General features: G+C 67.4%; 54 protein-coding genes, 1 tRNA gene and 2 pseudogenes (1 of these 57 running past the window's edge). 39 read left to right on the top strand and 18 right to left on the bottom strand.

All coding sequences use genetic code 11. The annotated features are described in order from the left end of the window. Positions 1–1,382, bottom strand: partial view of an acetate--CoA ligase gene (gene acs, locus A5625_RS18820; protein ID WP_066997302.1) — the 5' portion only. Its footprint begins 571 nt before the window's first position; only the first 1,382 of its 1,953 coding nucleotides appear in the window; its start codon is at positions 1,380–1,382; its stop codon lies beyond the left edge, outside the window. A 151-nt stretch (positions 1,383–1,533) separates the two neighbouring features. Here acs and A5625_RS18815 point away from each other — a divergent pair, with 151 nt between their 5' ends. The 6 genes from A5625_RS18815 to A5625_RS18790 are packed head-to-tail and all read left to right on the top strand — an operon-like array spanning position 1,534 to position 7,962. Then, positions 1,534–2,079: a DUF4232 domain-containing protein gene (locus tag A5625_RS18815; protein ID WP_082984462.1), complete on the top strand. Its 546-nt coding sequence runs from the start codon at positions 1,534–1,536 to the stop codon at positions 2,077–2,079. A gap of 48 nt (positions 2,080–2,127) precedes the next feature. Continuing rightward, a complete protein-coding gene (locus A5625_RS18810; protein ID WP_197516151.1) occupies positions 2,128–3,756 on the top strand; it encodes an ABC transporter substrate-binding protein in 1,629 nt (542 codons plus the stop codon). A gap of 2 nt (positions 3,757–3,758) precedes the next feature. Continuing rightward, positions 3,759–4,685 carry an ABC transporter permease gene (locus A5625_RS18805; RefSeq protein ID WP_066997202.1) on the top strand — a complete coding sequence of 309 codons (927 nt, stop codon included), beginning with the start codon at positions 3,759–3,761 and terminating at the stop codon, positions 4,683–4,685. Next, complete coding sequence (locus tag A5625_RS18800) at positions 4,678–5,553, top strand: ABC transporter permease (RefSeq protein WP_066997200.1); 876 nt, start codon at positions 4,678–4,680, stop codon at positions 5,551–5,553. The genes A5625_RS18805 and A5625_RS18800 overlap by 8 nt, the downstream gene beginning before the upstream one ends. Beyond that, a complete protein-coding gene (locus A5625_RS18795; protein ID WP_066997296.1) occupies positions 5,550–7,199 on the top strand; it encodes an ABC transporter ATP-binding protein in 1,650 nt (549 codons plus the stop codon). Before A5625_RS18800 ends, A5625_RS18795 begins: the two co-directional genes overlap by 4 nt. A 4-nt stretch (positions 7,200–7,203) precedes the next feature. After that, positions 7,204–7,962: an oxidoreductase gene (locus tag A5625_RS18790; protein ID WP_066997197.1), complete on the top strand. Its 759-nt coding sequence runs from the start codon at positions 7,204–7,206 to the stop codon at positions 7,960–7,962. Between the two features lie 446 nt (positions 7,963–8,408). Here A5625_RS18790 and A5625_RS18785 read toward each other — a convergent pair whose 3' ends face one another. Next, complete coding sequence (locus A5625_RS18785; RefSeq protein ID WP_066997293.1) at positions 8,409–9,266, bottom strand: HAD-IB family hydrolase; 858 nt, start codon at positions 9,264–9,266, stop codon at positions 8,409–8,411. Positions 9,267–9,758: 492 nt separating this feature from the next. Between A5625_RS18785 and ssd the strand changes: the two genes are divergently transcribed. From ssd to A5625_RS18750, 7 genes are read left to right on the top strand one after another with little or no spacing between them, the layout of a single operon-like run. Beyond that, on the top strand, positions 9,759–10,823 hold the full coding sequence (gene ssd, locus A5625_RS18780; RefSeq protein WP_197516153.1) for a septum site-determining protein Ssd: 1,065 nt from the start codon (positions 9,759–9,761) through the stop codon (positions 10,821–10,823). Continuing rightward, positions 10,820–11,995, top strand: coding sequence for a TadA family conjugal transfer-associated ATPase (locus tag A5625_RS18775; RefSeq protein WP_066997194.1), 1,176 nt, complete (start codon positions 10,820–10,822; stop codon positions 11,993–11,995). Before ssd ends, A5625_RS18775 begins: the two co-directional genes overlap by 4 nt. Further along, a complete protein-coding gene (locus A5625_RS18770) occupies positions 11,992–12,789 on the top strand; it encodes a type II secretion system F family protein (RefSeq protein WP_066997191.1) in 798 nt (265 codons plus the stop codon). The genes A5625_RS18775 and A5625_RS18770 overlap by 4 nt, the downstream gene beginning before the upstream one ends. Further along, the gene (locus A5625_RS18765) at positions 12,786–13,379 is read left to right on the top strand and encodes a type II secretion system F family protein (RefSeq protein WP_066997188.1); all 594 of its coding nucleotides are present in this window, start codon (positions 12,786–12,788) and stop codon (positions 13,377–13,379) included. The genes A5625_RS18770 and A5625_RS18765 overlap by 4 nt, the downstream gene beginning before the upstream one ends. A gap of 15 nt (positions 13,380–13,394) precedes the next feature. Further along, positions 13,395–13,598: a DUF4244 domain-containing protein gene (locus A5625_RS18760; protein ID WP_066997185.1), complete on the top strand. Its 204-nt coding sequence runs from the start codon at positions 13,395–13,397 to the stop codon at positions 13,596–13,598. Between the two features lie 26 nt (positions 13,599–13,624). Further along, positions 13,625–13,915 (top strand): TadE family type IV pilus minor pilin, encoded by a 291-nt coding sequence (locus A5625_RS18755; protein ID WP_156748372.1) that lies wholly within the window; start codon positions 13,625–13,627, stop codon positions 13,913–13,915. A gap of 31 nt (positions 13,916–13,946) precedes the next feature. Then, on the top strand, positions 13,947–14,237 hold the full coding sequence (locus tag A5625_RS18750) for an Rv3654c family TadE-like protein (RefSeq protein WP_232003753.1): 291 nt from the start codon (positions 13,947–13,949) through the stop codon (positions 14,235–14,237). Between the two features lie 4 nt (positions 14,238–14,241). Here the strand turns inward: A5625_RS18750 and A5625_RS18745 are convergent, their stop codons facing one another. After that, the gene (locus A5625_RS18745; RefSeq protein WP_066997181.1) at positions 14,242–15,279 is read right to left on the bottom strand and encodes a PAS domain-containing protein; all 1,038 of its coding nucleotides are present in this window, start codon (positions 15,277–15,279) and stop codon (positions 14,242–14,244) included. An 84-nt stretch (positions 15,280–15,363) separates the two neighbouring features. Beyond that, on the bottom strand, positions 15,364–17,697 hold the full coding sequence (locus A5625_RS18740) for a DEAD/DEAH box helicase (RefSeq protein WP_066997280.1): 2,334 nt from the start codon (positions 17,695–17,697) through the stop codon (positions 15,364–15,366). Positions 17,698–17,980: 283 nt separating this feature from the next. Between A5625_RS18740 and cspA the strand changes: the two genes are divergently transcribed. The 3 genes from cspA (at position 17,981) to topA (ending at position 21,975) form a co-directional block, all read left to right on the top strand. Next, the gene (cspA, locus tag A5625_RS18735; protein ID WP_007772268.1) at positions 17,981–18,184 is read left to right on the top strand and encodes a cold shock protein CspA; all 204 of its coding nucleotides are present in this window, start codon (positions 17,981–17,983) and stop codon (positions 18,182–18,184) included. A 163-nt stretch (positions 18,185–18,347) separates the two neighbouring features. Then, positions 18,348–18,947 (top strand): hypothetical protein, encoded by a 600-nt coding sequence (locus A5625_RS18730; RefSeq protein ID WP_066997178.1) that lies wholly within the window; start codon positions 18,348–18,350, stop codon positions 18,945–18,947. Positions 18,948–19,161: 214 nt separating this feature from the next. Next, entirely contained in the window at positions 19,162–21,975 is a 2,814-nt protein-coding gene (topA, locus tag A5625_RS18725; RefSeq protein WP_066997175.1) for a type I DNA topoisomerase, read from the top strand. 15 nt (positions 21,976–21,990) lie between these two features. Here the strand turns inward: topA and A5625_RS18720 are convergent, their stop codons facing one another. Continuing rightward, positions 21,991–23,619: an adenylate/guanylate cyclase domain-containing protein gene (locus A5625_RS18720; protein ID WP_066997172.1), complete on the bottom strand. Its 1,629-nt coding sequence runs from the start codon at positions 23,617–23,619 to the stop codon at positions 21,991–21,993. Between the two features lie 154 nt (positions 23,620–23,773). Here A5625_RS18720 and A5625_RS18715 point away from each other — a divergent pair, with 154 nt between their 5' ends. Next, positions 23,774–24,982 (top strand): DNA polymerase III subunit delta', encoded by a 1,209-nt coding sequence (locus tag A5625_RS18715; RefSeq protein ID WP_066997169.1) that lies wholly within the window; start codon positions 23,774–23,776, stop codon positions 24,980–24,982. Between the two features lie 143 nt (positions 24,983–25,125). Beyond that, positions 25,126–25,201: transfer RNA gene (locus A5625_RS18710), tRNA-Thr, on the top strand. 4 nt (positions 25,202–25,205) lie between these two features. Here A5625_RS18710 and A5625_RS18705 read toward each other — a convergent pair. Beyond that, positions 25,206–27,023 carry a hypothetical protein gene (locus tag A5625_RS18705; RefSeq protein WP_156748361.1) on the bottom strand — a complete coding sequence of 606 codons (1,818 nt, stop codon included), beginning with the start codon at positions 27,021–27,023 and terminating at the stop codon, positions 25,206–25,208. Between A5625_RS18705 and A5625_RS18700 the strand changes: the two genes are divergently transcribed. Next, positions 26,989–27,933 (top strand): NAD-dependent epimerase/dehydratase family protein, encoded by a 945-nt coding sequence (locus tag A5625_RS18700; RefSeq protein ID WP_156748359.1) that lies wholly within the window; start codon positions 26,989–26,991, stop codon positions 27,931–27,933. The two genes, A5625_RS18705 and A5625_RS18700, sit on opposite strands and share 35 nt — an antisense overlap. Here the strand turns inward: A5625_RS18700 and A5625_RS18695 are convergent. From A5625_RS18695 to A5625_RS18685, 3 genes are read right to left on the bottom strand one after another with little or no spacing between them, the layout of a single operon-like run. After that, positions 27,930–28,271 (bottom strand): DUF2304 domain-containing protein, encoded by a 342-nt coding sequence (locus A5625_RS18695; protein ID WP_066997166.1) that lies wholly within the window; start codon positions 28,269–28,271, stop codon positions 27,930–27,932. The genes A5625_RS18700 and A5625_RS18695 overlap by 4 nt on opposite strands. 13 nt (positions 28,272–28,284) lie before the next feature. Next, positions 28,285–28,986, bottom strand: coding sequence for a glycosyltransferase family 2 protein (locus A5625_RS18690; protein ID WP_066997163.1), 702 nt, complete (start codon positions 28,984–28,986; stop codon positions 28,285–28,287). A 35-nt stretch (positions 28,987–29,021) separates the two neighbouring features. Then, positions 29,022–30,290 (bottom strand): hypothetical protein, encoded by a 1,269-nt coding sequence (locus A5625_RS18685; RefSeq protein ID WP_066997160.1) that lies wholly within the window; start codon positions 30,288–30,290, stop codon positions 29,022–29,024. A gap of 129 nt (positions 30,291–30,419) precedes the next feature. On the opposite strand from A5625_RS18685, the gene A5625_RS18680 reads away from it, so the two are divergent. After that, the gene (locus A5625_RS18680) at positions 30,420–31,529 is read left to right on the top strand and encodes a DUF475 domain-containing protein (RefSeq protein ID WP_066997157.1); all 1,110 of its coding nucleotides are present in this window, start codon (positions 30,420–30,422) and stop codon (positions 31,527–31,529) included. Here A5625_RS18680 and A5625_RS18675 read toward each other — a convergent pair. Next, entirely contained in the window at positions 31,510–31,998 is a 489-nt protein-coding gene (locus A5625_RS18675) for an inorganic diphosphatase (RefSeq protein ID WP_066997154.1), read from the bottom strand. The two genes, A5625_RS18680 and A5625_RS18675, sit on opposite strands and share 20 nt — an antisense overlap. A 122-nt stretch (positions 31,999–32,120) precedes the next feature. Between A5625_RS18675 and dacB the strand changes: the two genes are divergently transcribed. From dacB to hpt, 4 genes are read left to right on the top strand one after another with little or no spacing between them, the layout of a single operon-like run. Then, a complete protein-coding gene (gene dacB / locus A5625_RS18670; RefSeq protein WP_156748357.1) occupies positions 32,121–33,506 on the top strand; it encodes a D-alanyl-D-alanine carboxypeptidase/D-alanyl-D-alanine-endopeptidase in 1,386 nt (461 codons plus the stop codon). Further along, complete coding sequence (locus A5625_RS18665; RefSeq protein ID WP_066997272.1) at positions 33,503–34,555, top strand: zinc-dependent metalloprotease; 1,053 nt, start codon at positions 33,503–33,505, stop codon at positions 34,553–34,555. The genes dacB and A5625_RS18665 overlap by 4 nt, the downstream gene beginning before the upstream one ends. Next, complete coding sequence (gene tilS, locus A5625_RS18660) at positions 34,534–35,508, top strand: tRNA lysidine(34) synthetase TilS (RefSeq protein WP_066997148.1); 975 nt, start codon at positions 34,534–34,536, stop codon at positions 35,506–35,508. The genes A5625_RS18665 and tilS overlap by 22 nt, the downstream gene beginning before the upstream one ends. 50 nt (positions 35,509–35,558) lie before the next feature. Then, on the top strand, positions 35,559–36,170 hold the full coding sequence (gene hpt, locus A5625_RS18655; protein WP_066997145.1) for a hypoxanthine phosphoribosyltransferase: 612 nt from the start codon (positions 35,559–35,561) through the stop codon (positions 36,168–36,170). 132 nt (positions 36,171–36,302) lie between these two features. On the opposite strand, the gene A5625_RS18650 is transcribed toward hpt, so the two are convergent. From A5625_RS18650 to A5625_RS18640, 3 genes are all read right to left on the bottom strand, one after another. After that, positions 36,303–37,049 carry an SIMPL domain-containing protein gene (locus A5625_RS18650; RefSeq protein ID WP_066997142.1) on the bottom strand — a complete coding sequence of 249 codons (747 nt, stop codon included), beginning with the start codon at positions 37,047–37,049 and terminating at the stop codon, positions 36,303–36,305. Positions 37,050–37,197: 148 nt separating this feature from the next. Then, positions 37,198–38,178 (bottom strand): hypothetical protein, encoded by a 981-nt coding sequence (locus A5625_RS18645; RefSeq protein WP_156748353.1) that lies wholly within the window; start codon positions 38,176–38,178, stop codon positions 37,198–37,200. Positions 38,179–38,247: 69 nt separating this feature from the next. Next, the gene (locus tag A5625_RS18640; protein ID WP_066997137.1) at positions 38,248–38,541 is read right to left on the bottom strand and encodes a hypothetical protein; all 294 of its coding nucleotides are present in this window, start codon (positions 38,539–38,541) and stop codon (positions 38,248–38,250) included. A gap of 504 nt (positions 38,542–39,045) precedes the next feature. Between A5625_RS18640 and A5625_RS18635 the strand changes: the two genes are divergently transcribed. Then, a complete protein-coding gene (locus tag A5625_RS18635) occupies positions 39,046–39,345 on the top strand; it encodes a PE family protein (RefSeq protein ID WP_066997134.1) in 300 nt (99 codons plus the stop codon). Between the two features lie 11 nt (positions 39,346–39,356). Further along, positions 39,357–40,586, top strand: a complete 1,230-nt coding sequence (locus A5625_RS18630; RefSeq protein WP_066997131.1) for a PPE family protein — start codon at positions 39,357–39,359, stop codon at positions 40,584–40,586. Positions 40,587–40,619: 33 nt separating this feature from the next. Here A5625_RS18630 and A5625_RS18625 read toward each other — a convergent pair whose 3' ends face one another. The 4 genes from A5625_RS18625 to A5625_RS18610 are packed head-to-tail and all read right to left on the bottom strand — an operon-like array spanning position 40,620 to position 45,396. Next, the gene (locus A5625_RS18625; protein WP_066997128.1) at positions 40,620–42,203 is read right to left on the bottom strand and encodes an HNH endonuclease signature motif containing protein; all 1,584 of its coding nucleotides are present in this window, start codon (positions 42,201–42,203) and stop codon (positions 40,620–40,622) included. Positions 42,204–42,236: 33 nt separating this feature from the next. Continuing rightward, positions 42,237–43,250, bottom strand: coding sequence for a zinc-binding dehydrogenase (locus tag A5625_RS18620; RefSeq protein ID WP_066997125.1), 1,014 nt, complete (start codon positions 43,248–43,250; stop codon positions 42,237–42,239). Then, positions 43,250–44,437 (bottom strand): LLM class flavin-dependent oxidoreductase, encoded by a 1,188-nt coding sequence (locus A5625_RS18615; RefSeq protein ID WP_066997121.1) that lies wholly within the window; start codon positions 44,435–44,437, stop codon positions 43,250–43,252. The genes A5625_RS18620 and A5625_RS18615 overlap by 1 nt, the downstream gene beginning before the upstream one ends. Then, the gene (locus A5625_RS18610) at positions 44,434–45,396 is read right to left on the bottom strand and encodes an alpha/beta fold hydrolase (protein ID WP_156748351.1); all 963 of its coding nucleotides are present in this window, start codon (positions 45,394–45,396) and stop codon (positions 44,434–44,436) included. The genes A5625_RS18615 and A5625_RS18610 overlap by 4 nt, the downstream gene beginning before the upstream one ends. 110 nt (positions 45,397–45,506) lie before the next feature. On the opposite strand from A5625_RS18610, the gene A5625_RS18605 reads away from it, so the two are divergent. From A5625_RS18605 to A5625_RS28510, 13 genes and pseudogenes are all read left to right on the top strand, one after another. Next, positions 45,507–45,920 (top strand): VOC family protein, encoded by a 414-nt coding sequence (locus A5625_RS18605; protein ID WP_066997115.1) that lies wholly within the window; start codon positions 45,507–45,509, stop codon positions 45,918–45,920. Between the two features lie 208 nt (positions 45,921–46,128). Then, positions 46,129–48,570, top strand: a complete 2,442-nt coding sequence (gene ftsH / locus A5625_RS18600) for an ATP-dependent zinc metalloprotease FtsH (RefSeq protein ID WP_066997113.1) — start codon at positions 46,129–46,131, stop codon at positions 48,568–48,570. Between the two features lie 16 nt (positions 48,571–48,586). Next, positions 48,587–49,189, top strand: coding sequence for a GTP cyclohydrolase I FolE (gene folE / locus A5625_RS18595; RefSeq protein WP_066997110.1), 603 nt, complete (start codon positions 48,587–48,589; stop codon positions 49,187–49,189). Then, entirely contained in the window at positions 49,186–50,037 is an 852-nt protein-coding gene (gene folP, locus A5625_RS18590) for a dihydropteroate synthase (protein WP_156748349.1), read from the top strand. The genes folE and folP overlap by 4 nt, the downstream gene beginning before the upstream one ends. Further along, positions 50,030–50,431 carry a dihydroneopterin aldolase gene (gene folB, locus A5625_RS18585; protein ID WP_066997104.1) on the top strand — a complete coding sequence of 134 codons (402 nt, stop codon included), beginning with the start codon at positions 50,030–50,032 and terminating at the stop codon, positions 50,429–50,431. Before folP ends, folB begins: the two co-directional genes overlap by 8 nt. Next, on the top strand, positions 50,428–50,976 hold the full coding sequence (folK, locus tag A5625_RS18580) for a 2-amino-4-hydroxy-6-hydroxymethyldihydropteridine diphosphokinase (RefSeq protein WP_066997101.1): 549 nt from the start codon (positions 50,428–50,430) through the stop codon (positions 50,974–50,976). The genes folB and folK overlap by 4 nt, the downstream gene beginning before the upstream one ends. Further along, entirely contained in the window at positions 50,976–51,452 is a 477-nt protein-coding gene (locus tag A5625_RS18575) for a DUF3180 domain-containing protein (RefSeq protein WP_066997099.1), read from the top strand. The genes folK and A5625_RS18575 overlap by 1 nt, the downstream gene beginning before the upstream one ends. 123 nt (positions 51,453–51,575) lie before the next feature. Continuing rightward, positions 51,576–52,949: a DUF6779 domain-containing protein gene (locus tag A5625_RS18570; RefSeq protein WP_066997097.1), complete on the top strand. Its 1,374-nt coding sequence runs from the start codon at positions 51,576–51,578 to the stop codon at positions 52,947–52,949. Positions 52,950–53,064: 115 nt separating this feature from the next. Beyond that, positions 53,065–53,976: a Rossmann-like and DUF2520 domain-containing protein gene (locus A5625_RS18565; RefSeq protein ID WP_066997094.1), complete on the top strand. Its 912-nt coding sequence runs from the start codon at positions 53,065–53,067 to the stop codon at positions 53,974–53,976. Further along, positions 53,973–54,911, top strand: a complete 939-nt coding sequence (gene panC, locus A5625_RS18560; protein WP_066997092.1) for a pantoate--beta-alanine ligase — start codon at positions 53,973–53,975, stop codon at positions 54,909–54,911. Before A5625_RS18565 ends, panC begins: the two co-directional genes overlap by 4 nt. Next, positions 54,911–55,330: an aspartate 1-decarboxylase gene (gene panD, locus A5625_RS18555; RefSeq protein ID WP_066868400.1), complete on the top strand. Its 420-nt coding sequence runs from the start codon at positions 54,911–54,913 to the stop codon at positions 55,328–55,330. Before panC ends, panD begins: the two co-directional genes overlap by 1 nt. Positions 55,331–55,332: 2 nt before the next feature. Next, entirely contained in the window at positions 55,333–56,148 is an 816-nt protein-coding gene (locus A5625_RS18550) for a type III pantothenate kinase (RefSeq protein WP_066997089.1), read from the top strand. Between the two features lie 74 nt (positions 56,149–56,222). Beyond that, a pseudogene (locus A5625_RS28510) lies at positions 56,223–56,519 on the top strand (lysine--tRNA ligase); the annotation flags it as partial. Here the strand turns inward: A5625_RS28510 and A5625_RS28505 are convergent. Beyond that, a pseudogene (locus A5625_RS28505) lies at positions 56,511–56,690 on the bottom strand (OB-fold nucleic acid binding domain-containing protein); the annotation flags it as partial. The pseudogenes A5625_RS28510 and A5625_RS28505 overlap by 9 nt on opposite strands.

The raw sequence follows: 56,690 nt of genomic DNA, 5'->3' as shown, positions 1-56,690 counted from the left end.
TTGTCCTTGCCGCGTGGCAACAGGTCGCCGTGGTCGTCGACGATCTTGGCCGAGATGCCGGGCAGCGGGGCCATGGCCGAACCCGGTTTGGTCGCAGCCACGCCCGGCAACGGAGAGATCATCGTGGCGCCCGTTTCGGTCTGCCACCAGGTGTCCACGATGGGAAGCCGATCGGCGCCGATCACCTTGCGATACCAGCGCCACGCTTCGGGGTTGATCGGTTCACCTACCGTGCCCAGCAGCCTCAGGCTGGACAGGTCGTGTGCGTCGGGAATCTCGCGTCCCCACTTCATGAAGGTACGGATGAGCGTGGGCGCAGTGTAATAGATTGTGACGCCGTGCTTTTCGATGATCTCGAAATGGCGGTGCTGGCTGGGCGAATCGGGCGTGCCTTCGTACAGGACTTCGGTCACTCCATTGGAAAGCGGACCGTACACCCCGTAGGTGTGGCCGGTCACCCAGCCGATGTCGGCGGTGCACCAGAAGACGTCGGTGTCGGCCTTGATGTCGAAGACATAATAGTGCGTGTAGGAGGCGTGGGTCAGATAGCCGCCGCTGGTGTGCACGATGCCCTTGGGCTTGCCGGTGGTCCCGGAGGTGTAGAGCAGGAACAACGGCTGTTCGGCGTCGAACGGCTCGGGGGTGTGTTCGGGGGAGGCGGGGTCGACGACGTCGTGCCACCACAGGTCGCGGCCGTCGGTCCAGGACACGTCAATTCCGGTGCGCCGCACCACAAGAACGTGCTCGACGGGACTGTCGTCGTCCTTGACAGCCTCATCGGCGGCGTCCTTCAACGGGGCCGGCTTGCCGCGACGGAACTGTCCGTCGCTGGTGATCAGCAGCTTGGCCTCAGCGTCGGCGATCCGCGCCTGCAGCGCCTTGGCGGTGAAGCCGGCGAACACCACGCTATGCATCAGACCTAGGCGGGCGCAGGCCAGCATCGCGACCACCGCCTCGGGGATCAGTGGCAGGTAGATGGCGACCCGGTCACCGGCGACCAGACCGAGATCGGTCAGCGCGTTGGCCGCCTTGCACACCTCGGTCTGCAGCTGGGAGTAAGTCAGGCTGCGCTGATCGCCGACGGGTTCACCCTCCCAGTGGATGGCGACCCGGTCCCCGTGGCCGGCCTCCACGTGGCGGTCCACGCAGTTGTAGGCGACGTTGAGCTTGCCGTCGGCGAACCACTTGGCGAAAGGTGCTTCCGACCAGTCCAGCACCTCGGTGAACGGCTTCGCCCAGGACAGCCGATTGGCCTGGTTGGCCCAGAAGGCCAGCCGGTCCTGCTCGGCTTCGCGGTAGAGCTCCTCACCTGCGTTGGCTTGCTCGGCGAACTGCGCCGGCGGCGGATACGACGAGGGCCCTGCGGTATTGGTGGCGGTCACTGGCTTCTCTCCTGTGTCGAGACTGCGCCGTTCGGCGGCCATGCGCTTTGGCCGACTGCGAGCCTAGCCGGGTGAGGTGTAGCTATGCGAGGGATAGCCGTAGCCGCGAATCCGGGGTCAACGGGTGCCGTCATACCGGATAATCACCGGTGTGCCAGGTCATGGGCGGGGCAACCGTCGACTAGTTCTTAGGTTTGCCACGGCCGCAACGATTTACGCGGCGGCCACCGCACTGGGGCCGCAGGCATCCGCAGTGCCGCCGCTGGAGAGCGGTGACCAGGCCACACCGTGCCGGTCGGAGCAGGTCGCCGTGACCGCCTCCCCGACCGAAGCCGCGGTGGGGCATCGCGGGGTGACCTTGCTGTTCGCCCTGGCCGGCGGTGCCGAGCCGTGCACGCTCACCGGATACGCCTGGGTGGATTCGGGCGCCGGCGGGCCACTGATCCATGCCCGGCCCACCCCGCGGGGATATCTGGGCGGGCTGCCGGCTGACGTCGACGCCGTGCCCACCGTGCTGCTGTCGATATCAACCCAGGGGCAGGCGGTCGTGGAGGGGATGGCCGTGGACGGCGCCGGTGACCCATGCCCGACCTACACCGATCTGCGCGTCAATCCGCCCGACACCGAAATCGTGCGCACCGTGTCGGCCACCATCGACGCCTGCGAATTGCAGGTCCACCCCATCACCGCGGTCTAAGCATCGCCGTGACGGCGACAGGCCCTAGGGTCGGATGTCATGCGTGCGATGCGGACCCCGTTGGCCTTGTTGGCCGCGGTTGCCGCCGCGGTGCTCGCGGTCGCCGCGCTGGCCGGTTGTGGTGGCGGTGTGCTGAGCCCGGATCTGGTGGTGGTCAACGGCGGGGAACCGCCGAACCCTCTGATACCCACTGGTACCAACGACAGCCTGGGCGGCCGGATCCTCGATCGACTCTTCGCCGGGCTGATGTCCTACGACGCCGCCGGCAACCCGTCGCCCGAGGTCGCCCAGTCGGTCGACACCACCGACAACGTCAACTACCGAATCGTGCTCAAACCCGGTTGGACATTCACCGACGGTTCGCCGGTGACGGCCCATTCGTTCGTCGACGCGTGGAACTACGGGGCGCTGAGCACCAATGCGCAACTGCAGCAGAGCTTTTTCAGCCCGATCGACGGGTTCGACGCGGTCGCCGGCCTGACCGGTGACGGAAAACCGGCGGCGACCACCATGACCGGGCTGCGAGTGATCAACGACCTGGAGTTCACCGTGCGGCTGAAGGCACCCACCATCGACTTCAAGCTGCGGCTGGGCCACAGCGCGTTCTATCCGTTGCCGCAGGCCGCCTTTCGGGACATGAGCACTTTCGGTCAGCATCCGATCGGCAACGGCCCCTACAAACTCGCCGACGGTCCCGACGGGGTGGCCTGGGAGCACAACGTCCGAATTGATTTGCGGCCCAACCCCGATTACCACGGCAATCGCAAGCCGCGCAACAAGGGGTTGAGGTTCGAGTTCTACGCCAACCTGGACACCGCCTACGCCGACCTGCTGTCGGGCAATCTCGACGTGCTGGACACGATTCCGTCCAGCGCGCTGACGATCTACCAGCGCGACCTGGGCGGCAACTTCGTCAGCGGACCCGTCGCCGTCAGTCAATCCCTCAACACTCCGCTGCGGCTACCGCACTTCGGGGGTGAGGAAGGCCGACTGCGCAGGTTGGCGTTGTCGGCGGCCATCAACCGTCCGCAGATCTGTCGGCAGATCTTCAACAACACCCGCAGCCCGGCTCACGACTTCACCGCCAGCTCGTTGCCGGGATTCGATCCGAACATCCCGGGCAGTGCCGCCCTGGACTTCAATCCCGAACGGGCACGCCAACTCTGGGCCCAAGCCAATGCCATTTCGCCGTGGAGCGGGCGATACGCCATCGCCTACAACGCCGACAGCGGCCATCAGGAATGGGTGGACGCGGTGGCCAACAGCATCAAGAACGTGCTGGGCATCGATGCCGTCGGTGCACCCCAACCCACCTTCGCCGGGTTTCGCACGCAGATCACCAACCGCACCATCGACTCCGCGTTCCGGTCCGGCTGGATCGGCGACTACCCGTCCATGATCGAGTTCCTCGCCCCGTTGTACGCCACCGGTGCGGGATCCAACGACGTCGGCTACTCCAACGCGAAGTTCGACGCCGCGCTCGCCACGGCCGAAGCAGCACCCGACTTGCCGAGCGCCACCGTGCTGGCTAATGACGCGCAGCGAATCCTGCTCCACGACATGCCCGTTGTTCCGCTGTGGTACTACATCAGTGTGGTCGGGTGGTCAGCTCAGGCGAGCAATGTCAAGGTCGCCTGGAACGGGTTGCCCGACTACGAAAACATCGTCAAGGCCTGAGAATGGGTTGGTACATCGCGCGCCGGATCGCCGTCATGGTGCCCGTCTTCCTGGGCGCCACCTTGCTGATCTATGGGATGGTCTTTCTGCTGCCCGGCGACCCGGTGGCCGCGATGGCCGGCGACCGCCCGCTGACACCCGCCGTCGCCGCGGCGCTGCGGGCCCGCTACCACCTCGACGATCCGTTCATCGTGCAGTACCTGCGTTACCTCGGTGGTGTTCTGCACGGCGACCTCGGCCGCGCCTACTCCGGGCTTCCGGTCAGAGACGTTCTCGCCCATGCCTTTCCGGTCACCCTGCGGCTCTCGCTGATCGCCCTTGCCGTCGAGGCGGTGCTGGGAATCGGATTCGGCGTGGTCGCCGGTCTGCGTCAAGGCGGGCTTTTCGATTCCACTGTGCTGATCACCGGTCTGGTCATCATCGCGATCCCGATCTTCGTGCTCGGGTTCCTGGCGCAGTTCGTGTTCGGGGTGCGGTTGGGCGTCGCGCCGGTGACGGTGGGGGAGACAGCGACCTTCGCTCGCCTGCTGCTGCCCGGGATCGTGCTGGGCGCGGTGTCGTTCGCCTACGTGGTGCGCTTGACGCGCTCCGCGGTGGCCGCCAACGCACACGCCGACTACGTCCGGACCGCCACCGCCAAAGGATTGTCACGGCCCCGGGTGGTGACGGTGCACATCCTGCGTAACTCGCTGATCCCGGTGGTGACGTTCTTGGGCGCGGATCTGGGAGCGCTGATGGGCGGCGCCATCGTGACCGAAGGCATCTTCAACATCCACGGGGTCGGCGGTGTGCTCTACCAAGCCGTCACCAGGCAAGAAGCCCCCACGGTGGTCTCGATCGTGACCGTGCTGGTGCTGATCTATCTGGTCACCAACCTGCTGGTGGACCTGCTCTATGCCGCGCTGGACCCACGGATCCGTTATGGCTGAGGCGATCTCCGCACGGGGCGGCTTCTGGCGCGAGACGTGGCGTCGGCTGCGCCGGCGCCCGAAGTTCATCGGGGCGGCCCTGTTGATTCTGTTCATCGTTGCCGTCGCGATGTTTCCGTCGCTCTTCACCGCCGCCGACCCGGCCTACGCCGATCCCAGCCAGAGCCTGCTGCCCGCGTCGGGGGCGCACTGGTTCGGCACCGACCTGCAGGGCCACGACGTCTACGCCCGCACCGTCTACGGCGCCCGGGCGTCGGTCACCGTTGGACTGTTCTCCGCGCTGATCGTGTTCGTCGTCGGCGGTGCACTGGGTGCACTGGCCGGTTTTTACGGCGGCTGGATCGACGCGGTGGTCTCCCGCCTCACCGATGTGTTCTTCGGTCTGCCGCTGCTACTGGCCGCCATCGTCCTCATGCAGGTTTTGCACCATCGCACGGTGTGGACCGTCATCGCGATCCTCGCGTTGTTCGGTTGGCCGCAAGTGGCCAGGATCGCGCGCGGCGCGGTGCTCGCGGTGCGCGCTAGCGACTACGTGCTGGCCGCTAAGGCGTTGGGAATGAGTAGGTTTCAAATCCTGCTGCGGCATGCGCTGCCCGACGCCCTGGGTCCGGTGATCGCGGTGGCCACGATTGCCTTGGGCCTTTTCATCGTCACCGAGGCCACCTTGTCCTATCTCGGCGTCGGATTGCCGCCGTCGGTGATCTCCTGGGGTGGCGATATCAACCTTGCCCAGACGCGGCTGCGGGCCGGCTCACCCATCCTGTTCTATCCCGCCGGCGCATTGGCGATGACCGTGCTGGCCTTCATGATGATGGGCGACGCACTGCGCGACGCCCTGGACCCAGCATCGAGGGCGTGGCGGACATGAGCGGCGTGGTTTCGCCGCTGTTGGCGGTCGAGGGCCTAAAGGTCGCGTTCGGTGATCACAGCGCGGTGCGCGGCCTCGATCTGCGCGTGCTGCCCGGCCAGACCGTCGCCGTCGTAGGCGAATCCGGATCGGGTAAATCCACCACCGCCGCGGCCATCCTCGGTCTCCTTCCGCCAGGCGGGCGAATTACGGCCGGGCGCATCATGTTCGACGGCGTCGACATTTCGGCAGCCGATCGCCGGGCGCTCCGCTCGATCAGGGGCCAACAGATCGGCTATATCCCGCAGGATCCGATGACCAACCTAAACCCGGTGTGGAAAGTCGGCTTCCAGATCCGGGAAGCCCTGCGGGCCAATACAACCGACCGGAGGACGCGGCAGCGTGCGGTCGAACTGCTCGCCGCGGCCGGCATGCCGGACCCGGCGAAGCAGGCCGACCGGTACCCGCATCAGCTGTCCGGTGGCATGTGCCAACGTGCGCTGATCGCGATCGGGCTGGCGGGCCGGCCACGGCTGCTGATCGCCGACGAGCCGACGTCCGCGCTGGACGTCACGGTGCAGCGACAGGTCCTCGACCATCTGCAGCAGCTCACCACCGAACTCGGTACCGCGCTCCTGCTGATCACCCACGATCTGGCGCTGGCCGCCGAACGGGCCGAGTCCGTGGTCGTCGTTCATCGCGGAGTCGTGGTGGAAACCGGTGCGGCACGGTCGATCTTGCGCAGCCCGCAACACGACTACACCCGGCGGTTGGTGGCCGCGGCGCCGGCTCTGGCAGTACGAAGCGCTACCAAAACCCAAGCCCGCACCGGTGCGCCCGGTGAACAAGCCGAGGATGCTCCGGACATCCTCGTCGCCTCCGCGCTGACCAAGGTCTACCGGGAATCCCACGGGGCGCCATGGCGGCGCGCCGAATTCCGTGCGGTCGATACAGTGTCGTTTCGGCTGCGCCGCGCGAGCACCCTGGCGATCGCCGGAGAGTCGGGGTCGGGCAAGTCGACGCTGGCGCGGATGGTGCTCGGCCTCTTGGCGCCCACGTCGGGCACGGTGGACTTCGACGGCACCCGCGTCGACGACAGAATGCCGAGGGCCAAGCAACTGGCCTTCCGCCGACGGGTGCAGCCGGTATTTCAAAACCCTTACAGCAGTTTGGATCCCATGTACTCGGTGTTTCGCGCCATCGAGGAGCCGCTGCGCATCCACCGCGTCGGTGGTCGACGGCAGCGGGCGCAAACGGTGCACGACCTCGTCGAGCGGGTGGCGCTGCCGTCATCGGTCGTGGACCGGTTGCCCCGCGAACTGTCGGGCGGGCAGCGGCAACGGGTGGCGATCGCGCGGGCGCTCGCGCTACGGCCCGAGGTGCTGGTTTGCGACGAAGCGGTGTCGGCGCTCGACGTCTTGGTGCAGGCGCAGATTCTCGACCTGTTGGCAGAGCTGCAGGCCGAACTGGGTTTGGCCTACCTGTTCATCAGCCACGACTTGGCGGTAATCCGGCAGATCGCCGACGACGTATTGGTGATGCGGGTCGGCCGCGTGGTGGAGCAGGCGCCGACCGAGCAACTGTTCACCGACCCCAGAGACGAATACACCCGGCAGTTGCTGGATGCCATCCCCCGCGCGCGTGAATCCGACAGGGATAGGTTGTGAGGTTGTGACGGTTGATCCGCTGGCCCCCCTGATGGAGCTGCCCGGTGTCGCCGAGGCCAGTGACCGTGCCCGCGACGCGTTGGGTCGTGCCCACCGCCATCGCGCCAACCTGCGGGGCTGGCCGGTGACCGCCGCCGAGGCGGCGCTACGGGCCGCGCGCGCGTCGTCGGTTCTGGACGGGGGCCCGGTTCGGCTGGAGGATCTCGCCGATGCCGGGCAGATCAGTGATCCGGTGTTTGCCGGAGCGCTTCGGGTGGCCCAGGCGCTGGAGGGTGGCGAAGGTCCCGTTGTGGCCATCTGGCGACGGGCACCGCTGCAGGCGCTGGCCCGTCTGCACGTGCTGGCCGCGGCTGAACAGGTCGACGACGAGCGGTTGGGTCGCCCGCGTGCCGATGCCGGCGTGGGGCCGCGACTGGAGTTGTTGGCGGACCTGGTGAACGGCCGCACCCAGGTGCCGGCGCCGGTGCTTGCCGCGGTCGCCCACGGCGAACTGCTGACGCTGAAGCCGTTCGGCAGTTCCGATGGCGTGGTGGCTCGGGCGGTGTCCAGGCTGGTGACCATCGCCAGCGGGCTGGACCCCCACGGGCTAGGTGTGCCCGAGGTCAGCTGGATGCGTCAGCCCGCGGCGTATCGCGATGCGGCGCAAGGATTCGCGGGCGGAACGCCGGAGGGGGTGGGGAGCTGGCTGGTGCTGTGCTGCCGCGCGATGAAAGCCGGTGCGCAAGAGGCTTTGTCCATCGCCGACGCGATGTCGAATCGGTAGCCAAGGCCGGGAAAAAGGTCACCGGAAAACGGCCACAAAATATGAAGAGCGGGCGACGTTCCGAATGTTCGGTCCGCCGCCCGCTAGCACGGGGCTCGGTTACCAAGCGTGCATATCGGGGCTGCGTGGGTTGGCCTCGGCGATCTCACGACGCTTATGGTTGCAACCCCACCCAAAGGGCCGTCGACACCGTCTGCATTTTCGCAATTTCGCAGGCCCGCAACACTTCTGCCATTTTCGCGGCTATGACTCCGCGTGGGTGCCGAGCACCGTGCTGGGGCCCGGGTCGGGAGATCGAACCTTCTCTTCCGGATCGACCTTGGCCTCACCGGGCTTCCGTGGTTCCTTTGTACTACTAGACCCCTAGCACAGCAAGCCCAATTTCGCGAATAGCACCAAAATCGTTTCGGATTGCGCGTTTAACGAGTTTGCTGCTGGTCGCTGGGTCAGAACGCGTAGCGACGCAACAACGAGTACGTCACCGCGCCCGCGGCCAGCGCGCTGATGCCGACCGCGGCCGTGGTGGCGATCGCCGCACCGGACGGCGCCGGAATGCGGTCGCGCAAGGAAACCGGCCGGGAGAACGACATCACCGGCCAACCGCGTTCCACGGCTTCCCGGCGCAACCCCCGGTCTGGATTGACGACGTTGGGATGGCCGACAGCCTGGAGCATCGGCAGGTCGGTGATCGAGTCGGAGTAGGCGTAGCAATGTTCCAGCGGGTAGCCCTCGCGCGCGGCCAGCTCCCGGATCGCCTGCACCTTGCCCTCGCCGTAGCAGTAGAACGCGATCTCGCCGGTGTACTTGCCGTCCTCGACGACCATGCGGGTTGCCATCGCGTGGGTGGCGCCCAGCGCCCGGGCGATCGGGGCGACGATTTCCTCCCCGGAGGCCGACACCACCACGACGTCACGGCCGCACAGTTTGTGGGCTGCGATCAGGTCGGCGGCTTCGGCGAACACCAGTGGCGTCACGATGTCGTGCAGCGTCTCGCTGACAATCGACTTGACCTGTTCGACGTCCCAGCCGGTGCACATATTGGTCATGTGGGCCCGCATCCGATCCATCTGGTCATGATCAGCACCGGAGAGCAGATAGATGAACTGGGCGTAGCTGGATTTCAGCACGGTGCGGCGGTTGAGCAGGCCCTGGTTGAAAAACGGTTTGCTGAACGCCAGGGTGCTGGACTTGGCGATGATCGTCTTGTCCAGGTCGAAGAAGGCCGCCGTGCGGGCGAGGGGAGCGCTGCTTGCCGTTGATTGCTCCGAGGCCGACTGCTCCGCGGGGGGGTCGAAGACGGTCACCGACACAGCATAGGTCGAGGCGTTCGGCGGGGTCGCGATCCCGCACCGGAAATGGCCGCTCAGGGCGGTGCGGTGGCTGGGTGGAGTGGTGTTTACGCGGCTCAACGTGTTTTTTCAGAAAATGATCTCTTGCGTTAATCCGGCTTGGCATGTGTATAGTAAGCATTACTCGGCTTTTAGCCGAGGGTGTATCAGCCCGACCCCCCGGGGCTGATACACGACGACCCTCGCCTCCTCCCCCCCTGGCGGGGGTCGTCCCTTTTCTAGGGTCAGTTTTTCTCGCTCGACGGCGCCAGGGCCGGCTCTCGGTGCGTTGCGGGAAAGGGCGTCGGTCGTCGCTGGCGTCGTGTCCCACGAAGCGTTTGTGCACACTCGCGTCTCTATCCACAAATTTGCATTTGGGACTGTTGTGCCAAGGTCACGGCCGCCCACAGTGGTCGGGTGACTAGTGCTTCCGGTGCCGATGCGGTGGGTTCCGCGGGTGTGTTGGCCATCTTGTCGGCGTCCGAGTTGCGCGCCGAGCTCGATCGGGTGGCGGCTGCCGCCGGCGTCCGCGTGGTGCATGCCGGCGACGGATCTCCGGTCGGCCGCAAGACGTGGGCCGCGGCCGCGGCCGTCGTGCTGGATGCGGGGGCGGCGGTTCGCTGCGGTCGATGGGCGCTGCCCCGCCGCGACCATGTGACGGTGCTGACGGTGGCCGAACCCGAGACGACGACGTGGGCGGCCGCCGTCGGGGTCGGTGCCGGGCGGGTGTTGCGGCTGCCGGGACAGGCGGCGGAGTTGGTCGGCGAGCTCGCCGAGGCCGCCGAATCGTCCCGCGACGACGGGGCGCGTGGCCACGCCATTGCCGTCATCGGGGGCTGCGGCGGCGCCGGCGCCTCCTTGCTCGCGGTCGCCCTGGCGCAGGCCGCCACCGACGCGCTGTTGGTGGACCTCGACCCATGGGGTGGCGGTCTGGACCTGTTGCTGGGTGGCGAAACCACGCCCGGGCTGCGCTGGCCGGACCTTGCCTTGCAGAGCGGCCGGCTCAATTGGTCGGCGGTGCGCGACGCACTGCCGCGGCACCGTGGAGTCAGCGTGCTGTCCGGCACTCGGCGCGGCTACGAGTTGGATGCCGGCCCGGTGCACGCCGTCATCGATGCCGGACGCCGCGGCGCGGTCAGCGTTATCTGCGATCTTCCCCGCCGTTTCACCGACGCGACGCAGGCGGCGCTGAGCGCAGCCGACCTGGTCGTCGTCGTCAGCCGCTGTGACGTGCGCGCGTGTGCGGCGACCGGTGCATTGGCGCCGGCACTGTCGTCCATCAATCCCAATGTCGGCCTGGTGGTGCGGGGCCCCGCGCCGGGAGGATTGCGGGCGGTCGAGATCGCCGATGTCACCGGTCTTCCGTTGTTGGCGGCAATCAAAGCGCAGCCGCAACTCGCCGAGCAGGTCGACCGCGGCGGGCTACGGTTGGGGCGACGTTCAGCGCTCACGGTGGCTGCCCACCAGGTGTTTGCCGTGCTACCGCCCACCGGGGTGCGGCGGCGGGCCGGGCAGAACGGCGCGGCGGCGTGAGCGGTTCGTTGATCGAGCGTGTCCGCGAGCGGCTGGCCGTCGAAGCCGGCCCACTGGGGGTCCCGCTGGAAGCTTCGGTGGTGGCCGCCGCGATTCGAGCCGAGTCCGGCGGGATGCTCGGTGACACCGAGGTGCTGGCGAATCTGCGAGTACTGCAAACCGAGCTCACCGGCGCCGGCATTCTCGATCCGCTGCTGTGCGCGGACGGCACGACCGACGTCTTGGTCACCGCACCGGATGCGGTCTGGGTCGACGACGGCACCGGTCTGCGGCGCACCGGAATTCGTTTTCCGGACGAGACGGCGGTGCGGCGGTTAGCGCAGCGGTTGGCGCTGGCCGCCGGGCGGCGTCTGGACGATGCGCAGCCCTGGGTGGACGGCGAGCTGACCGGCATCGGTGCCGGCGGATTCGCGGTGCGGCTGCACGCGGTGTTGCCGCCGGTGGCCGCCGCAGGCACCTGCTTGTCGCTGCGTGTACTGCGGCCCGCCAGCCAGGATCTGGCGGCCCTGACCGCCGCCGGTGCGATCGAGCCGGCGGCCGCCGCATTGGTCACCGACATCATCGACGCCCGGTTGGCCTTCCTGGTCAGTGGTGGCACCGGCGCCGGCAAAACAACACTGCTTGCCGCGATGCTGGGCGCCATACCGCCGGCCGAACGCATCGTCTGCGTCGAGGATGCCGCGGAGTTGGCACCGCGGCACCCGCATCTGGTGAAGCTGGTCGCGCGGTGCGCCAATGTCGAAGGTGTGGGCGAAGTTGGAGTCCGCGAACTGGTTCGGCAAGCGTTGCGGATGCGACCCGACCGCATCGTGGTGCGCGAGGTTCGCGGTGCCGAAGTGGTGGATCTGCTGGCTGCATTGAACACCGGCCACGATGGCGGCGCGGGCACCGTGCACGCCAACAGTCCGGGAGAGGTTCCCGCGCGCCTAGAGGCATTGGGCGCGCTCGGCGGACTGGGCCGGGCCGCACTGCACAGCCAACTTGCCGCCGCCGTGCAGGTGCTGCTGCACGTGGAGCGCGACCGCACCGGCCGGCGGCGGCTCAGTGAAATCGCTGCGCTGCAACCCATTCAAGGCCAGGTGCGGTCAGTCACCGTGTGGCATGCGGATCGGGGGATGACGGACGCCGCCGCGCAGCTGCACCGGGTAATGGACGGCCGGATGCCGACGTGAACGGTCCACTGCTCGGCGCGCTGCCGTTGGCGCTCGCACTCGTCATCCATCGGCCCTCGCCGAAAAGCCGTTTGTCCGGGTCACGACACCTGCGACTCCCTGCCCTCGGAGTACGTGGACTGGGTTGCATGGCCGCGGGCGTCGGATGCGCCGCCGCTCTGGTGCTGCCGGTGACGACTGTCCTGTCCATCGCGGTCGTCGCGACGACCGCGGGGCTGCGTCATCGGCGCCACAGGCGTGTCCGGCGCGCCGCGGTTGAGGGACATGCGCTGCAAACCGCGCTCGAGGTACTTGTCGGTGAACTGAGAGCCGGCTCGCATCCGGTGCGCGCGTTCCGCGTCGCCGCCGACGACACCGGCGGCGCGGTAGCGGTGTCGTTGCGTTCGGTGGCGGCGCGGGCCCGACTCGGTGCCGACGTCGCGGCGGGCCTGGCCGCCGCCGCTCGCTCGTCCGCACTACCCGGGCAGTGGGAGCGGCTCGCGTTGTGCTGGCGACTGGCCACCGACAACGGGCTGGGAATCGCCACCCTGATGCGCGCAGCCCAACGCGATCTCGCTGAGCGGCAACGGTTCTCGGCCCGGGTGTCCTCGAGCATGGCCGGCGCCCGTGCCACCGCCGCGATACTTGCCGCCCTGCCGGTGCTCGGCGTGCTGCTGGGGCAACTGATCGGGGCCCGGCCACTCCGCTTTTTGCTGAGCGGGCACGCCGGCGGGTGGCTGCTGCTTATCGGGTCGGCGCTGGCCTGCGTCGGTCTGCTGTGGTCCGATCGCATCGCCGATCGGGTGACGTCGTGAACCTGGCGGCGGTGCTGCTGGCCGGCGCGGTGTTGATCGGTCCCGGTCCCTTACTGGTGCGCAGTCGTGCCGGGATGCCGGTGCGCGGCGGTCCGCTGCGGCGGGCCCCGGCGTCGGCTGATGGCCCGGATCCCCTGGCTGTCGCCTCCTGTCTGGACGTGTTGGCCGTGTGCCTGGCGGCGGGCATGGCCGTGTCGACCGCGGCGGGGGCGGCCGCCCCGTCGGCACCACCGCACCTGGCGAGGGTGTTGCGCCGCGCCGCCGACATGCTCGCACTTGGCGCCGATCCCGCTGTCGCATGGTCGGTTCCGCCGGATCTGAAGAGCTCTGTCGACCCGCAGATCGAGGCGTTGCTCCGGCTGGCCCGGCGTTCGGCGTCGTCGGGTGCGGCGCTGGCCGATGGCGTCGCTCAGTTGGCGGACGAGTCTCGCCACGACGCCGCGCATGCGGCCACCGCCGCCGCCGAACGGGCCGGCGTGCTGATCGCCGGCCCACTGGGGCTGTGCTTTCTGCCGGCGTTCGTCTGTCTGGGCATCGTCCCGGTGGTGGCCGGTTTGGCCGGTGATGTCCTGCAGTCGGGTGTGCTGTGAAACGAAAGGAAGCCCATGATAATCAACATGTTTCGCCGATTCTCCGCGCGCCTGGCCCTGCTGGTGGCCGACGATTCGGGCATGTCGACGGTCGAGTATGCCATCGGCACCATCGCGGCGGCCGCCTTCGGCGCGGTGCTGTACACCGTTGTCACCGGCGATTCCATCGTCTCGGCGCTGACCAACATCATCGGTCGTGCGCTCAACACCAAGGTGTAGCAGGTGCCAGCACCGTTGAGGCGGCCCTGGGCATCGCGGCGCTCGTTGTGGTGCTGGTGCTGTGCCTGGCCGGTATCACCGCGGTATCGATGCAGGTGCGCTGTGTCGACGCCGCCCGCGAGGCCGCTCTACTGGCGGCCCGGGGCGACGAAGGATCCGCCGTGGCCACCGCTCGCCGGCTCGCGCCCGCCGGTGCGCGCGTCGAGCTGCACCGCGACGGCGACTTCCTGGTGGCCACCGTGGTCGCGCATTCGAATGTATTGCCCACCATCGATATTGCGGCCAAAGCGGTGTCGGCGGCCGAGCCGTCGCGGTGAGCGGGGTTCGGCCACTCTGGTCGCGGCCTGGATGGTGGTGGTGCTGTTGACGGTGACTGGTGGGGGTGCCTACCTGGGCGCGGCGGTGCTGGCACGACACCGCGCGCAGGCGGTGGCCGACCTGGCCGCTTTGGCCGCCGCGGTCCGGCTGAACTCCGGGACGCAGACGGCGTGCGGGCGGGCTGCGGACGTGGCCCGCCAGATGCGGGTCGACGACATCCACTGCGCGGTAGACAATCTCGACGTCGTCATCACGGCGCGGGTGCCGGTCGGCTTCGGCGGTGTGGCCAGGGCCGCCGCACGGGCGGGGCCGACCCAGTGACCGACTAGGGCGCGGTGCCGGGCGTTCGCGACAATCCCGCGGCGGCCAGTTCCTCATCGGTAGGCAGGCGCAAGGAGACCAATCCGGCGTACGTTTCCGGCTCCAGTTCCACCCGGTTGACCGTGACGTGCACCGGCACCCAGCCCCCGTCGTGCCCGGGCATCCGCAACACCCGACTGGTGGCGCCGCCGTTGAATTCCTTTGTCATGGTGGACATCAGGCCCTTGTCATCGGGGTGAATCCTGGGCTGGCCCGTCTCGCTGCCACGCCAGTCGTAAAAAGTGCAGGGCTCGTCGAGCCATTTCAGCAGCGACCAGGTGTTCAGATCGATCAGCGCGCGGTGCACCCCGGCTTGAGCGAGGCCGCTGAGGATTCGTTGCGCGAGATCATCGGTCGAGACCGGGGGGCCCTTCAGTTCGGACTGCCAATTGATCGCCCGCGCCACCAAGTGCTCCCGGCCATCGGACCCCGGTTCCAGGATCGTGCGTGCGACGAAACCTATCCGAATCGGCTCTCCCCGCCAGTTGGTGAGATCCCAAGTGCTACAGAGTGTTTGGTCCGGCTTGGCCTTGACCGCCATCGCCAGCACCTTGGTTTCGTTCGGGTTTAGTTCACGGGATGGAAGGTCCTCGGCGAAGGCCCTGCCGAAAGTGACTTCGACCTCAGGATTCTTCCCGCTGTTGATCAGCGACTCACGCGTATCGGTGGCCACGCCCATGGTCAAGTCCCACTTGAGCGGCCCCGGGATCGGCCGCTCCGGCGGTTCGATGTCGGAGGGCCCGGTCCACACATGCACGCCGTGGATGAAACCGTCGGACATCACCACCGGCTCGGTGCGAATGATGCGGTCGCGCTTAGGTGTGATGCTGGTCAACGCCTGGCCGGTCTGCACCGACTCGGCGATCGCCGTGCGAACCGCGGAGAGATAGGGGCTGCGACGCAGGAATGTGGTGATCGGGACGAGATTTTTGAGCTGGCGGCCTTGCGACACAACGGTGGGATCTCCCCCGAGTGTCTCCACGAGCAACCAATCGTGGGCCATGTGGCCGAGTTTACGGACACAGGAGGCTTGTAGGGGAATCGGACGAATCGCTACGCGATTTTGTGGGCATCCCGACGGCCTCGCTCAGCGCGGCCCCCGCGCCAACTCCGCCAGGACCAGTTTCAGCACCAGCACCGCGCCCGTCTTGTCGAGCGGGTCGTTGCCGTTGCCGCACTTGGGGGATTGCACGCATGACGGACATCCCCCAGGGCACTCACACGCCTCGATGGCGGCGGCTGTGGCACCCAGCCAGGTGCGCGCCTGGCGAAAGCCCCGTTCGGCGAATCCCGCGCCGCCCGGGTAGCCGTCGTAGACGAAGACGCTCGGCAGGCCAAGGGGATCGGGTCCGACGGCGGTGGACAAACCGCCGATGTCCCCGCGGTCACAACTGGCTACCAACGGCAGCAGTCCGATCGCGGCATGCTCGGCGGCATGCAATGCTCCTGGAATCCGAGTCGCCTCAATACCGTTGCGTTGCAGCGCATCTTCGGTGATGGTATACATCACCGCGGTGGTGGCCAAGGTGTGTTCCGTCATGTCCAGTTCGATGAAGTCGATCACCTCCCCGGAGAGCCGGCGGCGCAGATACCCCACCACCTGGTGGGTGACGCGGACCGGCACCAACCCCAGCGTGACGGGCCCGAAGGCCAACCGTTCGCCCGCACCGGTGACGGCGATGTCGGTGATCTCCCGTGCGAACGTGGCGTAACCGGGGTCCTCGGCGTGAACGAACGCGATGCCTTCCTCGGTATCCAGCGAGTCCACCACGTAGCTGTCGCCCTGATGCAGATACACCGCGCCGGGGTGGACCGAAGCCGGCGCCTGGCTGGCACCGGCACTGCCCAGCAACCGTCCGGTATCGGCCTCCACGATGACGATCTGGCCGCCCGCCGAGCCCCGGATGTCCACCGCGGCATGCGGTTCCAGTCCGGGCACCGGAAAGTACTTCCCATTGCGCCGGCGCAGCAACCCGTCGTCGACCAGACCGTCGGCCACTGCGGTGGCGCCCAGAGTGTGCACCTCGGCATCGTCGAGCGGCAGTTCGGTTGCCGCACACAGCAGCTGCGGGCCCAGGATGTACGGGTTGGCCGGGTCGATCACCACCCGCTCGACCGGCTTGTCCAGTAGTGCGGCGGGATGGTGCACCAAATACGTATCCAGCGGATCGTCCCGGGCGATCAACACCACCAGCGCACCCTGGCCGCGCCGCCCGGACCGGCCGGCCTGCTGCCAGAACGAGGCGACCGTGCCGGGAAAACCGGCGAGCACCACCGCATCCAGCCCGGCGATGTCCACACCCAATTCCAGCGCATTAGTGGTGGCCAGGCCGCGCAACTGGCCCTGGGCCAGGGCGCGCTCCAACGCGGTGCGGTCCTCGGCGAGGTAACCGGCTCGATACGACGCCACCGTGTGGGATAACTCCGGCGCGATGTCGTCCAACCTCGCCTGCGCGCCCAGCGCGGTCAATTCCGCGGCGCGGCGCGACCGGACGAACGTCAGCGTTTGAGCGCCCTCGGCGATCAGGTCGGCCATCACCCGCGCCGCCTCGGCACCGGCGGAGCGACGAACCGGCGCGCCGTTCTCACCGGTCAGGTCGGCGCGCAACGCGGGTTCCCACAACGCCACGGTTCGGGCACCCTGGGGCGAACCGTCCTCGGTAACCTCCTCTACCGGAAGCCCGATCAGCTCGGCGGCCGTCGCGCCCGGCGAATCCGTTGTCGCGCTTGCGAAGATGACGGTCGGCATGGAACCGGGCTGAGTCGAGTAGCGCGCACACAACCGCAGCAAGCGGCGTAACACCATCGCCACATTGGAGCCGAACACCCCACGGTAGTAATGGCATTCGTCGACAACCACGAATCGCAGACCGCGCAACAGGACTGCCCAGCGGGCGTGGTTGCGAAGAATCGACAAGTGGATCATGTCGGGATTCGAGAACAACCATCGGGAACGTTCCCGCGCGAAGCGTCGGACCTCAGTGGGACTGTCGCCGTCGTAGGCGGTCGGTGCGACGTCGTGACATCGCGGAATCGCCGCGGTGAGCGCGTGTGCGGCGCGCAATTGGTCGTGGCCCAACGCCTTGGTGGGTGACAGGTAGAGCACCCGGGCCCGCGGATCGGTGGCCAGCGCGTTGAGGACAGGAAGCTGATAGGCCAGGGACTTGCCCGACGCGGTGCCGGTGCTGAGCACTACGTGACGGCCCGCGTAAGCCAGATCGGCGGCGGCGAATTGATGCGACCACGGAGATTCGATCCCGCACTCGGCGAACGCCTTGACCACATCGGACTCGGCCCAGGACGGCCAATCGTGCGGACGGCCGCTGCGCGGTGGCACTTCGGCGACATGACGCAGCGGGTGCTCGTCCAACGCGGTTCCGGCGAGTGCGGCAGCAAGCAGTTCACTGCCGAAACTCGCCATCTCGCTCCCTCCTGGATCCGTGGTGGAATCGGGCTTGGAATCGGCATTCGAATCGGCCGAAGACACAAGTCTGTCGCCGACGCGATGAACATGGTTGACTATTTGCGGTCGCAGCTTCTGTGTTCGTGTCAAACTTTCGCAGGATCGACGTTGCGGCCGCGGTTCCTGCGAGGTTAATCGGTCGGGTGAAGTTCCGGCGACTCAGCGAGGTATGGCGGTCGTACCAGGCCCGGGGCATCGAAAGGCGATGCCCCGCTCCCAGAAGAAAAGGAAAGATCGAGAGATGCCACAGGGAACTGTGAAGTGGTTCAATGCGGAGAAGGGCTTCGGGTTCATCGCCCCTGAAGACGGTTCCGCGGATGTGTTTGTCCACTACACGGAGATCCAGGGTTCGGGCTTCCGCACCCTCGAAGAAAACCAGAAGGTCGAGTTCGAGATCGGCCACAGCCCTAAGGGCCCCCAGGCCACCGGAGTCCGCTCCCTGTAGAGAAGAGCAGACCTTAACGGATACCCCCCGTGCAGACCCGCCCAACGGGTCCAGCCGGGGGGTTTCCTCATTCCCGCCGCAACCAGGACGCATCCCACTCGGCGCCGAACGCCGCGCCGATACCTCGAGACGCGGACGGGCCACCTGGCCTACTGTCGGTGGCGTGAGCCAGCTTTCCTTCTTTACAGCGGAGTCGGTGCCGCCTGCGGTCGCCGATCTCTCCGGGGTGCTGGCGGCGTCCGGGCAGATCGTCACCGTCGGTGCTACCGGTGAAAGTTCCGTCGCAGGTGCCCGGCTGTCGGTGGTCGTGGATCAGTCCTGGCGCGCCTCGGCGCTGGCGGAGATGATCCGAGAGGCGGGTCTGGCGGCCGAGATCAGCCGAACCGACGAGGACACCCCGCTGGTGCGCACCGCGGTGCACCCCTCGTTGAGCACGCTGGCCGCCGAATGGACGCGCGGCGCGGTCAAGACGGTGCCACCGCGCTGGCTGCCCGGGCCGCGCGAGTTGCGGGCGTGGACGCTGGCAGCCGGAAATCCCGAGGGCGAGCATTACCTGTTGGCCTTGGACCCCCACGCGCCGGACACCCACTCGCCGCTGGCGTCGGCTTTGATGCGGGTGGGCATCGCGCCCACCCTGATCGGTACCCGCGGCGGCCGGCCGGCACTGCGGATCAGCGGCCGCCGTAGGCTATCGCGCCTGGTAGAGAACGTGGGGGAACCGCCCGAAGGCGCCGACGCGTTATCGCGGTGGCCGAGAGTTTAGCCAGCAGACAGCGCCCGAAATCGGATCGGCTCGCCGCCGTTTCGGCGGAGGTCAGTTTGCGCAGGCGCGCCCAAGGGTGCGAAATTGTCAGGTGCCGCAGGGCGAAGGAACGGTTGCGTACCTGAATTTCACCGGAATTTTCGAGGCCGACCTGTCATTCTTCCTGCAGGTGGTCTCGCAGGGGGGACCAATCAGGGATGGAGCGTAAGGGCAGTTGGCTGACCCGAAACTAAAGGACACCAGCAGCGGCGGGAATGGCAGCCGCCGCCGACTCGTCATCGTCGAGTCGCCGACCAAGGCGCGCAAACTGGCCGGCTACCTGGGCTCCAGGTACATCGTCGAATCGTCGCGCGGTCATATCCGCGACCTGCCCCGGGCCGCCGCCGACGTGCCGGCGAAGTTCAAGTCGGAGCCGTGGGCGCGCCTCGGCGTGAACGTCGACGCGGACTTCGAACCGCTGTACATCATCAGCCCCGAGAAGAAGAGCACGGTCACCGAGCTCAAAGGCCTGCTCAAAGAGGTCGACGAGCTCTATCTGGCCACGGATGGTGACCGCGAGGGCGAAGCCATCGCCTGGCACCTGCTGGAAACCCTCAAGCCGAACATTCCGGTCAAGCGGATGGTGTTCCACGAGATCACCGAGCCGGCCATCCTGGAGGCCGCCGAAAACCCTCGCGACCTGGACATCGACCTGGTCGACGCGCAGGAAACCCGCCGCATCCTGGACCGGCTGTACGGCTACGAGGTCAGCCCCGTGCTGTGGAAGAAGGTCGCCCCCAAGCTGTCGGCGGGCCGGGTCCAATCGGTGGCCACCCGGATCATCGTGCAGCGCGAACGCGACCGGATGGCGTTTCGCAGCGCGTCCTACTGGGACATCGTGGCCCAGCTGGATGCCAGCGTGTCCGACCCGCAGGCCTCCCCGCCCACCTTCTCCGCCCGTTTGACCAGCGTCGACGGCCTGCGGGTGGCCACCGGCCGCGATTTCGACTCGCTGGGCGAGCTGCGCAAGGCCGACGAGGTGACCGTTCTCGACGAGGCCAGCGCGACGCAGCTGGCCGCGGGCCTGCGAGGCGCCCAGCTCAACGTCGCGTCGGTGGAGGAAAAGCCCTACACCCGGCGCCCCTACGCACCGTTCATGACCTCGACGCTGCAGCAGGAAGCCGGCCGCAAGTTGCGGTTCTCCTCCGAGCGCACGATGAGCATCGCCCAGCGGCTCTACGAGAACGGCTACATCACTTATATGCGTACCGACTCGACCACGCTGTCGGAGTCGGCGATCAACGCCGCACGCACCCAGGCCCGCCAGCTTTACGGCGCCGAATACGTGTCCCCGTCGCCGCGCCAGTACACCCGCAAGGTGAAGAACGCGCAGGAGGCCCACGAGGCGATCCGGCCGGCGGGCGAGACGTTTGCGACTCCGGACGCGGTGCGCCGCGAACTCGATGGTGACGAATTCCGCATCTACGAGCTGATCTGGCAGCGCACGGTGGCCTCGCAGATGGCTGACGCGCGCGGCACCACGCTGAGCCTGCGGATCAACGGCCAATCAGACGGCAGAGACGTGGTGTTCTCGGCCAGCGGTCGCACCATCACCTTCGCGGGGTTCTTGAAGGCCTATGTGGAGACGGTCGACGAATTGGCCGGCGGCGAGGCCGACGACGCCGAGAGCCGGCTGCCGCAGCTGACCCAGGGCCAGCGGCTGGACGCCATCGAACTCACCCCCGACGGCCATGCCACCAACCCCCCGGCGCGCTACACCGAGGCGTCGCTGGTCAAGGCGCTCGAAGAGCTGGGCATCGGCCGCCCGTCGACGTACTCGTCGATCATCAAGACCATCCAGGACCGTGGCTACGTGCACAAGAAGGGCAGCGCCCTGGTGCCGTCATGGGTGGCGTTCGCCGTAACCGGTTTGCTGGAACAGCATTTCGGCCGTCTCGTCGACTACGACTTCACCGCCGCGATGGAAGACGAACTCGACGCGATCGCCTCGGGCCAGGAGCGGCGCACCGACTGGCTCAACAACTTCTACTTCGGCGGCGAGCACGGCGTGGCCGACTCGGTGGCCCGCTCCGGTGGGCTGAAGAAGCTCGTCGGCGTCAATCTGGAAGGCATCGACGCTCGAGAAGTCAACTCCATCAAGCTCTTTGACGACGAGCAGGGCCGGCCGGTCTACGTCCGGGTGGGCAAGAACGGGCCCTATCTGGAACGCATGGTGCCCGGCGACGACGGCGAGCCGAAGCCGCAGCGGGCCAACCTCAACGACTCGCTGACCCCCGATGAACTCACCCTGGATGTGGCCGAGCAACTGTTCGCCACGCCGCAGGAGGGACGCGTGCTGGGCGTAGACCCGGAAACGGGTCACGAGATCGTCGCAAAGGACGGCCGTTACGGGCCATACGTTTCCGAGATCCTGCCCGAGCCGCCGCCCGGCGACGACGACGGCAGTGCCGCGCCCGCGAAGAAGGGCAAAAAGCCCACCGGCCCCAAGCCCCGCACCGGTTCGCTGCTGCGCACCATGGACCTGCAAACGGTGACGCTCGAGGATGCGCTGCGGCTGCTCTCGCTGCCCCGGGTGGTGGGTGTCGACCCTGAGTCCGGTGAGGAGATCACCGCACAGAACGGCCGCTACGGCCCATACCTGAAGCGCGGCACCGACTCTCGCTCGCTGGCGACCGAGGAGCAGATGTTCGACATCACCCTCGAGGAAGCGCTGAAGATCTACGCCGAACCCAAACGCCGCGGCAGGCAAGGCGCGGCCGCGCCGCCGTTGCGCGAGCTGGGCGCCGATCCCGCGACCGGTAAGCCGATGGTGATCAAGGACGGCCGGTTCGGACCGTACGTCACCGACGGCGAGACGAATGCCAGCCTGCGCAAGGGCGACGACGTCTTGTCGATCACCGATGAGCGCGCTGCCGAGCTGCTGGCCGACCGGCGGGCCCGTGGGCCGGCGAAGCGTCCGGCCAAGAAGGCGACCCGCAAGGCTCCGGCGAAGAAGGCGGCGGCCAAGAAGGCCGCCAAGCGCGGTTAGGCCGGTTCCGGGGTCTCAGTAGCCCGGGCCGATGGCCTCGCTGGACACTTCATCGTGGTGGACCGGGGTGGGTGCGGAGTCGCTAGTTCCGGCCAGACCCACCGGCCGCGCCAGCTGGGTGGGTGCCCGACGCCCGCGCAGCTCCACCACCTCGCCGACATCCCAGCACAGTGCTTCGGCATCGAGCGCGCCGCTGACCGCGATCGCCGACGCGAGCACGTGGCCGGGTTCGAGCTTGGCCAGCTCGGTGAGCCGGGCCGCCTCGTTGACCGGGTCGCCGATCACGGTGTACTCGAAGCGGGCCTGCGCGCCGATGTGGCCGGCGATCGCCCGCCCGGACGACACCCCGATGCCGAACTCCGCCGAACCGATCACCGGGAGGAGCGCGTCGTGCAATTCCCGCGCGGCGGCCAGCGCCCCACCGGGTGAGTCGGGGTGTTCGATCGGCGCCCCGAAGATGGCCAGCGCGGCGTCACCCTGGAACTTGTTGACGAAACCGCCATGCTTGCCAACGGTTTCCACGACCACCCGGAAGAACTCGTTGAGCAGGTGAACCACCTCGGCGGGCGGCCGGGTCGAGGCCAACTGGGTGGAGCCGACCAGGTCGACGAACAGCACCGCGACATCACGCTCCTGGCCGCCCAGCTCGGTTCCGCGCTCCAGCGCCCGGCGGGCCACGTCTTCACCGACGTAGCGGCCGAACAGGTCACGCAGCCGCTGCCGCTCGGACAGGTCGCGCACCATGTCGTTGAAGCCGGCCTGCAGCAGGCCCAGCTCGCTGGCGTCGTAGATCTGCATGTGCGCGTTGTAGTTTCCGCGCTGCACCTCCGAGAGCGCCCAGCGCAGCTGGCGCAGCGGATCGGCGATCGACATGGCCACCAGCAGCGTGCTGACCAGCCCGATGCCCAGCGCCGCCATCGCCAGCAACAGGATCGGGGTGAACAACTTCTCCGGGGTGGCGTGCAGCAGCGAGGTCTTGTCGGCCACCACCGCCAGCACGATCGCCAGCACCGGCACGGCGGTGGACAGCATCCAGGTCAGGATCTGCCGCAGAATGACCCCGGGCGCCTTGACGTTCTCGGGCACCCCGCTACGCAAGGCGGCCACCGCCACCGGCCGCAGCACCCGCTCGGACTGTAGGTAGCCGATGATCGAAGTGGCCGCGGCACCCAGCCCGGTGGCCACTGCCACCACGGGCGCGGCGAATCGGGCCACCGACCAGCTGGCGATGATGAACACCACGCTGCCGATCGCCCAGGCCACGATGCTGATCAGGGTGCGGTAGAACGGCATCCGCAGGGCTCGGCTGCGGGCCAGTTCGGTGGCGGCCGGGTCGGCCTCGGCGAGCATGTTGTCGCGGCGCTGCCACCGGAACACCGGCAGCAGCAGCCGGAGCGTCACGGCCAAACCGGTGAGGAACACCACCACCAGTGCGGCGCCGAAAATTGCCAAATTCAGCACCGGCAGATCCTGCAACTGGATGCGGTCCTCGGGCGGCAGCGCGTAGCGCAGGAAACCCAAGACGAACAGGGCGCCGATGATGTCGGCCTGCAGCATGCTGAGCGAGAACAACGGCCACGGCGTACGCATCACCCAGCGGAAGAATCCGCTGATCCGCCCCGGTAGTGCCGCCGCCGTTGTCACGAACCCACCGTATCGGTCAGCGGCGACCTCTCGGAAACTTAATAAGGATCTCGGCAGGTCGCTTAAGGCGCCCGAACGGCACGGTAGATAACGGAATGGTCGCGGTACGGTGGCTGTTCGGTATCTGTCGGCACCGCCACTACTGTTACCGGTGATGTCCGGGGTGTTTACGCGGCTGGTAGGCCAGGACGCGGTGACGGCTGAGTTGCTGGCCGCCGCCAGAGCCGCGCGTGGTGACGCAGGCCACAGGGAAGCCGGCGCCGGGACTATGACACATGCGTGGCTGATCACCGGTCCGCCGGGTTCAGGCCGTTCGGTGGCGGCGCTGTGCTTCGCGGCCGCACTGCAGTGCACGTCCGACGGGGAGCCGGGATGCGGGCGTTGCCACGCCTGCACGACGACCATGGCCGGCACCCACGCCGACGTGCGGCGGGTGATTCCCGAGGGCCTGTCCATCGGCGTCGACGAGATGCGTTCGATCGTGCAGATCGCGTCGCGGCGCCCGGCTACCGGGCGCCGGCAAATTGTGGTGATCGAAGATGCCGATCGACTGACCGAGGGTGCCGCCAACGCTCTGCTGAAGGTGGTCGAAGAGCCGCCGCCGTCGACGGTGTTCCTGTTGTGCGCGCCGTCGGTGGACCCCGAGGACATCGCCATCACGTTGCGCTCCCGGTGCCGGCATGTGGCGCTGGTGACCCCGTCGACCGAGGCGATCGCGGGCGTGCTGGTGGACAGCGACGGCCTGACCCCCGACACGGCGAACTGGGCGGCGTCGGTCAGCGGTGGGCACGTGGGCCGGGCCCGGCGGCTGGCCACCGACCCCGAGGCCCGGGCGCGCCGGGAGCGGTCGCTGACGCTGGTGCGCGACGCCGCGACCCCGTCGCGGGCCTACGCCGCCGCAGAGGAGTTGGTGGCCGCGGCGGAAGCCGAGGCCGTAGTACTGACCGCGGACCGCGCCGAGGCCGAGACCGAAGAACTGCGCACGGCCCTGGGGGCCGGCGGCACCGGCAAGGGCACCGCGGGCGCGATGCGGGGGGCTGCCGGGGCGATGAAGGACCTTGAGCGACGCCAGAAGTCGCGTCAGACCCGGGCATCGCGGGATGCGCTGGACCGCGCGCTGATCGACCTGGCGACTTATTTCCGGGATGCGCTGATGGCCTCCGCCAATGCCGGGGCGGTGCGGGCCAACCATCCGGATATGGCCGAGCGGGTGGCGGCGCTGGCCGCTCATGCCCCGCCGGCGCGGCTGCTGCGCTGCATCGAAGCGGTCCTGGAGTGCCGCGAAGCGCTGGCGATCAACGTCAAGCCCAAGTTCGCCGTCGACGCCATGGTCGCCACCATCGGCCAGGAACTGCGCGACTGATCGCCCGGCGACGATGCAGACGGCGTAGCCGTGTGAGGCGGGGGTACCCCCAGCCGCAAAGCGGCGAGGGGGCGAGCGGGCAATCCTGATTTCGTGGTGCCCGCCCGCCTGCCGTAGACTCGTGCCGCCCGGCGTGCGGGTATGCCGCCTTAGCTCAGTCGGTAGAGCGATTCACTCGTAATGAATAGGTCGGGGGTTCGATTCCCCCAGGCGGCTCCATTTTTTACACGGGTGCGACGAATCCGACCGGGCCCGACGCGATGCACAACGCCAGCGCGGTGGTGTTGGCCCGCACGGTGATTGCGTCCCCGGCGCCCGGAATGCGGGCGAAGACCCGGTTGAGCCCGGGATGCACCGGCACTTTCACCTCAGGTCCGTGGGTCATCGACAAGGTCATCGATCCGTCGCTGTTGGCCAGGTAGTTCAGTTCGACGGTCCAGTCGGCCGGCAGCAGCGGGCCGTCGAGGGCCATGCGCGCCGGTTTGTCCGGTTGGGCGAAGTACCCGCATTGCGGCATCGGTCCCGGCGCGATGGTCCGAACCCAGGTCACCCGCGCGTTGATCAGCCGGCCCGAACGGTCGAACATGCGTAATTGCGTTGTGGCAGAGGCGAACTCGGGTCTATCGCGCAGCAGCGCGAACAGGTGGCTGGCCAGATTCTCCGGCGCGGCCACCCGCTGCAGGATCAACGGATCGACCTCCTGATCCAGCAGCGGCGCATCCGAGGCCGCATGCGCCGCGGCCAGATCGGCCCGAGCATTGCGGAGGTAGGGCTGGACGGGGCTGTCGCGCCAGCTGGTCAGGAACGTGGCCGTCGAGTACAGGCTGCTGGCCGCGAACAACACCGCTGAACCCGCCGCCACGGCGGTGCGTTTCGGCGACGCATCGAGCCAACGCGGTCCGGTCCGCCGGTTAGGGGCGCGCAATGCCACGGCGGCCAGCAGAGCCAGCACCACGACGAGATCCGGCAGGTAGCGCAGCGTCTGCGCGAGTTCCAGCGCGGTCTGCCTCGACGACCTCATCAGATAGATCGGCACCTGGCAGGCCACCGCGTAGCCGACGGCGGTCAGCCACACCGGCCCGATCCGCTCCTTGCGCAGCAGCGACACCGCCACGATTCCAGCCAGCACCAGCCAGCCCAGCGCCATCACCGACGGCGGGGGAGTGGCCCACGGTGAGGCCGGCGCCCATCGGTCCCAGTGCCACGGGCCGCCGGCCAGCCCCGGCACGATGCCGTGCGTGACCGAGCGCACCAGCAGCTGCCACGTCATCGACAGATCCGAACTCCACCGCTGCTGATTGACCACGGCCAGATACAGCGCGACCCAAGCGGCGGTGAGCGCCAGTGCGGCGACCCACAATCGCATGCCGGCCCGCCACGCCGTCGCGAGCGCAGATCTCAGGCTCCGATCACCGTTGACGTGGCACAGCAACGCGGTCACCGCGAATGCGACAAACGGGATCACCGCCGACTTTTCGAAGAACAGCAACCCGCCGAAGTAGACCAGCACCCCGGTCACCGCGTAGCGCTGTTGGCCGGTGCGCACCAGCAGGATGGCGTCGGCGCACACCCCGGCCAGCGCCGCCAGCATCGGCAACGAGTTCAGCGCTGCCGCCCACCACGCGAATCCGGGCACACCCAACGGAGTGAACAACGCAAACGTGAGCGGGATCAACAGCACCGGCCGCCAGCCCAGGATGACGTACAGCGCACGCAGCAACGCCAGCGAGGCCAGCAGTTGCAGCACCAGCAGGCTGACCGCGGGCCAGGTCCAGTTCAGCGGCGCCAACCGGATGATGATGCCCGCGACCAGAAATGCCCCGGGCATGACATGCCCGTCGTGGTCGTCGAACAGGTACGCCGGCGCGAGCAGATTGTGGGTGCCGGCCTTGCCGATGAGGATCAGGTCGTCCCAATAGAAGTAGCCTCCGAACGCCAGCACCGCGCGCACCACCAGCTGCACCGCGATGAGCGCGGCGGCCACGACCGCTATGTATGGTGGGCCGGTGCGTGCACTGGTTACCGGAGCAGCCGGATTCATCGGCTCGACGCTAGTCGACCGTCTGTTGGCCGACGGTCATGCGGTGGTGGGGCTCGACAACTTCGCTTCCGGCCGCGCGACCAACCTCGAACACCTGGCCGACAATCCGGCACACGTCTTCGTCGAGGCGGACATCGTGACCGCCGACCTGGAGGCGATCTTCGAAGAGCACCGCCCGGAGGTGGTGTTCCACCTGGCCGCCCAGATCGACGTGCGGCATTCGGTGGCCGACCCGCAGTTCGATGCTTCGGTCAACGTCATCGGCACGGTGCGGCTGGCCGAGGCGGCACGCCGGGCGCAGGTCCGCAAGGTCGTGCACACCTCCTCGGGTGGGTCCATCTACGGCACCCCATCGCGCTACCCCACCCCGGAGACGCTGCCCACCGACCCGGCATCGCCATATGCCGCGGGCAAAGTGGCGGGCGAGATTTACCTGAACACCTTCCGCCATCTGTACGGCTTGGAGTGCTCGCACATCGCCCCGGGCAACGTGTATGGCCCACGTCAGGATCCGCACGGTGAAGCCGGCGTGGTGGCGATCTTCGCTCAGGCGCTGCTATCGGGTAAGCCCACCAAGGTTTTTGGCGACGGCAGCAACACCCGCGACTACGTCTTCGTCGATGACGTGGTGGACGCCTTCGTCAAGGCGTCCGGGGACGCCGGCGGAGGGCAGCGCTTCAACATCGGCACCGGCATCGAAACCTCAGACCGCCAATTGCATTCGGCGGTGGCCGCCGCCGTCGGAGCACCCGACGACCCCGAGTTCGCGCCGCCGCGGCTCGGCGATCTCAGGCGCTCCTGCCTCGACATCAGTTCGGCCGCAAAGGTTTTGGGGTGGCGGCCAAAGGTCAGGCTCAGCGACGGGGTGGCCCGCACGGTGGAATACTTCCGGCAGACCCACGGCTCCTAGCCCGCTTCGGGCGCCTGCGCGGATTGCATCGCCATGGCCCGGGCCAGTCGTGCGTAGCGCAGTTCCAAGTCCTTGAACCGCATGTACGTGCTGAGCGTGGTGAAGCAGAACGCCATGATCAGCGCGTAGAGCATCAGGTCGGTGCCGCGACGCACCCCGAACCACTGCGCCACCACCGTGGTGTCATCGGGACGCAGCACGGCATAGATGCCGCCCAGCACGAACACCACATAGCCGACCTTGACCCACGCCTTCGACCGCGAATTGCGGCGCGACCGCAGCAGATAGACCAGCAGCGCGACGATCGACCCGATCAGCAGCACCTGAATCCAGTTCATCTTCCAACCCTTCTCATCTCGGAAGCCTCCCTCGCAGGAACCCGTCAAAAATGATGTTGACGCCGTTGAGCAGCGGTTGACCCTTCGACATCGAGTACTCGGTGTAGAGCACCTCGATCGGTTCTTCGGTTACCCGCCAATGATTTTCGTCGATCAACATGATGAATTCGTTGGCGTGGCTCATGCCGCTCATGGTGATGTCCAGCCCGTCGGCGACCGTCTTGTTGAATACCCGCAGTCCATTGTTGGTGTCGGTCAGGCCAAGTCGGCGCCCGCGACGGCTCAGTCGTGCGGCGGTCTGCAACACGATGCGTTTCACAAACGGCGGCCGGGCACCGCGCTGGGCGCCGAACCGGGTCCCGATGACGACGTCGACGTCACCGACGAGCAACCGGTCGACCATCGTCGCCAGGTCTTTGACGCGGTGCTGGCCGTCGGCGTCGAAGGTGGCGAAGATCTGGGCTCCGGGCTGTTTGCGCGCGTACTCGACACCGGTCTGGATGGCCGCCCCCTGACCGAGGTTGATCGGATGCCGCACCAGGTGAGCTCCGGCCCGCCGGGCGATCTCACCGGTTTCGTCGGCGCTGCCGTCGTCGACGCAGACCACATGGTCGAATACGGAGCGCACATCGGCGACCACCTCGCCGATGACAGCTGCTTCGTTGAAGGCGGGAATGACGACCCAGACGACCGAATAATGTGTTTCAGTACCCATCTAAGCCCACAACGTACACGCTGCTGCAGGTCAAATCAGCCGGTAGAGCGCGCGGCGCGCGACAACGCCACCAGATGAACGCCGATTCCCGCCAGCGGCCCGCACAACAACCCGACCACTGTTCGGGTCTGCAGGGACAGCGGTAGTAACAGCAGCATTCCCGAGGCGACCGTGGCGCTCACCCAGCCCAGCGAATAGGCCCGGTGCAGCGCGGCGGCCACTGTGGCCGCGCCGGTCAGCGTCAGCATGGCGATGGACACCGCGGCCGCTGTCAGCCAGGCCAGCAGTGCGCTGCTGGCGTGGTACTGCGGCCCGAAGGCGACCCGCAACAACCACGGGCCCACCGCGCCCGCGGCCAGCACCCCGACCGCGCCGATCGCGCCGACGATCCCGGCCGGGGCGAGCAGGGCCCGAACCCGGTCGCTGCGCTTGTCGACGAAATGTGCAATCAGGTTGCCCTGCATGGCCGTCAGCGGCACCAGCAGTGGCGCCCGGGTCAGCGTGACGGCAAGGATGATCACCCCGCCCTCGGCCCCGAGCTCGGCACTGGTCAGCTTCAGCAGCACCGGAAATCCCATCACCAGGATGGCGCTGGCACCGGCCGCGGTGATCGAATGCGCGGTGCCCCGCAGGAAGGTCGCCACGCCCCCCGGTGTCAGCGTGCGAGCGGTGGCCCGGGTGGCCGGTGAAGCCAGCAACAAGATCAGCCAGGCGACCGCGCCCGCCACCGTCGCCCACAGGAAACCGGCCAGGCGCCATCCCAGCGCCACGGTGGCCGCGGCGACCATCACCCTGATGACGGCGTCGGTCACCATCAGCGCGCCGTAGCGGGTCCACTGGTTGGTGCCGGCCAGCATGCCCAGCAGGGTGGCATGCACGCAGAACCCGGCCAGCCCGACGCTGAGCAGTGCCACCGACAGCGCGCGTTCGGCCACGAACACCCGCCCACTCCACAACGGCGAGCTGGCGGCGACCAGCACAGCCGCGCCAACCCCGATCAGCATGGCCACCCGCGGCGGATGGGTACGGGGTTCGCCGCGCACCGGCAGCGCGGCCAGCTCGTCGATATAGGGCATCGAGCGGACTTCCCGCGTGGTCTCTTGCAGCAGGCCAAAGGCGGCCCCGGTCACCAGGCCGAACGCCCCCCAAAAGACGCCGAATACCGAAAAGCCGCTCGGCGCCAGGTCGCGGGCGGCCAGATAGATCACCGCGTAACCGCACAGCGCCGTCACGGCGGTGGCGGTACCGACCCGGGCCACGCTGCCGCGTGCCACCGGCCCCTGTGAGGCGTTGATTTCGGTCATCGGGGCGGCGGCGCTTTCGGCCGGCTGGCCCGATCTATCGCCATAGTTTGAAAATGGTAAGCGCCGCGCAGCGATGACCCATGGCGGCGATCGGGTTCGCTAGTGTGAGCGGCTGTCGGGAAGGGATCCATGGCCGCGCTGCGCACCTTCGGAATTTCGCTGTTGGTCACGACGGCGGCCCTCGCCCTCGGATTTGCCTACGGCGGCTTCAAAGGTCTCTACCTGTTGCTGGTACTGGCAGCCCTCGAGGTGTCGTTGTCGTTCGACAACGCCATCATCAACGCCTCGATCCTGAAGCGGATGAGCCGGTTCTGGCAGCGGATGTTCCTGACGATCGGGATGCTCGTCGCCGTGTTCGGTATGCGACTGTTCTTCCCGCTGCTCATCGTGTGGGCGACCGCGGGCCTGGACCCGGTGCGCGCGATGAAGTTGGCGCTGCATCCGCCGCCGCACGGTGCGCTGGAGTTTCCGGACGGCTCGCCCAGCTATGAAAAGCTCGTCCTCGCCGCGCACCCCCAGATCGCGGCGTTCGGCGGAATCTTCCTGTTGATGCTGTTCCTGGAATTTGTTTTCTATGACCGAGACATCAAGTGGCTCAAGTGGTTTGAAGTCCCGTTTGCACGCATCGGTCAGCTGGGGCAGGTAACGCTGGTGGTGACCGCTGTCGTGCTGGTTCTGGTGGGCACGCAGTTGACACACTCCGGCGACGAGGCGGCGACGGTACTGACCGCCGGCCTGCTGGGCATGGTGACCCGTCTGGTGGTCAACGGTCTGAGCCGGGCATTTCGGCCGTCCGGTGACGAAGCCGGCTTACCGAGAACCGGCTGGGCCGGCCTGAGCCTGTTCTTCTATCTCGAAGTTCTCGACGCGGCCTTCTCGTTCGACGGTGTCACCGGCGCGTTCGCCATCACCTCGGACCCCATCATCATTGCGCTGGGGCTGGGGTTGGTCGGCTCGATGTTCGTCCGGTCGATCACCATCTATCTGGTGCGCCAGGAAGCGCTGGGCCGCTATGTGTATCTCGAGCACGGCGCGCACTGGGCGATCGGGGCGCTGGCCGTGATCATGCTGGGCTCCATCGAGCCGCGGTTCGAAGTCCCCGAGCCGGTCACCGCCTCGGTCGGCGTGTTCGTCATCGTCGCGGCGCTGGCGTTGAGCATCCTGCGCAATCGCCGCGTCGCCCGCGCCGCGGCGCAGGACGGGACCAGTGCCGCGTGTGTCAGTGCCCCTGAGCCTTGAACCGCTCCACCGAACGCTGGATCTCCGCCTCGGCTTCGGCGCGGCCAACCCAGTCGGCGGCCTTGACGAACTTGCCCGGTTCCAGGTCCTTGTAGTGCACGAAGAAATGCTTGATCACGTCCAGCTCGAACTCCGGCACGTCCCCGATGTCCTGGATGTGTTCCCACCGGTGGTCACCGGCCGGCACGCACAAAACCTTGTCGTCGCCGCCTTTTTCGTCGGTCATCCGGAACATGCCCACCGGACGGGCCTCCACGATCACGCCGGGAAACACCGATTGCGGCAGCAGCACCATCGCGTCCAGCGGGTCGCCGTCCTCGCCGAGGGTGTCCTCGATGAAGCCGTAGTCGGTCGGATAAGCCATCGCGGTGTACAGGTAGCGGTCCAGACGTAGCCGTCCAGTCTCGTGGTCGACCTCGTACTTGTTCCGCTGGCCCTTCTGGATCTCGATGGTCACGTCGAATTCCACCGCGTCGGCTCCTTGTCTGGTATGCAGGCGTTTGTTTGGGCAGGCCAAATTTGCTCTGCTACACCCTAGACGAGCCCATGCCCGCCGATTCGGCAGAATGGGTTCAGACAGTCAGGAGAGTGATGGCCCGTACTCGCTGGCAAAAATCCACCCCAGTGTTCATCGGGTTGGGCGTGCTGGCGTTCGTCGTCGCCGTAGTGGTGGCTGCGACGTTCTTCACCACGACCGGACACGGCGCCAACAGCGCACATGCCCCGATACCGGCTCCGCATGCACCGCCGGTCAAGCCGGGAATGACCCCGGTGAGCGAGACCGCAGAGCTACCCAGCGGACCCGGGGTCGCCGCGATGCTGGCGCCGGTGGCGGGCGACCCCAACCTGGGCCGGTTAGGCGGCCGGATCACCGACGCCATCACCGGAAAAGAGTTGTGGCAGGTGGCCGATGACATGCCGCTGGTGCCTGCGTCGACCAACAAGGTGCTCACGGCGGCCGCGGCATTGCTGACGTTGGACCATCAGGCCCGCATCAGCACCCGCGTGGTGGCCGGCAGCCAGAACGCGCAGGGGCCGGTGGTGCTGGTGGGCGCGGGCGATCCGGTGCTGTCGGCGGCACCGCCAGGCGTGGAGAGCTGGTACCGGGGGTCGGCCCGGATCAGCGATCTCGTCGAACAGATCCGCCGCAGCGGCGTGACGCCCACAGCGGTGCAAGTGGACATCTCGGCGTTCAGCGGGCCGACGATGGCACAGGGCTGGGACGCGGCCGACGTCGACAACGGCGACATCGCGCCGATCGAGCCGGTGATGATCGACGCCGGACGCATCCAGCCCACAACGGTCAACTCGCGCCGGTCCCGGACGCCGGCACTGGACGCCGGACGGGAGTTGGCCAAGGCGCTGGGCCTGGACCCGAACGCCGTGACCACCGCCACCGCACCGTCGGGGGCGCGGCAGCTGGCGGTCGTGCAGTCGGCGCCGCTGGTGCAGCGGCTGTCCGAGATGATGGACCACTCCGACAACGTGCTGGCCGAAAGCATCGCCCGCGAGGTGGCGGGCGCGATCAACCGGCCGCGCAGCTTCGCCGGCGCCGCCGACGCGGTGACCAACCGGTTGACCACCGCCCACGTCGACACCACCGGCGTGGTGCTGCTGGATTCCAGCGGGCTCTCGGTCGACGACCGGCTGACGGCTAAGACGCTCGATGGCGTCTTGCAGGCCGCCGCGGGGCCCGACCAGCCGTCGCTGCGCGCGCTGCTGGATCTGCTGCCCATCGCCGCCGGCAGCGGAACGCTGGCCGATCGCTTCACCGACGCGTCCACGGCCCAGGGTCCCGCGGGCTGGTTGCGGGCCAAAACCGGCTCCCTGACCGACATCAATGCGCTGGCCGGGGTGCTCACCGACCGAAGTGGGCGGGTGCTCACTTTCGCCTTCATCTCCAACGGCTCCGGCCCGAACGGCCGCAATGTCATGGACGCGTTGGCGACTCGGCTGTGGTTCTGCGGGTGCTCATGACGCCGGCGCCGGACCTGACGCTGGGTACTACCGTCGACTGGCAATTCGCGGCCACGGTCGGTCGACGGCTGGCCCGGCCGGGCCCGCCGTCCAGCGACTACACCCGCGGCCAGGTGATCGACGAACTTGCCGGTGCGTCCGTCAAAGCCGAACCCTTGGTGCGTGATGTCACCGGCCTGGTCACGAACGGCACAGTGCCCGCCGCGCGCATCGTCGACCGCCCGGAGTGGATCGCCGCGGCCACCGAGTCGATGCGGGTGATGATGAACGGCAGCGACAAGCCCCGCGGGTTTTTCACCGGCCGCGTCACCGGTGCGCAGACGGGCGCCGTCCTGGCCTACGTGTCCTCGGGGATCCTCGGGCAATACGACCCCTTCGCCGACGGCAAGACCGGTTGCCTACTGCTGGTGTATCCCAACGTCATCGCCGTCGAGCGCCAGCTGCGGATCCAGCCGTCCGATTTCCGGCTGTGGGTGTGCCTGCACGAGGTCACCCATCGGGTCCAGTTCACCGCGAACCCCTGGCTGCCCGACTACATGTCCGAAGCGCTGGGCCTGTTGACCCGCGACGCCGGTGAGGACATGGGCCAGGTGATCAGCCGGCTCGCCGACTATGCCCGCAACCGAGGCAGCGCGGCTGCGGATTCGGACGCCAACTCGGCCGGAATTCTCGGCCTGGTGCGCGCGGTGCAGTCCGAACCCCAGCGGCAGGCGCTGGATCAGTTGCTGGTGCTGGGCACCCTGCTGGAGGGCCACGCCGACCACGTCATGGATGCCGTCGGGCCGATGGCGGTGCCATCGGTAGCCACCATCCGCCGCCGGTTCGACGAGCGCCGCCACCGCAAGCAGCCGCCACTGCAGCGTTTGTTGCGCGCACTGTTGGGGCTCGACGCCAAGCTCAGCCAATATACCCGCGGTAAGGCGTTCGTCGACCATGTGGTCGGTCGGGTGGGAATGGCGCAGTTCAACGCCATCTGGACGGGCCCCGAGACGCTGCCGTTGCCCATCGAGATCGAAGAACCCCAGCGATGGATCGACAGGGTGCTGTAGGCCAACTGCGTGCGGCCGTCGAGGCGTTCAGCAAGGCCCACCTCGCCGCCGTCGAACAGTGGTGCGTGGCGCTGTCCGGCGGCCCCGATTCCCTGGCGCTCACCGCGGTCGCGGCCCAGCTGCGGCCCACCACCGCGGTGATCGTCGACCATGGCCTGCAGCCCGACTCGGCCGCCGTCGCCGACACCGCCCGGGCACAGGCCGACGCATTGGGATGCGTTGCGGCGCAAGTGGTTCGGGTGCAGGTGGGCAACCGAGGCGGGCCCGAGGCGGCGGCGCGCGCCGCCCGCTACACCGCGTTGAGCGCCTACACCGCCGGCCCCGTGCTGCTGGGCCACACGCTCGACGACCAGGCCGAGACGGTGCTGCTCGGGCTGGGGCGCGGGTCCGGGGTGCGCTCGATCGCCGGGATGCGCCCCTATGACCCGCCTTGGTGCCGGCCGTTATTGGGCGTGCGGCGTGCGGTGACGCACGCGGCATGCCGGGAGCTGGGCCTGGTTCCCTGGCAGGATCCGCACAACACCGACCGCCGCTTCACCCGGACCCGGCTGCGCAACGAGGTGCTGCCGTTGCTGGAAGACGTGCTGGGAGGTGGCGTGGCCGAGGCGCTGGCCCGCACCGCGGTGGCGTTGCGGGAGGACTCCGAATTGATCGACACGCTGGCCGCCCGGGCGCTGCCGGAGGCCAGGGCGGATTCCGGCCTGCGGGTTCAGGCGTTGGCGGCGCTGGATGGCGCCGTGCGGCGCCGGGTGATCCGGGCCTGGCTGTTGGCGGGCGGGGCAACAGACCTGACCGACAAGCAGATCCGGGGGGTGGACACGCTGGTCACCGGCTGGCGCGGCCAGGGCGGCGTGGCGGTGGGGTCGCCCCTGCGGGATGAGCGATTGTTCGCGGGCCGTCGCGACGGCGTCCTGACGTTGTGGCGCGAGCCGGTCGGCAAGCCGATCCAGTAACCGCAATATCGGGGCTGCCATTGGTTATTCGCCCGCCGTCGTGGCACTCTGTGGGCGTGGCTCAGATCTCCTCGGCGATCACCCCCTCCCAGCCCGCGGAGCTGTACCCCGGGGATATCAAGTCTGTCCTGCTTACGTCGGCGCAAATTCAGGCGAGAATCGCCGAACTCGGTCAGGAAATCGGAGAGCATTACCGCGACGCGGCGACCAAGACCGGTCAGGATCTCCTGCTGATCACCGTGCTCAAGGGTGCTGTGATCTTTGTCACCGACCTGGCCCGGGCGATCCCGGTGCCCACCCAGTTCGAATTCATGGCTGTCAGCTCCTACGGGTCTTCGACGTCCTCCTCGGGCGTGGTGCGAATTCTCAAGGACTTGGATCGCGACATCCAGGGCCGCGACGTGCTGATCGTCGAGGACGTCGTCGACTCCGGCCTGACCTTGTCCTGGCTGCTGCGCAACCTCAAAACGCGTCACCCGCGCTCGCTGCGAGTGTGCACCCTGCTGCGCAAACCCGACGCGCAGGGCGCCCACGTCGACATCGCCTACGTGGGCTTTGACATTCCCAACGACTTCGTCGTCGGGTACGGCCTCGATTACGACGAGCGCTATCGCGACCTGTCCTACATCGGCACCCTGGACCCCAGGGTCTACCAGCAGTAGGCCAGCGGCTGGTTCGTCGGGCTAGCGGCGATCGCAAGCGCGGCGAGGCCGGGCGCGGCGGGTGGCCGCCGTCGGGCTAGCGGCGATCGCAAGCGCGGCGAAGCCGGGCGCGGCGGGTGGCCGCCGTCGGGCTCAGTCCAACTCCCACACCGCGGTCACCGAGAACTTCACCGTCTGCTGCCCGGGTTCCAGAGGGACCATGGACGGCATCGCCCGCGGTGCCCCGGCCGGTGGCGGAGTGTTGCCGGTGGCCTCCGAGATGGACAGCACCCGGCCCAGCCGGAGCCCGGATAGCTGGGCGTACTGCTCGGCGCGGCTCTTGGCGTCGTTGAACGCCCGAGACCGGGCATCCTTGACCAGTTGTGAATCGTCGGCGATGGAATAGCGGACGGATCTGATCCGGGTGGCGTCGCCGCCCGTGCCGACGATGAGGGCCAGCAGCCGCGACGCGGCATCCGTCGGGTGGATCTTGACGGCGATGGCGTTGGTGGCGCGGTACCCGCTGATTGCGGCCGTACCACCGGAACTGGGGTTGTTGTATTCCGGCGACAGCGTGACCTCGGTGGTGCTGATGTCCTTGCGGTCGATGCCGGCGTCGGCAAGTGCGTTGATGACCGCCTGTTGACGGTCGTTGGTCTGATTCATCGCGGTGGTGACGTCGGGCGCGGTGAATTCGATGCCGACGTCGGCGGTCAAGGTGTCCGGGACGCCTTGAACCTGGCCGGTACCCACCACCGTGACCTGACGGGGGTTGGCGCCGGACGGCGGCGGATTGTGCTTGTCGCACGCCGACACTGCGGCGATGGCCAGGCCCGCCGTGGCGACCGCGGCGAGAGCGATCGTTCGGCGGACAAGACTTTCACTGCTGGGTTTCGGCATGACTGGACCCTAGCGTCTACGGTGCTTCGAATCGAGGTTGCTTCGTCCGCTACGGGCTGCCCGCTTCACGACTGGGCGTTGCACACAATTGCCCTTGCGTGAGCGCGTGATTGGTGCGCTTCGTTGCCTTGTCCGCAGCCGGTCCGCACTACAGAAGCGGCAGTATCCTTCCGCCCGGACCCTCGTCGGGTGGTTCGGTCGGATCGGACCTGAATCCACGAAATCCGCCGTCCTTCGTCCGCTTATCCGCCAGTCGCCTCTGGACGTCGTCGGGGAGACGCCCAATGCGGTCAGGCGAATTCCACAGTTCCCAGGTTTGAATCGCCCAGTACAAGGCGAACTCGATGATCACCGCCGATTCCAGCCAAATGACCCACGGCTCCCACCTGGGATGCTTGAGATGTACTGCGACAACTGCGATTAACGTCACCACCATCACTACGGCCACGATCCGGTAGCACCACTTATAGCGGTCCTTGTTCGGTGCCTTCACCGGGTCCTCGTGCCCGACGACGAGTGCGGCGCAGAACACGGTGATGATGAAGGACAAAAGCATCAGGAAACCGGCGATGCCGTGGATATGCGCGTAGAACGTGTTTGGGAAAAAGACAAGGGTAATGAAGCCGACCGCCATAATCACCCAGAAGATCCACAGCGCCGCAGTTCCCAACGGGCTTTTCTTATGCCGAGTGTGGTTGCGCCAGTGCAGCACGGCCATCGCCGTCCAGCCCACAATCAGTGCGACGACGACCGCCCAGACGTTGGGCTGAATTGCGGGCTTGAATGCATCCGGCAGATCATGTTGCCCACACCGTTCCTCGGGCGTGAGCGGACCCTGTGGCACCATCGCGATCATCAACGCGGAAACACCCGCGAGAGTCAACAGCGCATCCTCGGTGTCGTTGCTGCCCTTGTACATGATGAATAGCGTGCCGAGCGCCAGAAGCGCGGCGATCAGGATGCTGTGCGCGGAGGTGTAATAGTAAGCACTGAGGGCGAATTGCCAGCAGGTTGCCGACAGCTGTTCGATGACGATGGCCACGAATACCATCAGCGTTACGATCACCATGCCGACGCGTAGGTCACGGTATATGGCAAGTGTGATGGGCGTTGGTTTCTGGTCGTTCATGCTGCCTACTTCGGCGTGTCCGGTATCTAATCGCGGACGATAGACGGTGATATCGCTATCCGCAGGGGATTAGCGAAACACGTGCGCATTGGTCCGCTCGGTCGATCGCGCTGCCGGCCGCAACGGCGATCGAGGCTGACAAGTCTTTCGAGATCGACTCGCCGCGACGTCCATAAGGCGGCCTGCGGCGGCGCTGGCTTCGCTCAGCTTGCAGACGTGAATAATGATATGTGACAGCCCATTTGACACTAAAGCCATGACGATGAGCAGGGCGACTATCATCACCAGCGGCAGGTCCAGGGCCAGGGCAAGCCATATCAGGGCGGGCGTTGCGACTGGCCCGACGATGAATCCCGCCAGCATCCCGGCCAATTGTACTGCGCCGAAACATGTTTGGCGCGCCGCCACGCTAACTGGGCCGAACCGGGAGTGTGGCCATCCACCGCGTCAAGGTGCTGCTTCTGTCGTGCGCGGCACCTTCTCCGCAGCGTCCACCGTTGTGTTGCTCATATCTCGATACTGCGGAGAACCATCGCGCGCATCCAGGGCGCACGTTTCCTGGTTACGCCGCACCCAGGTTCAGCCCAGCGCCCCGTCCAAATCTTCCGGCAAATCCCAATGACCACGTCCGTAGCCTCATATAAGTTCTTATATGACCCCAAACATATGTGTTTACAAACACTTTCATACAATTTCCAAATGATGCAGCATTTCAGATCAGCTAAGTGAACAGTTCCCATCCTGGTCATGAATTAGCCACTCTCGGCCTGTTCTCTCTGGACATGACTGGCCTAACGTGTCCAGGCATCTGACTGGGTACCTCTAGCGGTGCCGAGAGATATTGATATGAAAGGGTTTTGAGAAGACATGTCGTTCTTGATGGTGCAGCCCGAAATACTGGATGCTGCTTCTCGCGAAGTGCACAGGATCAATGCGTCCGTGCGGGAGGGAAGTTCGGCGGTGGCACCCCCCACGACCAGGGTGACCCCCGCCGCTGCTGACGCGGTATCGATATTGACCGCGCAGCGATTCTCCCAACACGGCCAGCTCTTCCAGGAGATCAGTGCGCAGGCGGCACTGGTTCGTGAGCAGTTGGCGACAACGCTTGGCATCAGCGCCGGTTCGTACGCTGCCACGGAGATCGCCAACACTGCCGCGGTCGGTTAAGCGAGAACACCATGCTCGACTTCGCGCAGTTGCCGCCGGAGATCAACTCCGCGCTGATGTACGCAGGGCCCGGTTCCGCGCCACTGCTAGCCGCCGCGGCGGCCTGGGAAGGCCTGGCCATCGAGTTGCGATCTGCGGCCGCCGCCTACGCGGCGGTGATGGCGGGCCTCACCGACGGACCATGGCAGGGGCCGGCCGCCTCGGCAATGCTCGCTGCGGTTGCCCCACAAGTGGCGTGGTTACTCGGCACGGGCGCAAAGGCCGAACAGGCCGCCACTCAAGCGGTGGCGGCGGCGGGTGCCTACGAGTTGGCGTTCGCCGAAACGGTGCCACCGCCGGTGATTGCGGCCAATCGGGCCTTGCTGACGGAGTTGCTGGCGACGAATTTCCTCGGCCAGAACATCCCGGCCATTGCGGCTACCGAGGCCCAATACGGCGAGATGTGGGCTCAAGACGCCGGCGCGATGTACGGATACGCCGGTGAGTCGGCCGCCGCGTCGACGTTGCCGCCATTCGAGCCCGCCGAACCGGCTACCAACCCGGCCGGCCCGGTTCGTCAGGCCGCCGCGGTGACCCAAGCGGCCGGAAGCGAGAGCGCGCAGGATGCGCTGCCCCAAACGTTGTCTGCGCTGGCCGGGTCGACAAACAATCCGACGTCGTCCGCCGATCCGACGCCTTCCCTGGGCGGAATCAGCCTGAACCCCGAAGGCGACGGTCTGGTGGTGGGGGGCCCGCTGGGTGATCTGCTCGAGGGCCTGACCGGGTCGCAGATATTGGATGCCAGCACGCCTTTCGACGCGTTCATCCGGCTGATTTCTCCGACGCGGCTTTTCACCACGTCTTTCAAAGACATCCAGGGCATCGCTCAAGGCATGATGCCGGCCGCTAAGTCGGCCACCGACGGCGTCGCCAAGGCCGCAGAAGCCGCGCTCCCGGCCGCCGCTTCGGGCGCGGGCCTGGGCTCGGTGGGCGCGGTTGGCGGAGCTGTCGGAAAGGCGGCATCTGTCGGTGGATTATCGGTGCCGGCGGCTTGGGCGAGCACGGTCCCTACGGCACCTTCGGTGGCCGTCGCCCTCAACGGCGCCACCGCTGCGGGGGCGGTTGACCGTGCCACGAATGCGATCGGTGGGGTGCCGATGATGCCCACCGGCGGGGCGGAGCGCGGCGCCGGTGCCCACTTTGTGGCGCCCCGATACGGTTTCAAGCCCACCGTCATCGCCCAACCCCCGGCGGGAGGCTGATCCGAGACCGGCAATGTTGCGACTGGGACAGAATTAGAAGGGTGGATCGTCCGGCAAGGGCTGCAGCGCCGGCTCATCGGGCCGCCAATCCGGCGGTAATTCTTCGGGCTCTCTGGGATCGTTTACCCAAGTGCAGTAGGGGCTGGTACTCGGTGTGCCCTTGAACAAGAACAGCATGTCGCGCATGTGGTTTCGGAATCTGCGCGACGCGATCTCCTGTTTTCGGGCCTGCTCCAGTCGCACCCGCGCTTCATTGATCGGCCGCTGATCACGATTGTGTTTGCGGACCAGGTTGATTCGCGCGCTTCGCTGTTTCGATCGGCTTGTTCTGTTGGGCGTCGGCGGCATGCACGCCGGACCGCGCGCCGGCGGGAACAGATCCGCACCGGCCGGTGCGGTGCGATAAATTCGTCCAGTGGGAGAGGTCCAAACGACAGTGCCATCAGTCAGTTGCTGATCGCTCCACCCACCGAACGTTTTCAGTCGGTGATGTTGACGGCAAAGACATTTGAGGTTTTCCGCTACCGTCTGGCCACCGCCCGCCGGATCCTGGTGATTGAACGGAACGGTGTGGTCTAGGTCGCAGACAACGGCAGGGCGGCTGCATCCGGGAAAGCGACACGTCAGATCGCGGCATCGGACGGCCCGCACAAGCGCTGCAGACGGTTGATAGCGCAGTGCCTCGGCCGGGCTGGTTACCGGACTGGCGACGAGTAGGGATGCGGCAGCAGCCAATTGGCGTACCTGCTCGGCGTCGATGAGGCCATAGCCCTCCAAATAGCCGGGCTCAGCGCCGTTGGCGTGGACGGTCTGTTCGCTGGCCACCACGTTGATGACGACGCGCGCCCCGGGACGATCACCGGCGGGGCCGGGGTCGGCCGCACGAACGGGGCACTCCGGTTGGCCGCAGGCACAGGCCAATTCACGGCCCTCGGTCAATGCGGCCAACGCGTCGGCCCGGCGCTGATCGAATGTCCGGGGATCGGCAGGGCACACCTGTTTGGCGAGCTGCGAGAGCCGGCGGTCAAACGCGGCCGCCGCGGCGGCCGCGACCGAGCCGTAGATCTCCGCCATCCCATCGTCTTTCGCGCGGATTGCAATGTGACGGTCGGTCTCGGCGGCAAGGCGGCGCTCACGGGCAGCATCTAGATCGAAGCAGCGCACGGCGGCGTCGACCGCGTTGACGATCCGCTGCCTCGACCAGCCTTGCCAGTTGCCGATGCGGTCGGCGAGCGAACGATCGAGCTTGGCGATTATTGCACCGTCGGTGACCAGGTCGGTGCGGGTGATGATCAACCGCACTGTGCGCCAGTCTGTTCGGCCTTCGGCTAGCAGGGCAGCGACTTTGGGTAGCCTCGTGTCGAGGGCCTCCGCGTACGACACCAGGTAGCTGGCTCCCACGGGCGAGAGGTTCATCGCGGCGGCGACCTCGGCCGCGGTCTGGTCGAAGCCGTCGATTTCGGCGTACTCGCGCTCGGGCTGTTCGGCGATGGCAATTCGATGCCGAAGCAACGCCGCCACCGCCGCCAGCCGGCGGGCTACCAGGATTGATTCCTCCCGGTGCGTGCACTCGATGACCCCCACCAGAGAACGAGGATCCGACGGCAGTTCGAACATACATTCGATTGTAAGCCCACCGACCGACAACCGTCAGGGCGTGACCAAAATCTTGCAGTGCCGCTCGGGGTCGGCAAGGTCGTCGAACGCCGCGCCGACCGCGTCCAGGCCGACCTCGCCGGTGATCAGCGGGGTGGCGTCGATGTCGCCCTCGGCTAAGGCACGCAGCGAATCGCTGAACTCCTCCGGGGTGTAGGCGAGTACGAATTGCACGTTGATCTCTTTGGCGATCGCGAAGAACGGATGCACGGTGTCGGGTTGCATGCACACGCCGGCTACAACCAGACGGGTGCCGGGCCGCGCCCGAAGCAGTACGTCGTCGATGATGCCGGGGACACCCACCGCCTCGAACACCACCGCGGGCTTGACGTTGTCGAACGGTGAGCCCTGTGCTGCATCCAGCGTCTGGTGGGCCCCCATGGCGGTGGCCAGTTCTCGCCTCCTGGGGGAAAAGTCAGATGCCACAATGGTTTCCACCCCGCGGGCGCGAAGCGATGCGATGATGGCGATCCCGATCGGGCCGCAGCCGAGTACCAGGGCCGTTTCACCGGGCGTGATGTTCGACTTGTTGACCGCGTGTAACCCCACCGCCATCGGCTCGGTCAGGGAAGCGTGTTTTTCGTCCAGGCCGTTGGGGATGGGCAGCAGCAGCGGCGCCGACAGCAGCATCCGTTCGGCATAGCCGCCGACGGTGCTGTTGCTGTACACGATCGGCTCGACGCCCTTGGCGGACAACAACACCGGCAACGACGTGACCAGGGTGCCCGGCGGATGCGTCTCGGTATCGGGACCGGCTTCGAGTATCTCCGCGCTGAATTCGTGACCCATGAAGACGTCGTGATCCAGGTCGACATGCATGGCGCCGGTACCGCCGGCCACCCGGTCGCTCATCTCCAGCACCTGTGCGCCGTGAGCGGCGAAATGTAGGTCTGAGCCGCATATTCCGCACGCCCGCACGCCCACCAGCACCTGGCCGGCTTCGGGGATCGGATCGGGCACGTCATCCCGGTAGACCATGCGGCCGTCGCGCAACACCGCGGCGCGCATCAGTGCACCGCGTCTTTCTGTTCGTCGACATGCTCGGTGATGGCCTTGACCACCGCCTCGCCCGCCCGGCCGATCAATTGGTCGCGCTTGCCTCTCGCCCAATCGTGCGATGAGCGGGACGCCTCGAGTTGTCGTTTGAAATAAGGAATCACCTTGCGCGCCATCAGGTCGTAGCTATGGTATGTCGCTTGCGGCGAGGCCCAGTCGTGGCCGAGCATCAGCAGAGTGCCGAAGCCGCCGGAGCGGTCGAGCAGGTCTTGGATGTGAGCGATAGCGTCGTCGGGCGTGCCGATGCAGCAGTTTCCCTTGGCTGCATAGTCCGCGACGAACTCATGCGGCGTCTGGGTGCCTTCCACGGTGTTGGCCAGCGGCACGAATCCGGCGGCGCCGAAATAGTTCGCGAAATCTTGTAGCCCGTAAGTGCAGTCGTCGATAGCCTGCTCACGGCTATCGGCGATGTGCATGATGCTCAAGACGCGCCAGTTGGTCCGGTCCGGCTCGTCCCGGCCTACCTTTGCGGCCTGTTCGCGCACCACGTCCCAGGTGGTTTCCAGCGCCGCGTAGCCTCCGGGCACCGACATCGACAGTGACAGCAACGAGGTGCCAAGCGCACCGGCCAGACGTGGGCCCGACGGGGAAATCATTGCGGCCGTGGATATCTCGGGATAGGGCCAGGTGTAGGGCCGAATGTGCAACTGCGCGTCACGCAGGGTGAACCAATCGGAGTGACGGTCGATGCGTTCGCTGGGTGCAGCGCGGAACAGCGCCAGGATCGCCTCGAGGGACTCCTGCATCATCCGGCGCTGCTCGATCGGGTCGATGCCCATCATGTAGGCATCTGAGGGCAGCGCGCCCGGCCCGGTGCCGAACATCACCCGGCCGCGGGTCAGGTGATCCAGCAGTACCCAGCGGTCGGCCACCATGAGCGGGTGGTGGTAGGGCAGCGATACCACACCGGTGCCCAGCCGGATGTGTTTGGTCCGCTCGGCCGCCGCCGCGATGAATACCTCCGGACATGCGATGAGTTCGTAGCCACCGGAATGGTGTTCGCCGAACCACGCTTCATCGAATCCGAGACGATCCAGCGCGACGACGCGTTCCATGTCGTATTCCAGTGCAACCGTAGGAGATTGGCCGACTGGGTGAAATGGCGTGATAAAGACACCGAAACGCAGGGGCGCACTCATTGCAGCTCCAATCCGTTGAGGAATTCCAGTAAGGCCGCATTCACCTCTTGGGGGCGCTCCTGCTGCAGCCAATGGCCGGCGCCGTCGAGCATCACCTGCCGGTAGGGGCCGGAAATCGCCTCAGCGGCGCGGTCGGCGCGGGTGAAGGACAGGACGGGGTCGGCCGTCCCGCCGATGAACAAACACGGGACCGCGATCTTGGCGCCGTCGAGTTCGGCAGTGGTCTCCCAGTTGCGGTCGAAATTGCGGTACCAGTTCAGGCCGCCGGTAAAGCCGGTGCGGGAGAACTCGGCGATGTAGTGGTCGAGCTCATCCTGGCTTATCCAGTCCGGCAGCCCGTCGGGTTCGGGCAGCCGCTCGATGAACCCTTCCGGACCGGGGCTGGCCATCCGCGCCAGCGCATCCTTGCCGCCGGCTCGCAGGCTGCCCATCATGCGTCGCATTACTCGGGCGGGATCGGCGTCCAGTTCGGCGTCGGCGACACCTGGTTCCTGGAAGTACAGGATGTAGAAGAAGTTCTCGCCGAACATCTTGCGCCACGCCTTCGTCGGCGCCACATGCGGTCTCGGCGTCACCGGCACGCTGAGTGCGGCGACGGCCGCGACCCGGTCCGGGTGCAGCAGCGGAGCGTTCCACACCACGGCGGCACCCCAGTCGTGTCCGACCCACACGGCGCGCTGTGCGCCGACGTCGTCGAGCAGACCGACCAGGTCGGCGGTCAATTGATGAATGTCGTAGGCGTCGACGTCATCCGGACGATCCGAACCGCCGTAGCCGCGCTGATCAGGCGCAAGCACGTGGTAACCGGCTTCGGCGAGGACGGGTATCTGGTGACGCCAGGAATAGGCGAGTTCGGGAAAGCCGTGCGCCAAGAGCACCACGGGTGCGCCGCGGTCGCCCGCTTCGATCACCCGTAGCCGCGCACCGTTGGTATCTACTAACCGTTCGGTTGGGGGCACCGTCTCACAAAAGCACAACGGTCGCTGGCTGAGAAGCCCTGAACCGGTCGCTTACCCGAATCGCCTTCGGTTGGGCACCGAATGGTCAGCAGGGGTGAATACTCGAATCGATGCGGTTGGATCATGTGGTGCTCTGGACGAGTCATCCGCGGGTCTCGATGGACTTCTATACGCGCGTCGTCGGGCTGGAACCGGTCCGGTTCGCCGAATTCGAAGCCGGAGACGCGCCGTTTCCGAGCGTGCGTATTTGCGCGGACTCGATCATCGACTTGATGCCCACCGAAGGCATTCCAGCGACCGAAACGATGACACGGATCGAAGGCAGTGCCGGTCACCCGGTCAACCATGTGTGTCTGGCGCTGTCGAAGGCCGAGTACGACGCACTGGACCGGCGATTGCAAGCCGAAGGCGTGGACACCGGCGCGCGCCTGAATCGCAGCTTCGGCGCGCGCGGGTGGGCGCCGCAGGGGTACTACTTCGCCGACCCGGACGGAAACGTGGTCGAAGCCCGCTATTACGAGTAGTCGGGAACTGCCCCTCGTTAACTGATGAGGATGGTGGTGACCCGCTGCGCCCCGGCTCTGCCGGAGCTGGCGATCACCACCGCACACGATGGTGGTGACCCGCTGCGCCCCGGCTCTGCCGGAGCTGGCGATCACCACTAGCGGTAGCCTGGACTTTTCCAGCTGCGTGTATATCGGGGAAGGACCTGGCCGGCAAGGCCGATGATTGATGAACCGGAAAAACGTTATTCGCACCATCATGGCAATTGCTGTCGTGGTGCTGCTCGGTTGGTCGTTCTTCTACTTCAGCGACGACACCCGCGGCTATAAGCCGGTCGACACGTCCGTGGCGATGTCGCAGATCAACGCCGACAACGTCAAAAGCGCACAAATCGACGACCGCGAACAGCAACTGCGATTGACCCTGAAAAAGGGCAACGGTGACACCGACAATTCCGACAAGGTCATCACCAAATTTCCCAGCGGCTACGCGGTGGACCTGTTCAACGCGCTGAGCGCCAAGAACGCGAAGGTCAGCACCGTCGTCAACCAGGGCAGCATCCTTGGCGAGCTGCTGGTCTACGTACTGCCACTGCTGCTGCTGGTGGGCCTGTTCGTGATGTTCTCCCGCATGCAGGGCGGCGCCCGGATGGGCTTCGGCTTCGGCAAGTCACGCGCCAAACAGCTCAACAAGGACATGCCCAAGACCACCTTCGCCGACGTCGCGGGCGTCGACGAGGCGGTCGAGGAGCTCTACGAAATCAAGGACTTCCTGCAGAACCCGGGCCGCTACCAGGCACTGGGCGCCAAGATCCCCCGGGGTGTGCTGCTCTACGGCCCGCCCGGAACGGGCAAGACCCTGCTGGCCCGCGCGGTGGCCGGCGAAGCCGGGGTGCCGTTCTTCACGATTTCGGGCTCCGACTTCGTCGAGATGTTCGTCGGCGTCGGTGCGTCGCGGGTACGCGACCTGTTCGACCAGGCCAAGCAGAACAACCCGTGCATCATCTTCGTCGACGAGATCGACGCGGTGGGCCGGCAGCGCGGTGCGGGCTTGGGCGGCGGTCACGACGAGCGCGAGCAGACGCTGAACCAGCTCCTGGTCGAGATGGACGGCTTCGACCCGCGGGCCGGCGTCATCCTCATCGCAGCCACCAACCGGCCCGACATCCTGGACCCGGCGCTGCTGCGCCCCGGCCGCTTCGACCGGCAGATCCCCGTCTCGAACCCGGACCTGGCCGGGCGCCGCGCCGTCCTGGAAGTGCACTCGAAGGGCAAGCCGATCGGTCCGGATGCCGACCTGGCCGGACTGGCCAAGCGCACCGTGGGCATGACCGGTGCCGATCTGGCCAACGTCATCAACGAGGCGGCCCTGCTGACCGCCCGCGAAAACGGCACCGTCATCACCAGCGCCGCGCTGGAGGAAGCGGTGGACCGGGTGATCGGTGGGCCGCGGCGTAAGGGCCGGATCATCAGCGAGCAGGAAAAGAAGATCACCGCCTACCACGAAGGTGGGCACACCCTGGCGGCCTGGGCGATGCCCGACATCGAGCCGATCTACAAGGTGACCATCCTGGCGCGTGGCCGCACCGGCGGGCACGCGGTGGCGGTGCCCGAGGAAGACAAGGGCCTGCGGACCCGCTCGGAGATGATCGCGCAGTTGGTGTTTGCCATGGGTGGGCGCGCCGCCGAGGAGCTGGTCTTCCGGGAGCCGACGACCGGCGCGGTATCCGACATCGAGCAGGCGACCAAGATCGCGCGCGCGATGGTCACCGAATTCGGCATGAGCTCCAAACTCGGTGCGGTCAAATACGGTTCGGAGCACGGCGACCCCTTCCTGGGCCGCACCATGGGAACGCAGGCGGACTACTCGCACGAGGTGGCCCGCGATATCGATGACGAGATCCGCAAGCTGATCGAGGCCGCCCACACTGAGGCGTGGGAGATCCTCACCGAATACCGGGACATTCTGGACACTTTGGCGGGCCAGTTGCTGGAAAAGGAAACCCTGCACCGGGCCGAGCTGGAGAGCATCTTCTCCGGCGTCGAAAAGCGGCCCCGGCTCACGATGTTCGACGATTTCGGTGGCCGCATCCCGTCGGACAAGCCGCCCATCAAGACACCCGGCGAGCTTGCCATCGAGCGTGGCGAACCCTGGCCCCCGCCCACCCCCGAACCGGCCTTCAAGGCGGCTATCGCGCGGGCCAGTGAAGCCGCTGCCGCCGCGCGGCTGGAGGCCGACCGAAACGCCAATGGCGGCAACGGTTCTCATGGCGCCCAAGGAAGCGGTAATCGTCAGGGAGACCCGCAAGGGCCCACCCAGCCCGATTACGGCGCTCCTGCCGGCTGGCGGGCCCCGGGATGGCCGCCGCAGCAACAACAGCCGAATTACTGGCATCCACCCGCACAGCCGCCGCAGCAGCCCTATTGGCAGCAACCGGCGCGCGGTTACCCGGGCCCGCAGGGATATCCCGGGCAGCAGGGCAATCCGGGTCAGCAAAGTTATCCGGGACAACAGAGCGCAGCCGGTCACCCGGGTCAGGCGCGCCCCTCGCACCCCTCGTACCCGCCGTATCCGCCGTATCCGCCGCCCGGTCAACCCGCCCCGGAGGGTGGTTCGCCCGACCGGAAGGATGACGACGTAAGCCGGTCCAACCCGCCGGCTCACGGCTGAGCAAACGGAGGTTTCGATGGCGCTGCCGGATATTGCGATGCTCCGGACGCGGGTGTTCGATCGGGAGCGTGCCGAGGCCGCGGTCCGTGAGCTGTTGCACGCGATCGGCGAAGACCCCGACCGAGACGGCTTGCGGGAAACGCCGGCTCGCGTCGCCCGCGCCTATCAGGAGATGTTCGCGGGGCTCTACACCGATCCCGACAGCGTGCTGAACACCATGTTCGATGAGGACCACGACGAGCTGGTACTGGTCAAGGAAATCCCGCTGTACTCCACGTGTGAGCACCACCTGGTGGCCTTTCACGGGGTGGCCCACGTCGGCTACATCCCGGGCGAGGACGGCAGGGTCACCGGCCTGTCGAAGATCGCGCGACTGGTCGATCTGTACTCCAAGCGCCCTCAGGTGCAGGAGCGGCTCACCAGCCAAATCGCCGATGCCCTGGTGAAAAAGCTCAATCCGCGCGGCGTCATCGTGGTGGTCGAAGCCGAGCACTTGTGCATGGCGATGCGCGGGGTCCGTAAGCCGGGCGCGGTCACCACCACCTCGGCGGTGCGCGGCCTGTTCAAAACCAACGCCGCTTCTCGAGCCGAAGCGCTCGACCTGATCCTGCGTAAGTGAGTCTGGCGCCTGTGCAGGTAATGGGAGTTCTGAACGTCACTGACGATTCGTTCTCCGACGGCGGCCGCTATCTCGACCCCGACAAAGCCGTGGCGCAGGGTCTGGCCCTGCTTGCCGACGGTGCTGACATCATTGACGTCGGGGGAGAGTCGACCCGGCCCGGTGCAACGCGAATCGATGCTCAGGTCGAAACATCCCGGGTCGTCCCCGTCATCAAACAGCTTGCGGCAGAAGGCATTACCGTCAGCATCGACACCATGCACGCCGCCGTCGCGCAAGCCGCGTTGTGTTCCGGCGCGCAGATCGTCAACGACGTGTCCGGCGGCCGGGCCGATCCCGCCATGGCGCCGTTGCTGGCGGACGCGAAAGTGCCTTGGGTGCTGATGCATTGGCGCTCGGTTTCGGCCGAGCGTCCGCACGCCGCCCCGCAGTACCGCGACGTGGTTGCCGAAGTGCGCGCCGAGCTGCTGGCCAGCGTCGACGCCGCGGTGTCCGCCGGTGTCGATCCCGGCCGGCTGATGATCGATCCCGGCCTGGGATTCGCCAAGACGGGACAACACAATTGGGCGCTGCTGCATGCCTTGCCCCAGTTGGTCGCCACCGGCGTCCCGGTGCTACTGGGTGCATCGCGCAAACGCTTCCTCGGTACGTTGTTAGCCGGGGCGGACGGTTCGCCGCGACCACCCGATGGGCGTGAGACGGCCACCGCGGTGATCTCCGCGCTGGCCGCCCTGCACGGGGCCTGGGGGGTGCGTGTGCACGACGTGCGAGCCACCGTCGACGCCCTCAAGGTTGTGGCGGCCTGGACCGGCGGGTCGCACACTGAACTGGCTGGAGACAATGGCTGATCGAATCGAGTTGCGCGGGTTGAAGGTTCGCGGACAACACGGAGTTTTCGACCACGAGCGCGCCAACGGTCAGGATTTCGTCATCGACGTCACCGTGTGGATCGACCTCGCCGGCGCCGCCGCCAGCGACGAGCTGGCCGACACCTACGACTATGGCGCGCTGGCCCAGCTGGCCGCCGACGTGGTGGCCGGTCCAGCACGCAACCTGATCGAAACCGTCGGGGCCCAGATCGCCGACCAGGTGATGGACGACGAACGCGTGCACGCCGTCGAGGTGGTGGTGCACAAACCGCAAGCCCCGATCCCGCGGCAGTTCGCCGACGTCGCGGTGGTGGTGCGGCGGTCCCGCCGCGGCGGTCGCGGTTCGGTGATCCCGGCGGGTGGGTCGCTGTGACGCGTGTGGTGCTGTCCATCGGCTCCAACCTGGGTGACCGGCTGGCGCGGCTGCAGTCGGTCGTCGACGGGCTGGGGGAGGCGGTGCTTGCCGTCTCGCCGGTGTACGAGACCGACGCCTGGGGCCGGGTGGACCAGGCGCCCTTTCTCAACGCCGTGCTGATCGCCGACGACCCGACCTGCGACGGGCAGGGCTGGCTGCGGCGTGCACAGGAATTCGAGCGGGCGGCGGGCCGCGTTCGCGGTGAGCGCTGGGGCCCGCGCACCCTCGACGTCGACCTGATCGCCTGCTATGGCCCGACCGAGGTCATTTCCCGGGAGAACAACCTGACGCTGCCGCATCCGCTGGCCCATCTGCGGGCGTTCGTGCTCATCCCATGGCTGGATGTCGACCCGGATGCGCAGCTGACGCTCGTCGACGGCCCGCAGCCGGTCGCCGGCCTGCTCGCCCAGCTGGAAGCGGCCGACCGCGACAGCGTCCGCTTGACCAGCCTGACCCTTCGGCCGGATGGGAAGTCGCCGGCCGGGCGGGGGCCGACGGCCTGATGGGACCGACCCGCAAGCGTGACCTGACTGCCGCGGTGGTCGGCGCCGCCGTAGTGGGGTACCTGCTGGTCACCGGTCTGTACCGATGGTTTCCGCCGATCACCGTGTGGACCGGCCTGTCGCTGCTGGCGGTGGCCGTCGCCGAGGCGCTGTGGGCGCGCTACGTCCGGGTCAAGATCAGCGAGGGCGAAATCGGGTCCGGTCCGGGTTGGTTGCATCCGCTTGCGGTGGCACGCAGCCTGGTGGTGGCCAAGGCTTCGGCCTGGGTAGGCGCGTTGATGCTGGGGTGGTGGGTCGGCGTGCTGGTGTACTTCCTGCCCCGCAAGTCCTGGTTGCGCGCCGCCGCCCAGGACACCTCCGGAACGGTCGTGGCGGCCGTCAGCGCGCTGGCGCTACTGGTTGCCGCGCTGTGGCTGCAGCATTGCTGCAAATCACCGCCTGATTCGACGGAACACGGTGAGGGCGCGGAAAACTAGGCGTGCATCGTGGTAGCCGGAGGACATAGGGGGGCTATCTGTTGTGAGCTGGCGAGTAAGCCGGGCGAGAATCGCCGGAGCCGGGCGACACGCGGAATGACCTCGCACAGGTAGTCTCAGGCCATGACCGTTCTGTCCCGCGGCGCCCGGGTCCGGCGCGGCGGCCGCAGGCCGGGGTGGGTGCTCTTGACCGCGTTGCTGGTCCTCGCGATTGGGGCCAGTTCCGCATTGGTTTTCACCAATCGGGTGGAACTTCTCAAGCTCGCTGTAATCCTGGCGCTGTGGGCCGCAGTCGCCGGTGCCTTCGTTTCGGTGCTCTATCGCCGCCAAAGCGACGCCGATCAGGCCCGTGTCCGCGACCTCAAGCTGGTCTACGACCTTCAGCTGGACCGCGAGATTTCGGCCCGGCGTGAATACGAACTGACCGTGGAGTCCCAGCTTCGTCGCGAGCTGGCGTCTGAGTTGCGCGCCCAGGCCGCCGACGATCTGGCCGAGTTGCGTTCGGAACTGTCCGCTTTGCGGACCAGCCTGGAAATCCTGTTCGACACCGACCTCGCGCAGCGCCCGGCCCTTCGCGGGACGCCGGAAACCGAGCCGCAACCGGAGCGCGCGTACAGCGAATGGGAACGCAACGGCGAGAACCCCCGCGACACTCCGGTCGATTGGGTCTCCAGCGACCGGGTCACGTCGGTCCCGCAGGAAAACGCCGGGCGCGCCGACGAAACGGCCATCATCGACGTGCCCGAAGAACCGCTGTTGCCGCCGCGGCAGCAACCGCCGCCACGCCGGGAGCGGGTTCGTTACCAGAACGAACCGGCCCACGATCCGGCATATGCCGAAGAGGCCGCCCAGCTGGGATCGCAGTTCGAGTCCCAGCCACCGCCCCCGCCGCAGCCGGCGCCCGAACCGCGGCCCCAGCCAGAGCCGGAGCCGGAGCCGCAACCGCAGGCGCAGTGGCCGGGCCAGGGTTGGCAGCCGGCCGCGGCGGAAGGGCAGTGGCTGCCGGCCGGCGCCCCGGGCAGCAACTGGGCCGCCGCCGATGCGCCCGCGGGATCGGCCGGTGGACGTCGGCGTGCTCGGCATTCCGGCGCCGACGAGGCCTGGGACGGCATGCCGGTCGAGCCGGTGCCGCCCCAGCCGTACGGCGAATCGGGTCGCCGGGCACGGTCGCGCCACTCGGCGGAGTACCGCGACTACGGCGCGCGCAATTTTTCGGCGCCCAACGAGCCACCGCCCCCGGCCGCCGCGACGCCGCCGCCCCCACCGCCGTCTCCTCCGATGCACCCGGGCCAGCCCGCCAGCGCGCCCCCGCCACCACGCCTGGCACCGCCGCCGACGCCGGAGCAAGCCCCCCGGCACGGCGGTGACCCGCAGCAGGAGGACGGCGACGGCGCGGGAGAAGGCGCCTCGACGGGTGGTCAGTCGGTCGCCGATCTGCTGGCCCGCCTGCAGGTGCAGCCCTCCGAAGGAGGCCGTCGGCGTCGCCGTGAGGGCTGAGCTGGGAGCTTCCTCACATTGGGTAATGCCTGGTAATCGACTACAGTCTTAGTGACCGAACGGTACCCACCAGGTGGGACCGGAACGAACGAAGAAATCTGTGAGGTCGTCTGCGATGGTGCAGTTCGACGGTCTGCGCCCGGCTCGGCTCAAGGTGGGGGTCATCTCGGCCGGCCGGGTGGGCACCGCACTCGGTGTCGCGCTGGAGCGCGCGGACCACGTCGTGGTGGCGTGTAGCGCCATCTCCCATGCGTCGCGGCAGCGTGCACAACGCCGGCTGCCGGATACCCCGGTGGCAACGCCGCCGGATGTGGCCGCCGCTGCCGAGCTGTTGTTGCTGGCGGTTCCCGACAGCGAACTCGCCGGCCTGGTCTCCGGGCTGGCCGCGACGTCAGCGGTGCGGCCGGGCACCATCGTGGTCCACACGTCGGGCGCCAATGGGATTGGCATCCTCGCGCCGCTGACGCAGGACGGCTGCATCCCGCTGGCGATACACCCGGCGATGACCTTCACCGGTTCCGATGAAGACATCAGCCGGCTGCCGGATACCTGCTTCGGTGTCACGGCGGCCGATGACGTCGGATACGCGATCGCGCAATCGCTGGTCTTGGAGATGGGCGGGGAACCGTTCTGCGTCGCCGAGGACGCCCGCGTCCTGTACCACGCCGCGTTGGCCCATGCCGGCAACCACATCGTGACGGTGCTATCCGACGCCCTCGACGCTTTGCGCGCCGCGCTGCGTGGCAGCGAGTTGCTCGGCCAACAGTCCGTCGACGATCAGCCCGGCGGCATCGCCGAACGCATCATCGGGCCGCTGGCCAGGGCCGCGTTGGAGAACACTTTGCAACGCGGGCAGGCCGCACTCACCGGCCCGGTCGCACGTGGCGATGCGGCCGCGGTAGCCGGACATCTGGCCGCGCTGAATCAGGTCGGACCGGAGTTCGCGCAGGCGTACCGGATGAACGCCCTGCGGACCGCCGAGCGCGCGCACGCCCCCAAGGACGTCCTGGAGGTGCTGGCGCCATGACACCCGGCAAGCCACCTGCCTTCAAGGCGGCCGAACTCAACGTCTACTCCAATCCGCGTGACATCACCGACGTCAGCCGCGCCCTGCGCCACACCGGCCGGCGGGTGATGTTGGTGCCCACCATGGGCGCACTGCACGACGGTCACCTGTCGTTGGTGCGGGCGGCCAAGCGGGTGCCCGGATCGGTGGTCGTAGTGTCGATCTTCGTCAACCCGTTGCAATTCGGTGCCGGGGAAGACCTCGACGCCTATCCCCGCACCCTGGACGACGACGTCGCACTGCTGCGCTCCGAAGGCGTCGAAATCGTCTTCGCACCAACGGCCGCCGCGATGTATCCCGACGGTTTGCGCACCACCGTGCAACCCGGCCCGCTGGCCGCTGAGCTGGAGGGCGGCGCCCGGCCGACCCACTTCGCCGGCGTGCTCACCGTGGTGTGCAAGCTGCTGCAGATCGTGCGCCCGGACCGGATCTTCCTCGGCGAGAAGGATTATCAGCAGCTGGTGATGATCCGCCAGATGGTCGCCGACCTCAACATCGACGTACAGGTAATCGGGGTTCCGACGGTGCGGGAAGCCGACGGTTTGGCGATGTCGTCGCGCAACCGGTATCTGGATCCCGCACAACGCGAACTGGCCGTGACGCTTTCGGCCGCGCTGACGGCCGGCGCGCACGCCGCGCACCACGGCGGCGCCGCCGCCCTGGATGCTGCGCGCGCGGTGCTCGACGCCGTCCCCGCTCTCACCGTCGACTACCTCGAGTTGCGCGACGCCGGCCTCGGCCCGGCGCCCACCCATGGCTCGGCGCGGCTGCTAGTTGCGGCCCGGCTGGGCACCACCAGGCTGCTGGACAACATCGAAATGCAGATCGAAACACCCGCCGGCACCGCTGGGCCGGACGCACCCCCTCAATACGCCCAATCACCTTGGAGGAATTGATGCTACGGACGATGCTCAAGTCAAAGATCCACCGGGCCACCGTCACGCAGGCCGACCTGCACTACGTCGGCTCGGTCACCATCGATGCCGATCTGATGGACGCCGCGGACCTGCTCGAGGGCGAGCAAGTGACCATCGTCGACATCGACAACGGCGCCCGCCTCGTCACCTATGCGATCACCGGCGAACGCGGCAGCGGTGTGATCGGAATCAACGGGGCAGCAGCACATTTGGTCCACCCCGGCGACCTGGTGATCCTGATCGCCTACGGGACCATGGAAGAGGCGGAGGCGCGGGTGTACCAGCCGCGGATCGTCTTCGTGGACGCCGACAACAAGCCGATCGACCTCGGCCATGATCCGGCATTCGTGCCCGCTGACGCGGCCGAGCTACTGGATCCCCGGATCGTTGCGCGGTAGCCGTGCTGCTGGCGATCGACGTCCGTAACACCCACACCGTCGTCGGGTTGATTTCGGGATCTAAAGAGCACGCGAATGTCGTGCAGCAGTGGCGGATTCGCACCGAAGCGGAAATCACCGCCGACGAATTGGCATTGACCATCGACGGTCTGATCGGTGACGATTCCGAGCGGCTCACCGGCGCTGCCGCGCTGTCGACCGTCCCCTCGGTGCTGCACGAGGTGCGGCTGATGCTCGACCAGTACTGGCCATCGGTGCCCCATGTGCTGATCGAGCCCGGGGTGCGTACCGGCATCCCGTTGCTCGTCGACAACCCCAAGGAAGTCGGCGCCGACCGAATCGTCAACTGCCTGGCGGCGTTTCACCGGTTCAACGGTCCCGCCATCGTCATCGACTTCGGGTCGTCGATCTGTGTGGACGTCGTCTCGGCCAAAGGCGAATTCCTCGGCGGTGCGATTGCGCCAGGATTGCAGGTTTCCTCCGATGCCGCAGCGGCCCGCTCGGCCGCGTTGCGCCGGGTGGAGCTGACCCGTCCCCGTTCGGTGGTCGGCAAGAACACCGTCGAGTGCATGCAGGCCGGTGCGGTGTTCGGGTTCGCCGGGCTGGTCGACGGATTGGTCGGACGCATCCGCGAGGATGTGGACGGATTCGCCGGCGACGACGTCGCGATCGTCGCGACCGGACACACCGCGCCGCTGTTGCTGCCCGAGTTGCAGACCGTCAGCCACTACGACCAGCACCTGACCCTGCACGGCCTGCGGCTGGTTTTCGAACGCAACCGCGAGAACCAGCGGGGGCGGCTGAAGACGGCGCGCTGACACCCGGCGCGTCGCAGCGCGCATCCAAAGCCGTCGGCGCGCCGTTCCAGCGCGGTCCTTTAAGCTGGCACGTCGTGAGTGCCGACGACTTAGATATTCCCGAGCAGTACCGAATTCGCCGGGATAAGCGCGCTCGGCTGCTCGCCGAGGGACGTGACCCCTACCCGGTCGCCGTCGACCGCACCCACACGCTGGCCCAGGTCCGTGCCGCCCACCCCGACCTGCCGGTCGACACCGCGACCGATGACGTCGTCGGCGTCGCCGGCCGGATCATCTTTGCCCGCAACTCCGGCAAACTTTGCTTCGCCACGCTCCAAGAGGGCGACGGCACCAGCCTGCAGGTGATGATCAGCCTCGACAAGGTCGGCCAGCACGGACAATTCGCCACGCCGTGAGCTGATCACGTTGCCGTGCACGTAGACGATGTCACCCAGGTCGACATCGGTCTTCCACGCGTCGAGGGATTGCTGGCCGACCTTGTCGAGGCTGATCATCACCTGCAGGCTGGTGCCGTCGCCCTCTTGGAGCGTGGCGAAGCAAAG

The organism is Mycobacterium sp. 1465703.0 (assembly GCF_001672975.1).
In the GTDB taxonomy this organism is placed as follows: Bacteria; Actinomycetota; Actinomycetes; order Mycobacteriales; family Mycobacteriaceae; genus Mycobacterium.
The sequence above is the reverse complement of the archived record's forward strand: the minus strand, read 5'-3'. Positions and strand labels throughout refer to the sequence as shown.

Bases quoted from the DNA above. Each gene is read 5' to 3' on its own strand.
- A5625_RS18740 (WP_066997280.1), bottom strand. From the start codon at position 17,697: ATGGCGAGTTTCGGCAGTGAACTGCTTGCTGCCGCACTCGCCGGAACC.
- A5625_RS18665 (WP_066997272.1), top strand. From the start codon at position 33,503: ATGACGCCGGCGCCGGACCTGACGCTGGGTACTACCGTCGACTGGCAA.
- A5625_RS18630 (WP_066997131.1), top strand. From the start codon at position 39,357: ATGCTCGACTTCGCGCAGTTGCCGCCGGAGATCAACTCCGCGCTGATG.
- ftsH (WP_066997113.1), top strand. From the start codon at position 46,129: ATGAACCGGAAAAACGTTATTCGCACCATCATGGCAATTGCTGTCGTG.
- A5625_RS18795 (WP_066997296.1), top strand. From the start codon at position 5,550: ATGAGCGGCGTGGTTTCGCCGCTGTTGGCGGTCGAGGGCCTAAAGGTC.
- A5625_RS18650 (WP_066997142.1), bottom strand. From the start codon at position 37,049: ATGCCGAAACCCAGCAGTGAAAGTCTTGTCCGCCGAACGATCGCTCTC.
- A5625_RS18605 (WP_066997115.1), top strand. From the start codon at position 45,507: ATGCGGTTGGATCATGTGGTGCTCTGGACGAGTCATCCGCGGGTCTCG.
- A5625_RS18680 (WP_066997157.1), top strand. From the start codon at position 30,420: ATGGCCGCGCTGCGCACCTTCGGAATTTCGCTGTTGGTCACGACGGCG.
- folB (WP_066997104.1), top strand. From the start codon at position 50,030: ATGGCTGATCGAATCGAGTTGCGCGGGTTGAAGGTTCGCGGACAACAC.
- A5625_RS18565 (WP_066997094.1), top strand. From the start codon at position 53,065: ATGGTGCAGTTCGACGGTCTGCGCCCGGCTCGGCTCAAGGTGGGGGTC.
- panC (WP_066997092.1), top strand. From the start codon at position 53,973: ATGACACCCGGCAAGCCACCTGCCTTCAAGGCGGCCGAACTCAACGTC.
- panD (WP_066868400.1), top strand. From the start codon at position 54,911: ATGCTACGGACGATGCTCAAGTCAAAGATCCACCGGGCCACCGTCACG.
- tilS (WP_066997148.1), top strand. From the start codon at position 34,534: ATGGATCGACAGGGTGCTGTAGGCCAACTGCGTGCGGCCGTCGAGGCG.
- dacB (WP_156748357.1), top strand. From the start codon at position 32,121: ATGGCCCGTACTCGCTGGCAAAAATCCACCCCAGTGTTCATCGGGTTG.
- A5625_RS18575 (WP_066997099.1), top strand. From the start codon at position 50,976: ATGGGACCGACCCGCAAGCGTGACCTGACTGCCGCGGTGGTCGGCGCC.
- cspA (WP_007772268.1), top strand. From the start codon at position 17,981: ATGCCACAGGGAACTGTGAAGTGGTTCAATGCGGAGAAGGGCTTCGGG.
- A5625_RS18685 (WP_066997160.1), bottom strand. From the start codon at position 30,290: ATGACCGAAATCAACGCCTCACAGGGGCCGGTGGCACGCGGCAGCGTG.
- A5625_RS18640 (WP_066997137.1), bottom strand. From the start codon at position 38,541: ATGCTGGCGGGATTCATCGTCGGGCCAGTCGCAACGCCCGCCCTGATA.
- A5625_RS18570 (WP_066997097.1), top strand. From the start codon at position 51,576: ATGACCGTTCTGTCCCGCGGCGCCCGGGTCCGGCGCGGCGGCCGCAGG.
- A5625_RS18645 (WP_156748353.1), bottom strand. From the start codon at position 38,178: ATGAACGACCAGAAACCAACGCCCATCACACTTGCCATATACCGTGAC.
- A5625_RS18810 (WP_197516151.1), top strand. From the start codon at position 2,128: ATGCGGACCCCGTTGGCCTTGTTGGCCGCGGTTGCCGCCGCGGTGCTC.
- A5625_RS18750 (WP_232003753.1), top strand. From the start codon at position 13,947: ATGGTGGTGGTGCTGTTGACGGTGACTGGTGGGGGTGCCTACCTGGGC.
- A5625_RS18690 (WP_066997163.1), bottom strand. From the start codon at position 28,986: ATGGGTACTGAAACACATTATTCGGTCGTCTGGGTCGTCATTCCCGCC.
- A5625_RS18635 (WP_066997134.1), top strand. From the start codon at position 39,046: ATGTCGTTCTTGATGGTGCAGCCCGAAATACTGGATGCTGCTTCTCGC.
- A5625_RS18715 (WP_066997169.1), top strand. From the start codon at position 23,774: ATGTCCGGGGTGTTTACGCGGCTGGTAGGCCAGGACGCGGTGACGGCT.
- A5625_RS18615 (WP_066997121.1), bottom strand. From the start codon at position 44,437: ATGAGTGCGCCCCTGCGTTTCGGTGTCTTTATCACGCCATTTCACCCA.
- A5625_RS18625 (WP_066997128.1), bottom strand. From the start codon at position 42,203: ATGTTCGAACTGCCGTCGGATCCTCGTTCTCTGGTGGGGGTCATCGAG.
- A5625_RS18805 (WP_066997202.1), top strand. From the start codon at position 3,759: ATGGGTTGGTACATCGCGCGCCGGATCGCCGTCATGGTGCCCGTCTTC.
- A5625_RS18705 (WP_156748361.1), bottom strand. From the start codon at position 27,023: ATGAATCCGGCTGCTCCGGTAACCAGTGCACGCACCGGCCCACCATAC.
- A5625_RS18800 (WP_066997200.1), top strand. From the start codon at position 4,678: ATGGCTGAGGCGATCTCCGCACGGGGCGGCTTCTGGCGCGAGACGTGG.
- A5625_RS18620 (WP_066997125.1), bottom strand. From the start codon at position 43,250: ATGCGCGCCGCGGTGTTGCGCGACGGCCGCATGGTCTACCGGGATGAC.
- folE (WP_066997110.1), top strand. From the start codon at position 48,587: ATGGCGCTGCCGGATATTGCGATGCTCCGGACGCGGGTGTTCGATCGG.
- A5625_RS18745 (WP_066997181.1), bottom strand. From the start codon at position 15,279: ATGGCCCACGATTGGTTGCTCGTGGAGACACTCGGGGGAGATCCCACC.
- A5625_RS18760 (WP_066997185.1), top strand. From the start codon at position 13,395: ATGATAATCAACATGTTTCGCCGATTCTCCGCGCGCCTGGCCCTGCTG.
- A5625_RS18695 (WP_066997166.1), bottom strand. From the start codon at position 28,271: ATGAACTGGATTCAGGTGCTGCTGATCGGGTCGATCGTCGCGCTGCTG.